The organism is Homoserinimonas sp. OAct 916, from assembly GCF_003260275.1.
GTDB lineage: Bacteria > Actinomycetota > Actinomycetes > Actinomycetales > Microbacteriaceae > OACT-916.
Genome location: NZ_QJHB01000008.1, coordinates 114,220 through 170,082, shown reverse-complemented (window position 1 = coordinate 170,082; position 55,863 = coordinate 114,220). Strand labels below are relative to the sequence as shown.

At 63.1% G+C, this 55,863-nt stretch carries 58 protein-coding genes and 1 tRNA gene (2 of these 59 cut by a window edge); 32 read left to right on the top strand and 27 right to left on the bottom strand.

What is annotated here, in order from left to right:
* The 15 genes from DL891_RS11135 to gltX all read left to right on the top strand — a co-directional run.
* Positions 1-412, top strand: the 3' portion of a protein-coding gene (locus DL891_RS11135; protein WP_111720500.1) for a Na+/H+ antiporter subunit E. It extends 209 nt beyond the left edge of the window; only the last 412 of its 621 coding nucleotides appear in the window; its start codon lies beyond the left edge, outside the window; the stop codon is at positions 410-412.
* Positions 409-675: a monovalent cation/H+ antiporter complex subunit F gene (locus DL891_RS11130; protein ID WP_111720499.1), complete on the top strand. Its 267-nt coding sequence runs from the start codon at positions 409-411 to the stop codon at positions 673-675. The genes DL891_RS11135 and DL891_RS11130 overlap by 4 nt, the downstream gene beginning before the upstream one ends.
* Complete coding sequence (gene mnhG / locus DL891_RS11125; RefSeq protein WP_111720498.1) at positions 672-1,172, top strand: monovalent cation/H(+) antiporter subunit G; 501 nt, start codon at positions 672-674, stop codon at positions 1,170-1,172. The genes DL891_RS11130 and mnhG overlap by 4 nt, the downstream gene beginning before the upstream one ends.
* Positions 1,173-1,213: 41 nt before the next feature.
* A complete protein-coding gene (gene ilvD, locus DL891_RS11120) occupies positions 1,214-2,908 on the top strand; it encodes a dihydroxy-acid dehydratase (RefSeq protein WP_111720497.1) in 1,695 nt (564 codons plus the stop codon).
* A 50-nt stretch (positions 2,909-2,958) separates the two neighbouring features.
* Positions 2,959-4,770, top strand: a complete 1,812-nt coding sequence (locus tag DL891_RS11115; RefSeq protein WP_111720496.1) for an acetolactate synthase large subunit — start codon at positions 2,959-2,961, stop codon at positions 4,768-4,770.
* A 3-nt stretch (positions 4,771-4,773) separates the two neighbouring features.
* The gene (gene ilvN / locus DL891_RS11110) at positions 4,774-5,280 is read left to right on the top strand and encodes an acetolactate synthase small subunit (RefSeq protein ID WP_111720495.1); all 507 of its coding nucleotides are present in this window, start codon (positions 4,774-4,776) and stop codon (positions 5,278-5,280) included.
* Positions 5,281-5,377: 97 nt separating this feature from the next.
* Positions 5,378-6,403, top strand: a complete 1,026-nt coding sequence (gene ilvC / locus DL891_RS11105) for a ketol-acid reductoisomerase (RefSeq protein ID WP_111720494.1) — start codon at positions 5,378-5,380, stop codon at positions 6,401-6,403.
* Positions 6,403-7,284: a hypothetical protein gene (locus DL891_RS11100; RefSeq protein WP_111720493.1), complete on the top strand. Its 882-nt coding sequence runs from the start codon at positions 6,403-6,405 to the stop codon at positions 7,282-7,284. Before ilvC ends, DL891_RS11100 begins: the two co-directional genes overlap by 1 nt.
* A gap of 72 nt (positions 7,285-7,356) precedes the next feature.
* On the top strand, positions 7,357-8,265 hold the full coding sequence (locus DL891_RS11095; protein ID WP_111720492.1) for a prephenate dehydratase domain-containing protein: 909 nt from the start codon (positions 7,357-7,359) through the stop codon (positions 8,263-8,265).
* Between the two features lie 3 nt (positions 8,266-8,268).
* Positions 8,269-9,483, top strand: a complete 1,215-nt coding sequence (locus DL891_RS11090; protein WP_111720491.1) for a prephenate dehydrogenase/arogenate dehydrogenase family protein — start codon at positions 8,269-8,271, stop codon at positions 9,481-9,483.
* Positions 9,484-9,596: 113 nt separating this feature from the next.
* Positions 9,597-10,142: a GNAT family N-acetyltransferase gene (locus tag DL891_RS11085; protein ID WP_111720490.1), complete on the top strand. Its 546-nt coding sequence runs from the start codon at positions 9,597-9,599 to the stop codon at positions 10,140-10,142.
* Positions 10,143-10,350: 208 nt separating this feature from the next.
* The gene (locus DL891_RS11080; protein WP_111720489.1) at positions 10,351-11,397 is read left to right on the top strand and encodes a 3-isopropylmalate dehydrogenase; all 1,047 of its coding nucleotides are present in this window, start codon (positions 10,351-10,353) and stop codon (positions 11,395-11,397) included.
* 119 nt (positions 11,398-11,516) lie between these two features.
* The gene (locus DL891_RS11075; protein WP_111720488.1) at positions 11,517-12,626 is read left to right on the top strand and encodes a branched-chain amino acid aminotransferase; all 1,110 of its coding nucleotides are present in this window, start codon (positions 11,517-11,519) and stop codon (positions 12,624-12,626) included.
* Entirely contained in the window at positions 12,623-13,399 is a 777-nt protein-coding gene (locus tag DL891_RS11070) for a fumarylacetoacetate hydrolase family protein (RefSeq protein WP_111720487.1), read from the top strand. The genes DL891_RS11075 and DL891_RS11070 overlap by 4 nt, the downstream gene beginning before the upstream one ends.
* A gap of 292 nt (positions 13,400-13,691) precedes the next feature.
* A complete protein-coding gene (gene gltX, locus DL891_RS11065; protein ID WP_111720486.1) occupies positions 13,692-15,212 on the top strand; it encodes a glutamate--tRNA ligase in 1,521 nt (506 codons plus the stop codon).
* A 206-nt stretch (positions 15,213-15,418) separates the two neighbouring features.
* Here the strand turns inward: gltX and DL891_RS11060 are convergent, their stop codons facing one another.
* The 4 genes from DL891_RS11060 to DL891_RS11045 all read right to left on the bottom strand — a co-directional run bounded on the left by DL891_RS11060 (position 15,419) and on the right by DL891_RS11045 (position 18,801).
* Complete coding sequence (locus DL891_RS11060; protein ID WP_111720485.1) at positions 15,419-16,672, bottom strand: Dyp-type peroxidase; 1,254 nt, start codon at positions 16,670-16,672, stop codon at positions 15,419-15,421.
* A 1-nt stretch (position 16,673) separates the two neighbouring features.
* Complete coding sequence (locus DL891_RS11055) at positions 16,674-17,264, bottom strand: copper chaperone PCu(A)C (protein ID WP_111720484.1); 591 nt, start codon at positions 17,262-17,264, stop codon at positions 16,674-16,676.
* Positions 17,265-17,522: 258 nt separating this feature from the next.
* Positions 17,523-17,969: a copper resistance CopC family protein gene (locus DL891_RS11050; protein WP_111720483.1), complete on the bottom strand. Its 447-nt coding sequence runs from the start codon at positions 17,967-17,969 to the stop codon at positions 17,523-17,525.
* Between the two features lie 217 nt (positions 17,970-18,186).
* A complete protein-coding gene (locus DL891_RS11045; RefSeq protein WP_111720482.1) occupies positions 18,187-18,801 on the bottom strand; it encodes a hypothetical protein in 615 nt (204 codons plus the stop codon).
* 216 nt (positions 18,802-19,017) lie between these two features.
* Between DL891_RS11045 and DL891_RS11040 the strand changes: the two genes are divergently transcribed.
* A tRNA-Gln gene (locus DL891_RS11040) sits at positions 19,018-19,092 on the top strand.
* A 212-nt stretch (positions 19,093-19,304) separates the two neighbouring features.
* Here DL891_RS11040 and DL891_RS11035 read toward each other — a convergent pair.
* On the bottom strand, positions 19,305-19,772 hold the full coding sequence (locus DL891_RS11035) for a cytosine permease (protein WP_111720481.1): 468 nt from the start codon (positions 19,770-19,772) through the stop codon (positions 19,305-19,307).
* 135 nt (positions 19,773-19,907) lie between these two features.
* Positions 19,908-20,864 (bottom strand): nucleoside hydrolase, encoded by a 957-nt coding sequence (locus tag DL891_RS11030; protein WP_111720480.1) that lies wholly within the window; start codon positions 20,862-20,864, stop codon positions 19,908-19,910.
* Between the two features lie 118 nt (positions 20,865-20,982).
* Between DL891_RS11030 and DL891_RS11025 the strand changes: the two genes are divergently transcribed.
* Genes DL891_RS11025 through DL891_RS11010 form a run of 4 tightly spaced genes read left to right on the top strand, consistent with a single transcriptional unit; the run spans position 20,983 to position 25,123 of the window.
* On the top strand, positions 20,983-22,302 hold the full coding sequence (locus DL891_RS11025; RefSeq protein ID WP_111720479.1) for a sugar ABC transporter substrate-binding protein: 1,320 nt from the start codon (positions 20,983-20,985) through the stop codon (positions 22,300-22,302).
* A 59-nt stretch (positions 22,303-22,361) separates the two neighbouring features.
* Positions 22,362-23,210, top strand: a complete 849-nt coding sequence (locus DL891_RS11020; RefSeq protein ID WP_232819121.1) for a carbohydrate ABC transporter permease — start codon at positions 22,362-22,364, stop codon at positions 23,208-23,210.
* On the top strand, positions 23,210-24,049 hold the full coding sequence (locus DL891_RS11015; RefSeq protein ID WP_111720478.1) for a carbohydrate ABC transporter permease: 840 nt from the start codon (positions 23,210-23,212) through the stop codon (positions 24,047-24,049). Before DL891_RS11020 ends, DL891_RS11015 begins: the two co-directional genes overlap by 1 nt.
* Positions 24,050-25,123, top strand: a complete 1,074-nt coding sequence (locus DL891_RS11010) for a LacI family DNA-binding transcriptional regulator (RefSeq protein ID WP_111720477.1) — start codon at positions 24,050-24,052, stop codon at positions 25,121-25,123.
* Positions 25,124-25,198: 75 nt separating this feature from the next.
* On the opposite strand, the gene DL891_RS11005 is transcribed toward DL891_RS11010, so the two are convergent.
* The 8 genes from DL891_RS11005 to DL891_RS10970 all read right to left on the bottom strand — a co-directional run bounded on the left by DL891_RS11005 (position 25,199) and on the right by DL891_RS10970 (position 32,241).
* On the bottom strand, positions 25,199-26,011 hold the full coding sequence (locus tag DL891_RS11005; RefSeq protein ID WP_232819120.1) for a glycosyltransferase family 2 protein: 813 nt from the start codon (positions 26,009-26,011) through the stop codon (positions 25,199-25,201).
* An 11-nt stretch (positions 26,012-26,022) separates the two neighbouring features.
* The gene (locus tag DL891_RS11000) at positions 26,023-27,039 is read right to left on the bottom strand and encodes a glycosyltransferase (RefSeq protein ID WP_111720475.1); all 1,017 of its coding nucleotides are present in this window, start codon (positions 27,037-27,039) and stop codon (positions 26,023-26,025) included.
* Complete coding sequence (locus DL891_RS10995) at positions 27,036-28,100, bottom strand: glycosyltransferase (RefSeq protein ID WP_111720474.1); 1,065 nt, start codon at positions 28,098-28,100, stop codon at positions 27,036-27,038. The genes DL891_RS11000 and DL891_RS10995 overlap by 4 nt, the downstream gene beginning before the upstream one ends.
* A complete protein-coding gene (locus tag DL891_RS10990) occupies positions 28,097-29,158 on the bottom strand; it encodes a glycosyltransferase (protein ID WP_111720473.1) in 1,062 nt (353 codons plus the stop codon). Before DL891_RS10990 ends, DL891_RS10995 begins: the two co-directional genes overlap by 4 nt.
* Before the next feature lie 85 nt (positions 29,159-29,243).
* Positions 29,244-30,323, bottom strand: coding sequence for a YihY/virulence factor BrkB family protein (locus DL891_RS10985; RefSeq protein WP_111720472.1), 1,080 nt, complete (start codon positions 30,321-30,323; stop codon positions 29,244-29,246).
* Positions 30,324-30,399: 76 nt separating this feature from the next.
* A complete protein-coding gene (locus DL891_RS10980) occupies positions 30,400-30,954 on the bottom strand; it encodes a DUF3618 domain-containing protein (RefSeq protein WP_111720471.1) in 555 nt (184 codons plus the stop codon).
* Positions 30,951-31,364, bottom strand: a complete 414-nt coding sequence (locus DL891_RS10975; protein WP_111720470.1) for a phage holin family protein — start codon at positions 31,362-31,364, stop codon at positions 30,951-30,953. Before DL891_RS10975 ends, DL891_RS10980 begins: the two co-directional genes overlap by 4 nt.
* A complete protein-coding gene (locus tag DL891_RS10970; protein WP_111720469.1) occupies positions 31,342-32,241 on the bottom strand; it encodes a hypothetical protein in 900 nt (299 codons plus the stop codon). The genes DL891_RS10975 and DL891_RS10970 overlap by 23 nt, the downstream gene beginning before the upstream one ends.
* Positions 32,242-32,420: 179 nt before the next feature.
* Between DL891_RS10970 and DL891_RS10965 the strand changes: the two genes are divergently transcribed.
* The 3 genes from DL891_RS10965 to DL891_RS10950 all read left to right on the top strand — a co-directional run bounded on the left by DL891_RS10965 (position 32,421) and on the right by DL891_RS10950 (position 36,155).
* On the top strand, positions 32,421-33,053 hold the full coding sequence (locus DL891_RS10965) for a response regulator transcription factor (protein WP_111720468.1): 633 nt from the start codon (positions 32,421-32,423) through the stop codon (positions 33,051-33,053).
* Positions 33,054-33,437: 384 nt separating this feature from the next.
* Positions 33,438-33,767 carry a YciI family protein gene (locus DL891_RS10955; protein WP_111720560.1) on the top strand — a complete coding sequence of 110 codons (330 nt, stop codon included), beginning with the start codon at positions 33,438-33,440 and terminating at the stop codon, positions 33,765-33,767.
* Positions 33,768-33,947: 180 nt separating this feature from the next.
* Positions 33,948-36,155, top strand: a complete 2,208-nt coding sequence (locus tag DL891_RS10950; protein WP_111720466.1) for a C1 family peptidase — start codon at positions 33,948-33,950, stop codon at positions 36,153-36,155.
* Between the two features lie 153 nt (positions 36,156-36,308).
* Here DL891_RS10950 and DL891_RS10945 read toward each other — a convergent pair whose 3' ends face one another.
* Positions 36,309-36,626, bottom strand: coding sequence for a hypothetical protein (locus DL891_RS10945; RefSeq protein ID WP_157962477.1), 318 nt, complete (start codon positions 36,624-36,626; stop codon positions 36,309-36,311).
* A 133-nt stretch (positions 36,627-36,759) separates the two neighbouring features.
* Between DL891_RS10945 and DL891_RS17725 the strand changes: the two genes are divergently transcribed.
* A complete protein-coding gene (locus DL891_RS17725; protein WP_111720464.1) occupies positions 36,760-39,717 on the top strand; it encodes a LuxR family transcriptional regulator in 2,958 nt (985 codons plus the stop codon).
* Here the strand turns inward: DL891_RS17725 and DL891_RS10935 are convergent.
* The 5 genes from DL891_RS10935 to DL891_RS17500 form a co-directional block, all read right to left on the bottom strand.
* Positions 39,695-40,252, bottom strand: coding sequence for a carboxymuconolactone decarboxylase family protein (locus DL891_RS10935; protein WP_111720463.1), 558 nt, complete (start codon positions 40,250-40,252; stop codon positions 39,695-39,697). The two genes, DL891_RS17725 and DL891_RS10935, sit on opposite strands and share 23 nt — an antisense overlap.
* A 405-nt stretch (positions 40,253-40,657) precedes the next feature.
* On the bottom strand, positions 40,658-41,446 hold the full coding sequence (locus tag DL891_RS10930) for an alpha/beta fold hydrolase (protein ID WP_111720462.1): 789 nt from the start codon (positions 41,444-41,446) through the stop codon (positions 40,658-40,660).
* 248 nt (positions 41,447-41,694) lie between these two features.
* Positions 41,695-42,276: a dihydrofolate reductase family protein gene (locus tag DL891_RS10925; RefSeq protein WP_111720461.1), complete on the bottom strand. Its 582-nt coding sequence runs from the start codon at positions 42,274-42,276 to the stop codon at positions 41,695-41,697.
* Between the two features lie 297 nt (positions 42,277-42,573).
* Positions 42,574-42,960 carry a toxin-antitoxin system YwqK family antitoxin gene (locus DL891_RS10920; protein WP_198668860.1) on the bottom strand — a complete coding sequence of 129 codons (387 nt, stop codon included), beginning with the start codon at positions 42,958-42,960 and terminating at the stop codon, positions 42,574-42,576.
* Positions 42,957-43,139 carry a VOC family protein gene (locus DL891_RS17500; RefSeq protein WP_368665629.1) on the bottom strand — a complete coding sequence of 61 codons (183 nt, stop codon included), beginning with the start codon at positions 43,137-43,139 and terminating at the stop codon, positions 42,957-42,959. Before DL891_RS17500 ends, DL891_RS10920 begins: the two co-directional genes overlap by 4 nt.
* Before the next feature lie 354 nt (positions 43,140-43,493).
* On the opposite strand from DL891_RS17500, the gene DL891_RS10910 reads away from it, so the two are divergent.
* Together DL891_RS10910 and DL891_RS10905 are read left to right on the top strand one after the other, a co-directional pair.
* Positions 43,494-44,303 carry an alpha/beta fold hydrolase gene (locus DL891_RS10910; RefSeq protein WP_157962476.1) on the top strand — a complete coding sequence of 270 codons (810 nt, stop codon included), beginning with the start codon at positions 43,494-43,496 and terminating at the stop codon, positions 44,301-44,303.
* Between the two features lie 148 nt (positions 44,304-44,451).
* Positions 44,452-45,222 carry a TipAS antibiotic-recognition domain-containing protein gene (locus DL891_RS10905; RefSeq protein WP_111720459.1) on the top strand — a complete coding sequence of 257 codons (771 nt, stop codon included), beginning with the start codon at positions 44,452-44,454 and terminating at the stop codon, positions 45,220-45,222.
* 291 nt (positions 45,223-45,513) lie between these two features.
* On the opposite strand, the gene DL891_RS10900 is transcribed toward DL891_RS10905, so the two are convergent.
* The 5 genes from DL891_RS10900 to DL891_RS10880 form a co-directional block, all read right to left on the bottom strand.
* Entirely contained in the window at positions 45,514-45,981 is a 468-nt protein-coding gene (locus DL891_RS10900; RefSeq protein ID WP_111720458.1) for a YdeI/OmpD-associated family protein, read from the bottom strand.
* Positions 45,982-45,985: 4 nt separating this feature from the next.
* Positions 45,986-46,408 carry a VOC family protein gene (locus DL891_RS10895; RefSeq protein ID WP_111720457.1) on the bottom strand — a complete coding sequence of 141 codons (423 nt, stop codon included), beginning with the start codon at positions 46,406-46,408 and terminating at the stop codon, positions 45,986-45,988.
* A 10-nt stretch (positions 46,409-46,418) separates the two neighbouring features.
* Positions 46,419-46,820 (bottom strand): helix-turn-helix domain-containing protein, encoded by a 402-nt coding sequence (locus DL891_RS10890; protein WP_111720456.1) that lies wholly within the window; start codon positions 46,818-46,820, stop codon positions 46,419-46,421.
* A gap of 80 nt (positions 46,821-46,900) precedes the next feature.
* Positions 46,901-48,451 (bottom strand): multicopper oxidase family protein, encoded by a 1,551-nt coding sequence (locus tag DL891_RS10885; RefSeq protein WP_232819117.1) that lies wholly within the window; start codon positions 48,449-48,451, stop codon positions 46,901-46,903.
* The gene (locus DL891_RS10880; RefSeq protein ID WP_111720455.1) at positions 48,436-48,849 is read right to left on the bottom strand and encodes a hypothetical protein; all 414 of its coding nucleotides are present in this window, start codon (positions 48,847-48,849) and stop codon (positions 48,436-48,438) included. The genes DL891_RS10885 and DL891_RS10880 overlap by 16 nt, the downstream gene beginning before the upstream one ends.
* 69 nt (positions 48,850-48,918) lie before the next feature.
* On the opposite strand from DL891_RS10880, the gene DL891_RS10875 reads away from it, so the two are divergent.
* Positions 48,919-49,239 carry a PadR family transcriptional regulator gene (locus tag DL891_RS10875; RefSeq protein WP_111720454.1) on the top strand — a complete coding sequence of 107 codons (321 nt, stop codon included), beginning with the start codon at positions 48,919-48,921 and terminating at the stop codon, positions 49,237-49,239.
* Positions 49,240-49,254: 15 nt separating this feature from the next.
* Here DL891_RS10875 and DL891_RS10870 read toward each other — a convergent pair whose 3' ends face one another.
* On the bottom strand, positions 49,255-49,899 hold the full coding sequence (locus DL891_RS10870; RefSeq protein ID WP_111720453.1) for a permease prefix domain 1-containing protein: 645 nt from the start codon (positions 49,897-49,899) through the stop codon (positions 49,255-49,257).
* Between the two features lie 326 nt (positions 49,900-50,225).
* On the opposite strand from DL891_RS10870, the gene DL891_RS10865 reads away from it, so the two are divergent.
* The 5 genes from DL891_RS10865 to DL891_RS10845 all read left to right on the top strand — a co-directional run bounded on the left by DL891_RS10865 (position 50,226) and on the right by DL891_RS10845 (position 55,280).
* Positions 50,226-50,918, top strand: coding sequence for a dihydrofolate reductase family protein (locus DL891_RS10865; RefSeq protein ID WP_111720452.1), 693 nt, complete (start codon positions 50,226-50,228; stop codon positions 50,916-50,918).
* 93 nt (positions 50,919-51,011) lie between these two features.
* On the top strand, positions 51,012-51,752 hold the full coding sequence (locus DL891_RS10860) for a hypothetical protein (protein ID WP_111720451.1): 741 nt from the start codon (positions 51,012-51,014) through the stop codon (positions 51,750-51,752).
* A 43-nt stretch (positions 51,753-51,795) separates the two neighbouring features.
* Positions 51,796-53,379, top strand: coding sequence for an HD domain-containing phosphohydrolase (locus DL891_RS10855; protein WP_111720450.1), 1,584 nt, complete (start codon positions 51,796-51,798; stop codon positions 53,377-53,379).
* Positions 53,376-54,131, top strand: coding sequence for an alpha/beta fold hydrolase (locus tag DL891_RS10850; protein WP_111720449.1), 756 nt, complete (start codon positions 53,376-53,378; stop codon positions 54,129-54,131). Before DL891_RS10855 ends, DL891_RS10850 begins: the two co-directional genes overlap by 4 nt.
* 6 nt (positions 54,132-54,137) lie before the next feature.
* Positions 54,138-55,280, top strand: a complete 1,143-nt coding sequence (locus DL891_RS10845; RefSeq protein WP_111720448.1) for a phosphotransferase — start codon at positions 54,138-54,140, stop codon at positions 55,278-55,280.
* A gap of 47 nt (positions 55,281-55,327) precedes the next feature.
* Here the strand turns inward: DL891_RS10845 and DL891_RS10840 are convergent, their stop codons facing one another.
* Positions 55,328-55,863, bottom strand: partial view of a helix-turn-helix transcriptional regulator gene (locus DL891_RS10840; protein WP_198668859.1) — the 3' portion only. It continues 520 nt past the right edge of the window; only the last 536 of its 1,056 coding nucleotides appear in the window; the start codon falls outside the window, past its right edge; the stop codon is at positions 55,328-55,330.

Genomic DNA, 55,863 nt, shown 5'->3' with positions numbered 1-55,863 from the left:
CGTCATCCTGGTCGCCGTGTTCATCTTCGACCTGGTGCGGTCTGCATTCCAGGTGGCCTGGCTTTCGATCCGGCCAAGGCCGATCACCGTCAGCTCCATCGTCCAGGTCGACCTGCGAACGCGAAGCGACCTCGTGATGGCGCTGACGTCTCTGGCGATCACCATGATCCCCGGCTCGTTCGTGGTCGAGGTCGACCGCGTGAACACGACACTGTACCTGCACGTGCTCGACGCGAAACAGGCCGAAGACGTCGAGTTGATGCGGCAACAGGTGTTCGCGCAGGAGGAGCGCATCATCCGTGCGCTGGGGAGCAAGGACGACGTGGTGCGGCTGAAGCGTTGGCATGAGTACCAGGACGAAACGACGGTTGGGGAGAGAACGCCGGTGCGACCCACACGAGGTGCGCCATGATGCCGATTGTCTATCTCGTCGTCGGGGTGGCCTTCACCGCCGCCGCCCTCATCTCGGTGTACCGCATCCTGGTGGGGCCGCGCATCCTCGACCGCATGATCGCCTCGGACATGCTCATGACGACGCTGATCTGTGTGCTCGGCGTGCAGATGGTGGTCACGGGGAGCATCATCACCGTGCCGATCATGCTCGCGCTCGCGGTGACCGGGTTTCTCTCATCGATCGCCGTCGCGCGCTACGTGTCGAGGAGGCGAAGCAAATGACCGTCGACCTCCTGCTCGATGTGTTCGTCTCGGTGCTGCTGCTGCTCGGGGCGTACTTCTCGCTGGCCGCGGCAATCGGCGTCATTCGGTTTCCCGACACGCTCACCCGGGTGCACGCGGGCACCAAGCCGCAAGTGCTGGGGCTGGCCTGCATCCTCACGGCCGTGGTGCTTTCCACCCGTGACTGGTCGGCAATCGCAGTGCTGCTTCTGGTTCTGGTCTTTCAGATGATGACGACGCCGGCGTCTGCGCACATGGTGGGCCGTGCCGCATACCGGGCGGGCCAACCCGGCGATGAGGAACTCTACGTCGACGAACTCGAGCTGGCTGTGGAGTTGGCCAACCAGAACTCGGGCGACGACGAGAACGCTGACGAGTTGGGCGATGACGATCCTGAAGGGTTCGGCGATGACGACGAGCATCGGGACGCCGGTACCGGTGCACCGGGTTCGAACCATCCCACGCCTGATCCGACGGGCGACGACCGTTCGCAGTAGCCATGACGGCACCGGCTGGCGCTGACCCATAGACTTGAGCCATGTCCGAAATCGAGATGAAGCCGCGCAGTCGCGCCGTAACTGACGGAATTGAAGCCACAGCCGCACGCGGAATGCTGCGCGCGGTCGGAATGGGCGACGACGACTGGAACAAGCCTCAGATCGGTGTTGCCTCATCCTGGAACGAGGTGACACCGTGCAACCTCTCGCTCGACCGTCTCGCCCAGGGGGCGAAGGAGGGCGTGCACGGCGGCGGCGGGTACCCGCTGCAATTCGGCACCATCTCCGTCTCAGACGGGATCTCGATGGGCCACGAGGGCATGCACTTCTCGCTGGTCAGCCGCGAGGTGATCGCCGACTCCGTTGAGACCGTGATGATGGCCGAGCGCCTCGACGGCTCGGTGCTGCTCGCCGGCTGCGACAAGTCGCTTCCCGGCATGCTGATGGCGGCCGCCAGGCTCAACCTCTCATCGGTGTTCCTGTACGCGGGCACGATCGCTCCCGGCTGGGTCAAACTCAGCGACGGCACCGAGAAGGACGTCACCATCATCGACGCCTTCGAAGCGGTCGGCGCCTGCAAGGCCGGCACCATGAGCGAAGAAGACCTGGGCCGGATCGAACGCGCCATCTGCCCGGGCGAGGGCGCCTGTGGCGGGATGTACACCGCCAACACGATGGCATCGGTCGCCGAAGCCCTCGGGATGAGCCTGCCCGGCTCGGCCGCTCCGCCGTCGGCCGACCGCCGCCGCGACTACTTCGCCCACAAGTCGGGTGAGGCGGTGGTCAACCTCATTCGTCTGGGCATCACCGCCCGCGACATCATGACCAAAGAGGCGTTCGAGAATGCGATCGCGGTGGTGATGGCGTTCGGCGGCTCGACCAACGCCGTGCTGCACCTGCTGGCGATCGCCCGCGAGGCCGACGTCGACCTGACCCTGGCCGACTTCAACCGGATCGCCGACTCGGTGCCCCACTTGGGCGACCTGAAGCCTTTCGGGCGTTACGTCATGAACGACGTCGACCGCGTTGGTGGCGTGCCCGTCGTGATGAAGGCGCTGCTCGACGCCGGTCTGCTGCACGGCGACGTCATGACCGTGACCGGAAGAACCCTGGCTGAGAACCTCGCCGAGCTGAATCTGCCCGCGCTGGACGGCGATGTGATCCGCACTTTGGACAACCCTATCCACGCCACCGGCGGAATCTCGGTGCTGCACGGGACGTTCGCCCCGGAGGGCGCCGTCGTGAAGACCGCGGGCTTCGACCTCGAGGTGTTCGAGGGGCCGGCCCGCGTGTTCGAGAGGGAGCGCGAAGCCATGGACGCCCTGACCGAAGGCCGCATCGGGCACGGCGACGTGGTCATCATCCGCTACGAGGGCCCCAAGGGCGGCCCCGGAATGCGGGAGATGCTCGCCATCACCGCGGCGATCAAGGGTGCGGGTCTCGGTAAGGATGTATTACTATTGACCGATGGCAGATTCTCAGGCGGCACAACCGGCCTGTGCATCGGCCACATAGCACCCGAAGCAATGGACGCAGGTCCGATTGCTTTTGTGCGCGATGGTGATCTGATTCGGGTCGATATCGCCGCTCGTACGCTCGACTTACTGGTTGAGCCGGCAGAGCTGGATGCCCGCCGCGAAGGCTGGGCCCCGCTGCCCCCGCGCTATACCCGCGGCGTTCTCGCGAAGTACTCCAAGCTCGTGCATTCAGCTGCTGAAGGCGCGATCACCGGGTGAGGCGTGAAGCCCACTCATTCATTTTCTAGTTCGAGGAAAGCACGACGACAATGCCCACCCAACAGGTCGCTCCGCACCCGCCGGCTGAAGAGTCAGCCAAAAAACGACACCAGGAGCCGGAGATCCTCACCGGCAGTGGTGCAATTCTCAGGGCGCTCGAATTGCTCGGGGTGAAAGACGTGTTCGGGCTTCCCGGTGGCGCCATCATGCCGTTCTATGACGAACTGATGTCGTCGGAGTCGATCCGTCACATCCTGGTGCGCCACGAACAGGGTGCCGGACATGCCGCCGAGGGCTACGCATCGTCTACCGGAAAGCTCGGTGTGGCCATTGCCACCAGCGGGCCGGGGGCGACCAACCTGGTCACGGCGATCGCGGATGCGCACATGGATTCCGTGCCGCTGCTCGCCATCACCGGCCAGGTCTTCTCCACCTCGATGGGTACTGACGCGTTTCAGGAGATCGATATCGTCGGCATCACCATGCCGATCACCAAGCACTCCTTCCTGGTCACTCGACCCGAAGAGGTGCCGGCCACCATTGCGGCCGCGATCCACATAGCCACCACCGGCCGCCCGGGGCCCGTGTTGGTGGATGTGACCAAGGACGCGCAGCAGAACAGCGCACCGTTCATCTGGCCGCCCAAGCTCGACCTGCCCGGCTACCGGCCGGTGGCGAAGGCCCACGGCAAGCAAGTACAGGCCGCAGCCCAACTGTTGCGTGACGCGAAGCGACCGGTCTTCTACGTCGGTGGCGGGGTGATCCGTTCCGGAGCGTCGGCGGCGCTGCTGAAACTGGCGGAGACCACCGGCGCGCCCGTTGTGACAACGCTCATGGCCCGTGGTGCCTTTCCAGACTCCCACCCGCAGCACCTCGGCATGCCCGGGATGCACGGAACGGTGCCCGCGGTGCTCGCCATCCAGGAATCCGACCTCCTGGTCTCGCTCGGGGCCCGATTCGACGACCGTGTAACCGGAAAGGCGAGCGAATTCGCCCCGGACGCCCTGGTCGTGCATGTCGACATCGACCCCGCGGAGATCTCCAAGATCCGCACAGCCGATGTTCCGATAGTCGGTGATGCCAAAGATGTCATCGCCGACCTCACCGCCGCATTCGAGAAGCTCAGCGAAGGTCACGAGCACACTCTCGACGCGTGGTGGGTGAGGTTGAACGGGCTGCTCGAGCAGTTCCCATTGGGCTACGACGAGCCCGAAGACGGCCTGCTCTCGCCGCAATACGTGATCGAACGGGTGGGTGCGATCACCGGGCCCGAAGGCATCTACGCCGCCGGTGTCGGCCAGCACCAGATGTGGGCTGCGCAGTTCATCAAGTACGAGCGCCCGAACGCGTGGTTGAACTCCGGCGGCGCCGGAACCATGGGTTACGGCGTGCCGGCGGCGATGGGCGCAAAAGTCGCCAACCCCGACCGAATCGTCTGGGCGATCGACGGCGACGGCTGTTTCCAGATGACCAACCAGGAACTGGCCACCTGCACGATCAACAACATCCCGATCAAGGTGGCGATCATCAACAATTCGTCGCTGGGCATGGTGCGCCAGTGGCAGACCCTGTTCTACAACGGTCGGCACTCGTTCACCGACCTCAACACCGGGCATGACACCGCGATGGTGCCCGACTTCGTGAAGCTCGCTGAGGCGTACGGCGCACTGGCGATCCGGGTGACGAAGAAGGAAGACGTCGATGCTGCGATCAAACTGGCGAACGAGACCAACGACCGACCGGTGGTGATCGACTTCATCGTCAGCCGGGATTCAATGGTCTGGCCGATGGTCCCGCAGGGGGTCGGCAACTCGAGTGTGCAATATGCTCGGGCGAAAGCACCGGAGTGGGAGGAGGAGTAGGCCATGAGTCACGTACTTTCCCTTCTGGTCGAGGACAAACCGGGGTTGCTGACCCGAGTCGCAGGCTTGTTCGCTCGCCGTGGCTACAACATCGAATCGCTGGCGGTCGGATCGACCGAGGTCGAAGGACTCTCACGGATCACCGTCGTCGTCGATGTCGAGGACTTTCCGCTGGAACAGATCACGAAGCAGCTGAACAAGTTGATCAACGTGATCAAGATCGTCGAGCTGGAGCCTGATGCGTCTGTGCACCGTCACCACCTGATGATCAAGGTGCGGGTCGACAGCACCACGCGCAGCCAGGTACTGGAAGCAGTGAACCTGTTCCGCGCCCGGGTGGTCGACGTCGCACCCGACGCCTTCGTCATCGAGGTGACCGGCGACACCGGCAAGACCAATGCCTTCCTGCGCGTGCTCGAACCATTCGGCATCAAGGAGATGGCGCAGTCGGGACTGCTTGCCATCGGCCGCGGGCCGAAGTCGATCACCGACCGCATCCAGCGTCACTGATTGCGAACCGCATCCCCCTGATCCACCGACTCAACCATCAAACCCATCTGCTGACCTTCTTTCGAACTGCAGAAAACAACCAAGGAGACTAATACTCGTGTCTGAGATTTTCTACGACAAGGATGCCGACCTCGCCCTCATCCAGGGCAAGAAGGTCGCCGTCATCGGCTACGGCTCGCAGGGCCATGCCCACGCCCAGAACCTGCGCGACTCGGGCGTCGAGGTCGTCGTCGGCCTGAAGGCCGACTCGAAGTCGAAGCCGAAGGCCGAAGAGGCCGGCTTCACCGTCAAGACCGCAGCCGAGGCATCCGCCTGGGCCGACGTCATCGTCATCCTCGCTCCGGACCAGGTGCAGCGCCACGTGTTCGCCGATGACATCAAGCCCAACCTCGCCGACGGCAAGGCGCTGGTCTTCGGGCACGGCTTCAACATTCGCTTCGGCTACATCGAGGCGCCGGAGGGCGTCGACGTGGTGATGGTCGCCCCCAAGGGCCCCGGGCACACGGTGCGCCGCGAGTACGAGGCCGGCCGCGGGGTTCCCGTGATCGTCGCGGTCGAGAAGGACGCATCAGGCAACGCCTGGCCGCTCACCCTCAGCTACGCGAAGGCGATCGGCGGCCTACGTGCCGGCGGTATCAAGACCACGTTCACCGAAGAGACCGAGACTGACCTGTTCGGCGAGCAGGCCGTGCTCTGTGGTGGCGCCTCCCAGCTCATCCAGTACGGTTTCGAGGTGCTCACCGAGGCCGGCTACCAGCCGCAGGTCGCCTACTTCGAGGTGCTCCACGAACTGAAGCTGATCGTCGACCTGATGTGGGAGGGTGGCATCGCCAAGCAGCGCTGGAGCGTCTCCGACACCGCGGAGTACGGCGACTACGTCTCCGGACCGCGCGTGATCGACGCCCACGTCAAGGACAACATGCGTGAGGTGCTCGCCGACATCCAGTCGGGTGCCTTTGCGAAGCGTTTCATCGATGACCAGGATGCCGGCGGGCCTGAGTTTCTCGCGCTGCGCAAGAAGGGCGAGGAGCACCCGATCGAAGAGACCGGCCGCCAGCTGCGCCAGCTCTTCTCCTGGAACAAGGCTGAGGACGACTACGTTGACGGGAGTGTCGCGCGCTAGTGCAACACGCCGGTATTCCGTTGACGGCGCTGGGTCGGCGCGAAAGCGAGTCTGCAGGACACGCTGTTCGCGCCGCACGGGCCGCCGACTGGCTGATCGATGACACCGACCTGCTGAGCCTCGGGTCGCTCGACACAACCCTGGCCACGACGTCGCGTCTGCGCGATCTGGGTGCCGTCGTGCGGCTCGGCCACGCCGGAATGCCCGACCCCGAACTCGAGAGGGCGCTGCTCGAAGCGCCCGGTTCGGTGATGGCCGTCGACTCGGTTCTGGTGCCGTCCCGGTGGACCTGGGCTGCTCGCACCGCGACCCCCAGACGCACCGTGGTGGTCGACCGGGTGGCGCTGGCCGAATGCGGCCAGATCCTCGCCGAGATGGATGTGATCCCTCGCGTCGTGCCTTCGGCCACCAATCTGCGCACGCGCATGGAACTGGCATCCGACGGCAGTTCCATCATTGTCGACACCGGTTCGGTGCCACCTGACTGGGTGGAACTGCCCGGGCGGGAGCTGCTGCACGCGCTGCCGCCGCTCTGGTTCGGACTGGTGCGCAACACCACCAGCAGGCCGCCGATCACCGGCACATCGACGGTGTGGCTGGCGTTCGGGCCCCGGATCGACGAGACCGGATCGTTGATGGGGCTGCTCGACGTCTTCGCCGAGTTCGACATCGACCTCTCCCACTTGCGCAGCGCGCCCGGCAAGAAGGGGCGCCACCTGTTCCTGAGCGCGTTCCTGGTCAAGGACCCTGCCGTGCTTGATGCGCTGCTCTCCACCCTGTCCGGCAAAAAGGTGCAGCACCGCGTATTGGCGATCCTACCGGGGGAGCACACGCCGGGCGCGGTCGCCGAGGTGTTGCCGGAGTGGCACCCGTATGAATGACTCCGGTCCGATAGGCGGCCGCGTGACGTCGACTGCCCGGCTCCGGTTTCTGCCGGTGCAGCAGGGCGTGGCATGAGCGACGTCGCCTTTCTCGGACCCGAGGGCACCTTCACTCATCAGGCTGCCCTCGCCTTCGGCGACCAGGCCGGTGCGCTCGTTCCGTTGGATGCGATCGGTGCGGTGTATCGCGCTGTCGAAGACGAGCAGGCGGGGCTCGGCGTCGTTCCGATCGAGAACTCGGTCGAGGGCTACGTCACCTCGTCCCTGGATGTGCTGCTGAACTCCACCAACGCCCTTGCGGTCGGGGAGGCGAGCGTGGATGTGTCGTTCCAGGCGTTCCAGCGGCCCGGCAGCTCGGTTCCGCAGGTGATCGTCAGTCATCCGCATGCGCTCGCCCAGTGCCGTAGGTACATCGATGAGTTGGGGTTGCCGACCCGCACGGCGGAGTCGACTGCCACCGCCTGCCGCGACCTCGCCGACGGAGAGATCGGCATCGGCGCCGCGATCTGCGGCCCCCTCTACGGCTTGGATGTCGTTCAAAAAACGGTGGAGGACTTTCCCGGCGCGCAGACCCGGTTCCTGCTGCTGGCGAACCGTGCTGAGGGGCTGCGCCGAGCACGCGCGCTCAAGCCCGATGTGCCGGTGCAGACCATGCTTGCGATCACCCCCACCCGCACTGGTCCCGGCGTGCTGGCGCAGATCTGCACGGGCTTTGCCGAGCGGGGGATCAACCTCACCAGTCTGATGTCACGGCCGCTCAAGGTGCAGCAGGCCCGGTACTCGTTCATCTTCACCGTGCAGTCGCACCCGTCGACACCGGCGATGAAAGCTGCCCTGAACGAGAGCTTCGAGGCTGGGCACTGGGTCAAATTTCTCGGTGCGTACCCGGCACCCGCCATCGCCGACGCCACCGACCTGGTCTCGAGCGTGCCCGCGGGCAGTGTTCACGGCGATGCCGACACCGACCTGCTGGACGTCTGACCGATGATCGCGTCTTCGCCGCCGCCCGAATCATCGCCCGATCTGCCGACGCGACTCCGGCCCATCCGCAGTGTCGCCATCATCGGCCTCGGCCTGATCGGCGGTTCGCTCGCACGTGATCTGAACGCTGCCTCCGACCTCATGCTCATCAGCTGGGACCAGGATGCCGAGACGCGCGCCGAGGCGCAGGCTGCCGGCATCCCGGTGGCCGAGACCCTCGCCGATTGTGTGGCGGGGGAGCCTGACCTGATCGTGCTGGCAGTGCCGCTCGCGGCAATGCGCGCGGTCTGCGTCGAACTTGCACCGCTGGTTGCGGGTCACACGTTGGTGACAGACGTGGGCAGCGTAAAGGGCCCTGTGCGCGAGACGGTCGTTGCGAGCGGGTTGGGCGAGCGGTACGTGGGATCGCACCCGATGGCGGGTACCGAAGCGACCGGCTTTGCGGCATCAACCCCAGGCATGTTCCAGAATGCGGCGTGGGTGGTGACTGTCGCTGCTTCCGCTCACGCTGCTTCGACTCACCCGGCTTCCGCTCACCCGGCAGTGGCTGATTCTGCTCAGGTCGACTGCCCTGCGGAGTTGGAGGCGGCTTTGGTGATCGCCGAGTTGGTGACGCGAGTGCTCGGTGTGCGTGTGTACGTGCTGAGCGACGACCAGCATGACGAGGCGGTCGCGCTGATCAGTCACCTGCCACACGTGTTGGCGGCGGAATTGCTCGGCCTGGCGGCGCTGTCACCGGTGCGCGACGTGGCACTCGCGCTGGCGGCCGGGAGCTTTCGTGACGGCACCCGGGTGGCCGGCACCAACCCGGCGCGCACCGAGGCGATGGTCACCGGTAACGCCGCGTGGGTCGCGCCGCTGGTCGAGAAGGCCGCCACCCGCTTGCAGACATTGGCGGCGCAATTGCGTGCGGGCGACGATGTGAGCGACTTCTTCGCTCCACACATCTCCCCTCTCACCGCGGAGGTACCTGCCCCGGACGCGTCCGAGCCCGGAGCGGCCGACCCCGGAGCGTCCGACCCGGATGTGCCGACATCCGATATTCCGCGCACACCCGATACAGCCCGCGCGCCCGAGACCCCGCCCGCCTCTGAAACCGTGACAGCGGCCGCCATGGCCCCGCCCGCGTTGCGAACTCTCCTGCTCGACGTCGCAGCCAACGGCCGCGCGATCCGCGCTGTCGACCTGCGCACCCCAACCATCACGCTGGCCCCCTAAATCTCGTGAAGTGGGCCACGATGCTCTTTCCGAGTCAGAAGTAGGGCATCTTGACGCCCTTCAACCGGGTTTCGCCGGAGGAAACCCGCGAGGCCGCTGAGTAGGATTTCCTCATGATCACCCTTGTGCTGCCCGACCACGACCGGTCGGGTTCGTGGCTCGAGGCGATGCGCGAGTTCGACGATGATCGGCTTCAAGGATTCGCGACGTTCGATTTCGAAGGCAAGGACTTCGGCAGCCGACAGGTCTTCGAACAGTGGCTCGATCGTGAACGCCGGCAGCGTGTGGCCGGCCAGAACGGGTTCGTGCCCGCGACGGTCTGGTGGATCATCGACGACGCCCAGCCCGGCGAAGTGCTCGGTTCGATTCACTTGCGTCATGAACTGAACGATTGGCTTCTGGCCGAGGGCGGCCACATCGGCTATGGCGTACGCCCATCCGCACGCCGCCACCGCGTCGTGACGAAGGCGCTTCACCTGGTTCTCGAACAGGCGCGAAAAAAGGGCCTGACCAGTGTGCTCATGATCTGCGACGCCGACAACGTGGCGTCGCGCAAGACGATCATCGCCGCGGGCGGAGTCTTGGAGAACGCGCCGGGGGAGATCGAGCGTTACTGGATTCCGCTCACCGATTCGGGGCACGCCACCCAGACGGAGTAGGGCTGGTCGAGCCCCCGGCGACTATACGGCCTCCCCCTGGCGACCGCCCGCACGTGTTCACGGCGCTCGAGCCGGGTACCGTCGCGGCGTTGGTCTCGGAACAGGGGAGCCGCCCGCGCAGCGCGAGAGGAGTCTCGAAGCATCCTGGGGGTGAGCGGTAGTCTGGGAGCACAGTTCCGTATCAGTAAGAATGGAGTGCACCGCCGCAATGTCTCGCACCGTCAAACTCGCCGTCATCCCCGGAGATGGAATTGGCCCCGAAGTCGTCGCCGAAGCAGTCAAGGTGTTGCACCTCGCGGTTGCAGATACGGATGTGCGGTTGGAGACGACAGAGCTGACACTCGGGGCGACGCACTACCTGGAGACCGGCGACATCCTCACCGACGAGGATCTGGCCACCATCGCCGCCCACGACGTGATCCTGCTCGGGGCAGTCGGCGGCGACCCCCGTGACCCACGCCTGGCCGGCGGCATCGTCGAGCGCGGGCTGCTGCTCAAACTTCGCTTCGCCCTCGACCACTATGTCAACCTGCGTCCGAGCCGACTGTTTCCCGGTGTGTCGAGCCCACTGGCGAACCCCGGCGAGATCGACTTCATCGTCGTGCGCGAGGGCACCGAGGGCCCATACACGGGCAACGGCGGCGCCCTGCGCCGCGGCACCCCGCACGAGGTGGCCACCGAGGTCTCGGTGAACACCGCCTTCGGGGCCGAGCGTCTGGTGCGCTACGGGTTCGAGAAGGCGAACTCCCGCCCACGCAAGAAGCTGACCCTGGTGCACAAGACCAACGTGCTCACCTTCGCCGGTAGCCTGTGGCAACGCACTGTCGACAAAGTCGCCGGCGAATACCCCGGCGTCACGGTCGACTACCTGCACGTTGATGCCGCAACCATCTTCTTCGTCACCGACCCGGCACGGTTCGACGTGATCGTCACCGACAACCTGTTCGGCGACATCCTCACCGACCTTGCCGCCGCCGTGACGGGCGGAATCGGCCTGGCCGCCTCGGGCAATATCAACCCGACCGGTGCTTTCCCCAGCATGTTTGAACCGGTGCACGGATCGGCCCCCGATATCGCCGGCCAAGGCAAGGCCGACCCGACCGCGGCAATCGGCTCGGTTGCGTTGATGCTCGAACACCTCGGCTTCGACGAGGCAGCAGACCGGGTGAACCGGGCAATCACCGCCGACGTGGCCGAACGCTCAGGCACCCGCACAACGAGCGAGATCGGCGACGCCATCGCGGCGAGGCTGTAGCCGAGTAGACGCTGAGACCGCGAAGAAACTGTGGGCGTCGAGAAACTGTGGCCGCGAAAAATCTGTGGCCCAAGACGAACTGGTACAACTGAAGAAGACCTGATGAACAGGAGCAAGCTATGAGTTCCACGAGCACTGCACCCGCGCTGAGATTCGAGCGGGTGGCAAACGAGCATCCGAGCAGCACCGCCGAGCGGGCCGAGGTGCACGCGAATCCCGGCTTCGGCAAGCACTTCACCGACCACATGGTCGCCATCGACTGGACGATCGACGAAGGATGGCATGACGCGCGAGTGGTGCCCTACGGTCCGCTCCAACTCGACCCTGCGGCCTCGGTGCTGCACTACGGCCAGGAGATCTTCGAGGGGTTGAAGGCGTTCCGTCACGCTGACGGGTCGATCCACACCTTCCGGCCCGAGCGCAACGCCGCGCGAATGCAGCACTCCGCTGCCCGCCTCGCACTGCCGGAGCTGCCCACCACCGACTTCATCGAGTCACTGCGTCAACTGGTGGCCGTTGACGGCGACTGGGTACCGTCCGCACCGGAGACCAGCTTGTACCTTCGGCCGTTCATGATCTCCAACGAGTCGTTCCTCGGCGTACGCGCCGCCGAACGCGTCGCCTACTACGTCATCGCCAGCCCCGCAGGGCCGTACTTCCAAGGTGGTGTGGCCCCGGTCAAGATCTGGCTGACCACCCGGTACGCCCGCAGCGGCCCGGGAGGAACCGGCGCAGCCAAATGCGGCGGCAACTACGCCGCTTCGTTGCTTCCGCAGAAAGAGGCACAGGCAAATGGGTGCTCCCAGGTGCTGTTCCTCGACGGCGCCACCGAGACCATGGTTGAAGAACTCGGTGGTATGAACATCTTCTTCGTGCACCGCGACGGCAGCATCGTCACGCCCGCCCTGACCGGCACGATCCTCGAGGGGGTGACCAGGGAGAGCATCGTCCAGCTCGCCCGCGATGCCGGCCACCAGGTCACCGAACGTACGGTCACGATCGACGAGTGGCGCGAAGAAGCTGCCTCCGGCGAGATCACCGAGGTGTTCGCCTGCGGAACCGCGGCCAGCGTCACCCCGATCTCACAGGTCGTCTCCGAGTCGTTCACGATCGGCGACGCTGACGCACCCGCCGGGACAGTGACAATGGAGCTGCGGCAGGCGCTCACCGATATTCAATACGGGCGTGCGGCCGATACTCACGGTTGGATGACGAGGCTCGACGCATGAAGATCGCACGGTTCACCCACGACAAAGCTATCTCCTTCGGCATTCTCGACGAGGAGGCCGACGAGTTGGTCGTGCTCAGCGCCGACCCGATGTTCGCCGGGTTCGACACCACCGGGGAGCGAGTGCCGATGGCGGATGCCACCCTGCTGGCCCCGGTCATCCCGCGCTCGAAGATCATCGCGGTCGGAAAGAACTACCACGCGCACGCGAGCGAGATGGGCGGCGAGGCACCGACATCCCCCCTCATATTCCTGAAGCCAAATACTGCGGTGGTGGGCCCGGGTGACAACATTCGGCTGCCGGCCGACAGCGAACAGGTGGAGTACGAAGGTGAACTGGCCGTGGTGATCGGCAGTGTCGCACGCAATGTGGCCGTCGAAGATTTCGCCGAGGTGGTGTTCGGCTACACGATCGCGAACGACGTGACCGCCCGCGACATCCAGCGCACCGAGAGCCAGTGGGCCAGGGCCAAGGGATATGACACCTTCTGCCCGCTGGGGCCGGTGATCGAGACCGAACTGGCGTGGGACGAACTGGCCATCGAGACCAGGCTGAACGGCAAGGTGGTGCAGCAGGGTTCGACAGCGGACATGGTGCACTCGGTGCCCGACGTGATCGCGTTCGTCTCGCGGATCTTCACGCTGCTGCCCGGTGACATCATTCTGACCGGCACCCCGGCCGGGGTGGGGCAGATCTCCAACGGCGACACCGTTGCGATCGACATCTCCGGCATCGGCACGCTCTTCAACCCGGTCGTCGGCGCTTCGGACTGACACGTTCCGGGTTGATTCGCTTCGCACGGTGGGATCTCCGGCGCGCCAACGACGGGCGCACCGCCGATATGACGTTATAAAGCACAGGAGCAGAGGTGGGCCGAGCCGCATGCCGGGCCGGCAGCGCTCTCGTCCTGAATTTTCGAGATTGCCGCGGGAATGAAAATCTGCCCGGATAGTTCCGGGCGGATCAACAGGATGTGCTTCGTTTCCGCGTAATGGGGCGCGCACCCCGGCGGCTGCATCTGGCCGCCACGACAGCGGCCGGGTGCCACCGGTACGATTGATGGATATGGTTACCTCCAGCTCCCACCCCATTTCCACCGCCACCGGCACCGACGTTCGCGTCAGGTTCTGCCCGTCACCGACAGGCACGCCGCATGTGGGCCTCATCCGCACCGCGCTGTTCAACTGGGCCTACGCCCGGCACACCGGCGGCAAACTGATCTTCCGGGTGGAAGACACCGACGCCGCCCGCGACAGCGAGGAGAGCTACGAGCAACTGCTTGACGGCTTGAAGTGGTTGCGGCTGGACTGGGACGAGGGAGAAGGCGTCGGCGGGCCCGACGGCCCCTACCGGCAGTCTGAGCGCGGGGAGATCTACGCGACGGTCATCGAGAAGCTCAAGGCATCCGGCCACTTGTATGAGTCGTTCGCCACCGGTGAAGAGATCGAGGCCAGAAACGTGGCCGCGGGGCGCGACCCGAAGATGGGCTACGACAACTTCGAACGCGACCTCACCGAAGACCAGCGGGCAGCCTACCGCGCCGAAGGCCGCCAACCGGCTCTGCGTTTGCGGGTTCCTGACACCGAACTGTCATTCACCGACCTGGTGCGCGGCGAGATCACCTTTCCGGCCGGGTCGTTCAGCGACTTCGTCGTGGTGCGTCCTAACGGGCACCCGCTCTACACGCTCGTCAACCCGGTCGACGACGCATTGATGCGAGTCACCCACGTGCTGCGCGGCGAAGACCTGCTGAGTTCCACACCGCGGCAGATCGCGCTGTACCACGCGTTGATCGATGTCGGGATCGCCAAGTGGATCCCGCGGTTCGGCCACCTGCCGTATGTCATGGGCGAGGGCAATAAGAAACTTTCCAAGCGCGACCCGTCGTCGAACCTGTTCCACCACCGCGACCGCGGCTTCATCCCGGAAGGGCTGATCAACTACCTGGCCCTTCTGGGCTGGTCACTCACTCACGACCGCGACGTGTTCTCGATCGAAGAGATGGTCGCGGCCTTTGACGTCGAAAAAGTGAACCCCAACCCTGCCCGGTTCGATCTGAAAAAGGCCGAGGCGATCAACGGCGAACACATCCGTATGCTCGGCATCGCCGATTTCGCGGTGCGCACCATCCCGTACCTCGCGGCCGCCGGCATCCTGACCGAGCCAATCACCGCCGATCAGAGGGAGATCCTCGCGCAGGCCGCACCCCTCGTGCAGGAGCGCATGGCGTTGCTGGGGGAGGCGCCGGCGCTGCTGGGGTTCCTGTTCACCGACGCTGCCGGTCTGGACTACGACGAGCAGGCGGTCGCATCCCTCGCCGCGGATGCGTCGACCGTGATCGACACCTCGATCGCGACCCTCGGCGGGTTGTCGGATGCCGACTGGAACTTCGAGAGCGTCCACGAGCAGTTGACCGCCGCGCTGATCGACGGTCTCGGGCTGAAGCCGCGAGTCGCCTATACCCCGTTGCGGGTCGGTATCTCAGGTCGGCGCATCTCGCCCCCACTGTTCGAATCGATGGAGATCCTCGGCCGTGCCGAGACGCTCGCTCGCCTCGAACGGTTGCGGGCTCTCCTGGCGGCGTGACGCTGACCGATCGCAGCTGACTGCTCGCATCCGACCTTCGGCATCGGACTGTCCGCAACCGAAATTTCCACGAGCTATGTGATTGCGGTCGAAAATTGATCGTAGACCCCTATCCTTCGACCGGTCGACCGTCGCTCAGTGGCGGATCCGAACCGCCGCGCTCGCCGGGCACGACCGGTGAGCACCCGCAACGCTGTGACGGTGGCTCAGCCTGCCAGCAGGGTTTCGCCGATGTATCCGTCGGCGGCACAACCGGGCGGGATCGCGAACACCGCCGAGCCGATCGGAGTGATCCACTTGTTCAGCAGGTCAAGTTCGTCCAAGCGTTTCTGAATGGGCACGAACTGCTTGGTGACATCCGCCTGGAACGACGCGAACAGGAGGCCGGAGTCGGAGACCCGGTCGCCGGTCGGCACTTCGTCGTAGTTGTAGGTGCGGCGAAAGATGCGCTCGTCGGGGTTGTCGGTGCGGGCCCGACGGATGTGCGAGAACTCGGGAATGACCGGAAACCCGATCGCCGTCTTCGCCTCGAAATCGGGCTCATCCGACTCGACGGTGCCGGTGAGCGGTGCGCCGGTGTCGAGGGTGCGACCCACGGATGCCTCTCGCCCCGGCCGGTCGAGGCGGTCCCACTTGTCGAGGTTCATCTCGATGCGGCGCAGCACGAAGCCCGTGCCGCCGTGCATCCAATCAGGGTTGTTCCCGCCCCAGACGAGATGCTCGAAGTCTGCAGTGCCGGGCTCCAGATTCACCGTGCCATCCACCTGGCCGAACAGGTTGCGCATGGTCGTGCCGGGCTTCTCGGAGCCGCGTGCCCGCCGAAACCCGGGCTGCGTCCAGCGCACCCGGGCGAACGAGCGGGCATCCTTGAGCAGCATGCGGGTGGCGTGGGCCACGGTGACGGGGTCGTCGGCGGCGATCTGCAACAAAAGGTCGCCGTCGTTCCACTTCTCTTCGAGCCGGTCGACGCCGAAGGCCGGAAGTGGTCCGACCCAGCCGGGCATCACCTGGGTACGTGCTGCGCGCGTGAAGACGCCGGGCCCGAAGCCGAACGTGATCGTGAGCGCGGCCGGAATGACTCCGAGTTCTGGCTCGGAGTCGGCCAGTGCCGGGGTTCCCTGGCTCAGGCGAGCGGCGTCGTCGGTGAAAATTTTCATGAGGCGGATGAGCCCCGCCCGGTCGACGTCGTCGCGAAGGTCCAGGGCGATGAAGGTGCCGTGCGCCTGCGGTGGCGTCTCAATGCCGGCCTGATGCACGCCGAAGAACGGCACCGTCTCGCCGCCGTGCGCGGCGGCCGGGGCCGGGCCGGCGGTCGGGGCGACGCTGGCCGGTTGGCTGGAGCGGCCGGCCAGGTCGATACCGATGGCGCTGGCCGCACCGATCCCGGCGGCGGCACCCCCGAGCAGGAGGTGCCGCCGGCTGAGACGGCGACCAGCGGTTGTGGGCTGATCGGAGGTCATCTCAGTTTCCTGACTCCGCGTGGTCATCATGGCCGTGTTCGGTGTGTTCGGAGTGGTCCATGTCGCCCTCGTAGTGTTCGTTGGCGCCGGAGTAGTCCTTTGCCGGAGCGGTGAGCTCCCGGCTGGAACCGTCGGCGAACGTCAGCGTGAAGTTCACTTCGTCACCGGCCTGGATTGGCGCCGCCAACCCCATTAACATGATGTGGTTGCCACCCGGCTTCAGCTCCATCGAGCCTCCGGCGGGGATGACGAACCCGGTGGGCAACTCCTGCATCACCATGGCACCGGAATCGTTCTCCACCGTCTCGTGCAATTCGATCCGTTCGGATGCTGCCGAGGTGACCGACACCAGCGTGACCGGCTCGGTTCCGCTGTTTTCCAGCATTCCGAAGGCTGCAGACATGCCGTCATCGGCGGCCTTCACCCAGGCATCCTCGATATGCAGGGCCTCGGAATGGGTGAGCGCGACGGTGTTCGTTGGTGCGTCTTCAACCGTTTCAGATGCCGGAGCCGCGGTAGCGGCACAGCCGCTCAGCAACAACACGGACGCAGCCGTAACGACCAGCAGGCGGGGGATAGGGAAAGATTTCATCAGTGGTACTCCTTTTGTAGGATTTCGGTTCGGCACGCTGTGCGTGCTGAGCCAGGGCGGTGCTGACGCTCAGGCCACGCGCCGCCGAATGAATATGAAAGTGATGTAGGCGGCGGTCCCGATGGCCGCGCCAAGGCCGGCCATTCCCAGAATGCGCACGACCGCACCGCCAGGCTCCGTGCTGGCGGCCCGATCGTTCGCTTCGTCCGAGGCGACCATGTCGGCGGCGCCGGTTTCAGCCAGCGATTCGTCGTCGTCCTAGGGCGGCGTGATTGCAGCCGTCGGCTGCTGGGCCTGGGAGGGGGCAGAGTTACCAGCAGTGAACGAGAATGCCCCAGAGATGGGATGACCATCGCTGGAAACCACTCGCCAGCGCACGGTGTACGCACCGTCAGGCGTATTTGGTTTCAATGGTTGCGCCGCGATCGGCCCCCGCAGTTGCACCGGGCCGTCGGCCCAGTCGACCTCGTTCGTGTCAACGACGAGCATGACTGCCCCCACCTCGATCAGGTCGTTGGAGAACAGCACCGTGACCTCATCGGGCACGAGTGCCACGTGAGTTGCGTCGGTGGGTGTCTGTTCCAAGATCTGATCGTGAGCCTGTGCGGCGGATGCGTCGAGACCGGCTGCGGCAAAGGTGAAGAATGCCGCGGCGGCGACGAGCGCCATCCGTGCGGCTGGGCGCCTGGTTCGAGAACGGGTCATGAGTGTCACTCCAGAGAACTGAGGGATACGAGGGGGGTGATAGCGATGCACCTGCGCAAGCCTTCCCGGCACACGCCTATCCGCATCCGCAGCTCCATGTGGCAGCGCAGTGTGGCAGGGCAGCGCGGGGCAGCAGGTCAGCGCAGGGCGGCGCCGTGAGGCAGCGCTGCGCCGACGACGCAACGCAACCCGCGCTCATGCCGAACGGCAGGCGCGGTTAGAAACCGGGGATCAGGCGCGGAGGGCCCCGGTGCTGGCGGCTTGAAAGCGGTACGTCAATACCCGCTGGTGTGAGGCTGAGAAGCAATGCGATGCGGTAGAGGCATGCGCGCCCCGGAACTACTACCGGCGTGAAGGCGCCGATGAAAACGAGGGTGAGCCGTTCGGCGCCCTGTCGGGCGAGCGCCCAGAAGCTTCGTTCGCCCCGGTAGACGGCGGCAATGGTGATCAGTGCGGCGGCGGCGTGGGAGACGATCATCCACCCGTCGAAATGTGCGTGTGCTGTCGCGGCGCCAGCGGATTCGGCGAACGTGATTGAGACCGGGCCGTGGTGGGCGTTGCCGGTCACCGTCATCCCTCCGGCAGCGGCGTCGAGGCTGAACATGATGTGCAGCAGCAGTTGGGCGAACGCGACGGCGATCGTGATGCGCGCAAGTGACACGGTCTTGCCGGCAAGGATGACGCTGAGCATCCCGGAGAATCCGAGCGCGATGCTCACCCCGAGCCAGCCGGGTGCGGCTCCGCCAGCGGCCAGGTGGAAGAGTGCGGCGACGAACACCGCGAGGATCGCCGTCAACCAGCCGCGCACAAAGCGTGCCCATCTGGTTGTCATGTCGTCACTTTCTGGCGCGGGCCGAGTGGTCAGATACGCATCGAGAACGCGGGATTCTGACTACTGATCAGGCGGTTCTCGTCAGGAACATCTTCGGTTACAACCCTATCGGAGCGATCCTGAGTGCTCGGATGCAGGTTCGCGGCCAGTGCCAGTTTGATAGCCGCGGTTCAGTGGGATAATGTAGACAGTCGGCCCGGCTTCAGCTCGGCGCCTTGGGGTATGGTGTAATTGGCAACACGGAAGATTCTGATTCTTTTATTCTTGGTTCGAGTCCAGGTACCCCAGCCATAACCCTTGAGTTCCCGCGGGAAACCGAGGGTTCTTTTGTTTCCAGACACACTCTCGACCGTCAAAAGTGACACTTTGGGTGCCAGAAACCCCTCCCGGTCGCCATTTCCGCGACGTCGGCCCCGGCTGATCCGGCCGAATACCTGCCTGCTACGGCCGAGCCTGGGCTGACGCGGCGTACCTCTCTTTCATGACGGCCGACGACGCGCAGATCATGACCGGGCAACAGGTCGCCGACCTCCTGCGGGTCTCACCGCGCACGCTCGAGGAGTGGCAGCATACCCGTACCGGACCGACCTGCCGCCGATCACCACGTAGCCCCAGTACACGATAATTGCCATCGCCCAGATCATGAGTGCGCCGTACCGACCGAATTGTGGCCGAGACTGAACCATCTGCGGGAGGCCCAGGTGCGGACCTTGTGTTGCATGAGCGGAAACCGGAATCGTACCCAGAACTGTGCCGATGGCGAGTGCGATCAGGGTCCAGCTCAAGTTAAGTCCCAGTGAGATGCCGATCGCCCCGGTCGCGAGAGTCAGCAAATGAGCGCTTCCCGCGAACCAAATAGTCGCCTGATCGAAGAGCCTGCCGCCGCGTTCCCCGGCAGGAACGTAGTCGATCGACCGTGTCTCCACACCCTCGATCGGGCGAGTCGGTGTTTTTTCAATGGTTTGCGTCATCCGAAGACTCCACAGCCGGAGACCATCAGATCCCCGGCGAATGCGCCGAGTCAGACACTACGGTCCTTTCGTTGCAGCGCCCGCATAGCCGCCATGCGTCGCAGCAAGAACGTGCGTTCGGCAACCTGACCCTGTTCACTCAGTGCCGGGAATGTATCCCATCAGAAGGCGCCAGAAACCCTCACGGTCCAAAGTGGTGCCGAGTTGGACGTTCGGTTCGCGCCCGAAATAGCCAGCTGTGTCGACCACGCTCTCGCCTAGAGTCCACGGGCTTTGCGTTTCCACCGCGACGAAGGCAGGAACTGTGGAAATGAGGCTGGGGTCGATGACGGCAGCCATCGCGCACGGGTCGTGGAGCGAAGGGCCATCAGCGCCAGGCGTGGTCTCGCCCTGTGAGTAGAAGTCAAGCCAGGCGCTGAAAGTTTGCGCGATCGGGTCCGCAGTGCGGGCAAGCCGTTGGGCGATGGAACTGGGTACTGCGGATTGCCAGGTGAGGGTCAGATCGAGTAGGCGGATTTTCCAGTCGGCATTCAGAACGCACGCTGCGGCGTCGGGGTCGGCGAAGAAATTAAATTCTGCAACCGGCGACATGTTTCCGGCGTTATTTGCGCCGCCCATAATCACGACCTCGTGCACGTGCTGCGCCACTTCGGGGCGGCGTTCCAATGCGCGCGCAAGGTTGGTGAGTGGCCCGATCGCAACAATGGTGAGCTCACCAGGGCGATGCGCAAAAACGGTGTCGAGCAGGAAGCCCACGCCATCGCGCGATGCCGGTTCACCGGCCACGCGAGGAAGGGTCCGGCCGCCTAGCCCGGTCAGGCCGTGGGACGTGGCCACAACCGGGTCCCGGCGCAACGGGCGGGCCTCCCCGAATGCCACCGGCACCTGCGGGCTGCCGAAGAATGCCAAGAGATCCTGCGCATTATTGCTCACCGTTGGCAACGTCTGGTTTCCTGCCACGGTTGTGACCCCCACAAGATCGATTTCGGGGCTCTTCAGTGCCAGAAAGATGGCGAAAGCATCGTCAATGCCCGGGTCGCAGTCGAGCAGAACAGGTTTTGGTCTGGCGGATGATTTAAGGGATGACATCATTCGTGTATGCTACCAACCGTGCGGATCTACACGAGTAGAACCGCGGTTGTTCAACTTTCCATCTCACCCGCGTTTGTGCACGGCAGCACGCGCGCCCTTACGTCAAAGGCGGTAACGCATGAAGAAGTCCATACCCCTCACCATCGTCGCGGCCGCCGGGGCCGTTTCGCTTCTTTTGAGCGGTTGCAGTGCGCAGAGTGGCGAATCGTCGGGGGAGGCATGGACGATACCTACCGAGGATCCAACGGCGACCATAAGCTTCGTGGGCATCAACGACCCGGTCAAACAAAATATCAACGAGATCATCGCCGCGTTCGAGGATGAGCACCCGACCATAACGGTGAAGTACGAGTACGTGCCGTTCAACGACCTCAACACTGTGGTCGACTCCCGCGTCAGCAATAAACAGGGCAGCCCCGACCTCTTCTACGTCGATCAGCCGCGCGTCGCGGCGCTCGCGCAACGTGGCTACCTTGAGGACCTCACGCCTCAGTTCTCGACATACAATGACCTGTTCTTTCCAGCGGCGGTCGAGGCGGACTCATACAACGACAAGATCTACGCCGTGCCCATGGGTAGCTCGACCACCGTCCTCTTTTATAACAAGGAACTCCTCGCGGCTGCCGGCATCCCGGCACCCGCGCCGGATGAGCGGCTCACCTGGGAGCAGATCAAGGAGTATGGTGCGAAGGCACAAGCGGCGGGGGCCGAGTACGGTCTGCTCCTGCAACAACCGGACCGCTACTACCAATTGCAATCCATGCCGGAAGCCCTTGGGGGCGGATCCGGGATTACTGGTACGGACATGCTGACCCCGGCACTTGACAACAAGGGCTGGCTTGAGGCGATGGAGTTCTATCAGAGCCTGTTCGCCGACGGCGTGGTGCCTCAAGGCGTGAACTCGGAGCAGACAGACGCGGCGTTCGCTTCCGGCAAGGCCGCCTTCGAAGTGGCTACTACTGACCTCGTGGGGGTACTCGATGGGTCGAGTGTTGATTGGGGGGCATCCTTGCAACCTACTTTCAAAGGCGCGGAGGCATACTCAGGCACTGGTGGGTTTGCCGTCGGCATGAACCCCTTCAGCAAGAACAAAGAAGCCGCCGCGATCTTCCTTCAGTGGATGCTTGTCGATGGTGCCGACGGTGTCACCGGCTACGCAAAGTACCGTCCGGGAGGCGTACTGCCGCCGCAACGCAAAGCGCTCGATTTCTACCTGACCCAGCCCGATTTCACCACTCCTTCCGGTAAAGAGGTGGCGCAGGTCATCAAAGAGCAGACGGACACAGCATTACCGCGACCTGCCACTGTTGGTTACCTTGAGTTCGAGGAGATTACAGGGCGCATGTTCAGCGACATCAGCAATGGCACAGATTCAGCAACTGCGCTGAAGACGGCGGAGCGCGAGTTGGACACCGCCTGGGCCAAGTACAAGAAGTAGGCTGACGGGTTGCTGGAGATATCGTGACAACCAGACGCCGAAGCGCGTTAAGACCTGGCTTGCTGACGATCCTGGGATTCGTCGGTCCCGCGATCGTACTTATCGTGGTATTGCGTCTAATGCCGTTTGGTCAAGCTATCTCCAGCAGCCTCTATTTCGCACCTTTTGGCCCGCTCGGCTCAGTGGAATTCATTGGTCTCGCCAACTACGTTGACCTTTTCACGATTCCGGAGTTCCAACAGACGATATTGAGGACTCTCCTGTTCGCGGTCGTCATCAACCCATTGCAGATCGGTCTTGCCTTGCTTGTTGCGCTGCTGGTGCGACAGCGCATTTACGGCAAAGCCTTTTGGCGCTTGCTCGTCTTCATTCCCACCACTATCCCACTCGTCGGCGCGAGTATCGCGGCTGGTATAGCGCTGCGAAGCGATGGGCCGATCAACGCTCTACTTGGGCTCGTCGGGATCGGCTCCCAACCTTTTCTCACGTCACCAGATCAGGCACTTTGGTCCATCATCGCCATTGCGAGTTGGGTTGGTATTGGCTATTGGATGGTATTCCTCGTGGCCGGACTCGACGATATCGGCGGCGATGTTTACGAAGCGGCAAAAATTGACGGTGCAGGCACCCTGCGCCAGTTCTTCTCGATCACACTCCCGTTGCTGAAAAGACCATTGCTGTTCGTTCTCGTAGCAGACACGGTCGTCAACTTCGCGCTCTTCGTCCCCATGCAGGTCCTCACCGGCGGGGGGCCGGAGAGCTCAACCACTCTGCTCATGTATGACATCTACCGACAGACCTACCAGTACTCCAACCCCAATATGGGTGCGGCTGAGACGGTGATTCTCACGGCGCTGATGCTCACCATCGTTGCCATCCAGTTCCGGCTTATGAAGGAGAAGAACTGATGCTCCGCTCGCGTAGCCAAGTTCGAATCCTGTGGACTCTACTCGCCGCAGCCGTCGGGCTCGTATTCATCCTGCCTGCTGCCTGGATGTTCCTTGGTGCGTTCCGGCCAGGCAATGCCGTGATCGACGCCGTTACCCCACTGTCTTGGAACACATTTTGGCCAGACGTGTGGACGCTCGACAATTTCGTCCAGATGTTGGGGCCATTGGATTTTGGCCGCGCGCTGATCAACTCCCTCATAGTGGTCGTCGTTTCCGTGATCGTCGGAGTGGCGGTTTCCGCGCTGGCTGCGTATGGTTTCTCAGTGGTGGAGTTCCGCGGGCGCGAGATCGTGTTCGGCCTCGTGGTGGTCGGCTTCCTGATTCCGTTCGAGTCGATTGCTGTTCCGCTTGCGCAAATCTTCAATGACGCTGGCCTCAATAACACATACATCGGGCTGATCCTGCCCGGCATAGGCAGCGGGTTGGCGATCTTCTATTTGCGCCAACATTTCCTTGGAATCCCCGCGAGCATCCGCGAAGCAGCACTCATCGACGGTGCCGGCGAGTTTTCAATTCTGCGCAGGATGTACCTGCCCCTGTCGACACCGGCACTGGCAAACGCGGCGCTTATCATCTTCCTGAGCCAGTGGATGGCATACTTGTGGCCACTCTTGATCGCTCCGGACCCGGCCCTACAAGTTGCCCCGATCGCACTGAGCAAGACTTTTACACTGCAAACGAGCAACTTCGGGCAGAACTTTGCCGGTGCGCTGATGATTTCTCTCATCCCTGCAATAATCATGTTTGTGCTCCAGATGTTTTCGAAGCAATCTATCGCCGAGGCGGCCGATAAGTAGATGGCACAACCCACCCGATCAGACGTCGCCAGAGTAGCCGGAGTTTCACCAGCCGTCGTGAGTTATGTGGTCAACGGTGGGCCACGCGGCGTCAGTGAGCTCAGCCGAAAGAAGGTCGAGGCGGCTATCCGACAGCTCGGATACCGGCCCAACCAGGTGGCGCGCGCGTTGCGGGCGACCCAAACATTCAGCCTCGGGATGCTGCTTCCCGATGTTCTCAACCCCTTCTTCTGGGAGCTTGTGGAGAGAATAGAGTGGGAATGTAGCAACCGTGGCTATGCGCTCTTCATCGCCACGACCGACAACGACCCGGAACGCGAACGCGAATCCCTGCGCTCGTTTGAGGATCGCCGCGTCGACGGCATCATCGTGGTCTCCGCCGCGTCGGAATGGATCGGAGAAGAACGTCCGACTATTCCCGCAGTATTCATCGACCGCACACCACGCTCCGGCCCCAAGGCGGTTGCTCAATCGGATGACCACAAGGGCAGTCAGATGGCGGTCGAACACCTGTTGCTCGAGCACAGGCGGCGCAAAGTGTTACTCCTAGCTGGGCCGGAGGCGCTCGACAGCACGTCACGGCGCAGCACGGGCGCCCAGTCCATCATCGACCGAGTCCCGGGCGCGAGCTCAAACTTCGCACATGGAGACTTCTCATTCGCTTCCGGCTACGAAATGACAGCGCGTGCCATCACGGAAGACACGTCATTCGATGCCATATTTTCCTTCAGCGACGCTCAAGCAATGGGAGCGATGCGTGCCTGTGCCGACCTGGGCATCCGAGTTCCCCAAGACGCATCCCTCGTTTCCTACGACGGCACCGAGTTCGCACGTTACCTCAACCCGAGCCTCACCACTGTCGTACAGAGCATCCCCGCGATGGCATCCGTGGCAGTAGAGGCCGTGGTGCGGGAAGCCACGCGTCCGGGGGCGACTGCCGGAAGGCAGACAACGGAGTTCGGTTCGGTCACTTTGCGGATTGGTGAGTCATGTGGCTGTTCCTTCGATCGCACGACAGAAGCCTCGTCGCGACCATCTCACCTATCGGCAGGCCGCGGGAGCCAGTCACTCTGAGGCTGTGCCGCACCGACGCCAGGCATTGGACGTCTCCATTCGTGCGGGTGAGGCGCGAGTGCCTGCAAAAACTTGTCAGTCACCGCTGATCTGCAGCGAGTGTTCGGTCCACTCGACCAATCCTCGTCGGCTGAATTGTTCTAGCCAGCCGCCCATCGGCCAGCGACCCCAGCGCTGGTAGAACACCGAAGCGTTTCGGACAATATCTTCCAAATGCTCAATGGGCGGCGAACTCACCCAGTGATGTTGATGGAACGCGCGAGCGCTTCCGACCCACGTCAGCGCGCATTGACGCTCGCGAGCGACGTAGGCAAAATCGGTGTCCTCGCCACCGTAACCTCGGTAACTCTCACAGAATCCGCCGAGACGACTCCACTGCGCGGCCGTGGTGGCGAAAGAAAGCGACCAGAACAGATCGTAGTGGTGGCGGTCGTGGAGCAGCTGTCCTGGAGGCGGACTGGGCCTGTCCGGGTGAGGATCGGCCAAGTGGTGCAGGCTCCGAAGGTGGTAGCCGCCGGGAGGGGCTGGTGGGAGATAGGCAACCGGGCCGCACAAAAGATTCTGCGGCACGATGCGAGCGGCACTCTCGTACGCTGCAATCAACTGTCTGGAGGGCACGCAATCCACGTCGAGAAACACCAGAAGATCGGCGCCGGCATCGATGGCAACGTGAGCGCCGACATTCCGGGCGAGGGCCAGCGGAAGGCCCGCAGCATATCCGTCGACTGCGATGACATCATATGGCAGTTGCTCGCGGCGAGCCACGGGTCCTAGCCCGGGATCGTCAATTGCCACGATGACATGGTTCGCTATGGGGCGTGACGATTCTGCCAAACCCGCTCGCTGCAGTTCAAGATGGTCATGTCGTCCATGCACGACTGTGATCACAACCGTTCCTGTCACGGCAGTACCGTGTCAGCGGTGAGCCGCAACTCTGCTTTGATCACCGCGACGGCGCGTTCAATCCCGGCACAATCGTTCCATGCCTCCCACGTTGTCCCATCCAAACGAGCGACCGAATCAAGCACGTCTGACCACCCTTGGCTTGGAAAGGAATCGAACACCTTCACTGGGTACTGTCCGTATGCTGCAATCGCGGCGGCGGTAACCTCCTGCTCGCGGAACGGACGGCTCTGCGGCAACACCACAGCGGGGCGGCGCGCGGCCGCGACCTCTGCAATCGCGTTCTGGCCTGCGTGAGTCACCACGACGTGCGCACTGGTGAGCCAGTCCCATGGGTCATCAGCCCAAATGCCTGCTTCTCCCAAAATGATCCATTCCCAGCCGGGGGTCTGTCGCCGAGCGATCGCGAGCTGGTCTGCCGTGACATCGAGCCCGCCTGAGCCTGTCAGCATGACGACACGTCGCGGACCGTCGGTGGGAGGTTTCTCCACTGTGTCTCGATGGTCGAAACGTGAGACGCCCCCGACCCAGGCAAGTCGGGATGACCGCTCATCGAGTCCTCGAACCATCCCAGACACCGAGGGCGGCCAGGCAGCGATGATGCGCCGAGATATCGAATGCACAAGTTCGTGGGCGGGATCTTCCCGCTCACCGGGAAGGACAATTGTCACCACGGGAACTCCGTGAAGGCGTGCCAAAAGTGCAACTTCCACTGAAACGTCGACGATCATCAGGTCAGGGTCTGCCTCGTCGATCCACGTGGATATCTTGGCCATCCGTTTCCGGAGACCGTCGTGGTATTCCGGAGCCCAGTGGAGTCGTCCGCCCCCGTCGACGTCGACAAACATTTCACTCCCGTCATCATCGCGGGGGAGTTCGAGCCACGGTCCGGCCCACGTGGCAGGACGGCGGAGGGAGCTGATACCAGTGATGGTGGTTTCGAGCTCCGAGGCGATCGCGATCGCGCGGTGCAGGTGTCCCGTCCCGTGGTGGTGCACGTAGTACCCAATCATCTGGTCGGCCCTTCAATCTCCGACTTGTAGAGACGCTGGTATCCATCCACCATGGGGTCGACTCCGAGTTGCTCAACCGCGTACGCACGAACCTTCGTGCGATCGATTCGCCGTGCGTCGATCGTTGCTTCAGCAAGAGATCCCACATCGTCGGGCGTGGCCAGACGCCCAGCGACGCGGCCGACGATCTCCGGCAACGCACCGCGAGCGAACGCCGCAACTGGAGTGCCACAGGCCATCGCCTCCGCCGCGACTAACCCGAATGGTTCGTCCCAAGCCGGCGAAACCAGCGCTACCGCAGATTCACCAACCAGAGTTACGAGCTCTTGTTGGCACAAGTGACCGACGTACTCGATGCCGTCACCCAGCAGGGGCGCCAGCACGTGCTCGAAATAATTTGAGTCCAATCGAGCCCCAGCAAGTCTCAGGGACATGCCCGCTTTCCGTGCAGCCAATACGGCGAAGTGCGGTGCCTTCTCCGGAACCAAACGACCAGTCCATACGGCCGCCGACCCGCCGGGGCCGGCCTTCCAGAGGTTGGTGTCGACGCCATTGAGAATGGTGCGTGAGGGCGTGACATGGGCCCATGCTTTGGCTGTGTAACGACTGACCGACGTAAACGCGATGTTTCCGGTATTCACGGTGATTGCGGACTCGAGCCATGCCAACGGGGGTGTGTGCAGCGTGGAAACCATCGGCACCGGGAGTGCACCGGCCATCGCGACAGGAAGATGATGCAAAGAATTGTTGTGCACGATGTCAAACCGATCTTGGCCATCTTTGATCAACATGAGCATCAGCTTGAGGTAGGCGTGGTGTTCTCGCATCCATTCCTCGGGCAACGCACCGACGTCGCGACGAGATGCTGTGCTGGATTCGAACTGGCCGACGTCCAAATGTTCGATGTTGAACCGCTCATCAGACGACGGCGCCGCAAAGAGACTTACGGTGTGACCTCGCCGGATGAGCTGATCTGCGAGCATCGCAGTATGCGCCTCCAGCCCGCCCTGATATGGCTCCCGGACCGGGAAACGACTCGAAGCGATCAGACAAATTCTCATCGGAGCAGCGAATCGTAAAGATCACGATGAGCGGCGGAGATGGCCCGTCGCTGCCCGAGACGGTCGAGGGCTGATAATGGTTCGACGTCCATCTCACGGGCACCCAGGACGGCATCGATCAGCGTCGTCTCGTCAAAGCCATCTTCGTCGAACACATAACTTTGCACTGGTCCCTGCTCGGCGTAATAGCCACACGACGGAGCCACGACACGCGTGCCGAGGTCTCTGCATGCCTCCAACCATCCCGAATGGGTCCCGAATCGATAGGGCAGTACTGAGACGTCGATCGAGGACAAGTAGCGCCACAAAGCTTCATCGTCGAAAAAGTCATGAATTCTGACATCGACCAGATCGCCGCAGTCGTGCAACAACTGAGCCAGGTCCGGATCATAGCGTTCACCTCGCGGGTCCAGGACGTCGCGGTGCCCATTGATCTGAAGACGAGCATCACCCATCTCGATGACGGCTCGTTCCAGGGCGGGCAGGAGCGCACTCGGGTCCATGCACGCGCGCAGGCTCTTGACATGCATCCCCACGCGATACGGAGTTCCGTTACCGGAAGAACGTTCCGCGCGCAGCGCCGACATCCGGTCCAGCTCGACTACATGCGGATGCGGAATGACGCACGCATTGCGACCCCAACGGCGTTTGATCTCATCACCGGCCCCGCCGGTCAACGTGATCAGCGCGTCGGCGGCGGGCACCAGGACGTCGAGCTGGGCGTCGTGCTCCTTTCGCCCGTGGTGATGCGGATTACGCAAGTCGTGCATGGTCAAAACAAGAGGCTTGTCGTTCTGACGAAGTACGGTCACCAGTTCTTGTAGGTCTTCGGGCGCCCGGGCGTCGAAGCCGAAGTGTACGTGGAACACATCGAACTCGCGGTGATGCTCCCGTACCCAGTCGGCTTGCAGCATTGTGGGTGGCCACCATCGAGACGGCTCCGACTCTGCTCCTGGCGGCGTCGGATCTGGTAGTCGCGTCACGCTCCGATCGTTACCGTCCGGAGGCGAAAGATGTCGAACATACACATGGTCGGATGGGACGGAGGCGATGCGCATAGGCGGCGCCTGAACGTCACTGATAGTTTTCACGGTTACTCAAACTCTCGATCTGCTGATGGAAGCGGCATCAAGACCCCGGCGCTCAGTCTCGCTCCTTGCGCGCCGGGCCCGGTTCTTCGGCCAGGTGACGGATACGTCGGCCCTCATCGACGTCCCTCGCTTCGCGCTCTTCGGCTTTGTCACTCTTTTGTGTGTCACGGGGTGGGAGCTGCACGTTCTCTTCCGCGGCGATACCGGCTTGCAGTTGTCGTCCGCGCTCCAATTCCGCGTCAAACTCCGCACCGAACAAGAGGGCGAGGTTCGCTATCCACAGCCACAGCAAGAAGATGATCACTCCAGCCAATGACCCGTACGTCCTGTCGTAATTGGAAAAGTTCGCGATATAGATCCCGAAGGCAAAAGTCGCGACCGCGAGCACCACGATCGCGAGGCCCGCGCCGAGGCTCAACCAGCGGAACTTGGGTTGCTTCACGTTCGGGGTGGCATAGTACAAGATCGCCACAACCAGCACTACCGCCAATGCCAAGACCGGCCACTTCGCGATCGACCACACAGTGGTCGCGACTTCACCGATGCCCAGCACCGAACCGACGGTATCGGCCACCCGCCCGGAGATTATGAGAATGACGACCACAATCAGCACCAGGACAAGAACGATCACGGTCACCAGCAACTGCGCAGGCTTCAGCTTCCAGAACGGACGCCCCTCGGGAATCTCGTAGATTCGGTTCATCCCCCGGCTGAAAGCGCCTACGTAGCCCGACGCCGACCAGATTGCCACAACGATCCCCGTCACCAAGGCAAACCCTGCCGCCGGCGCATTCGCAATCTGCTCGATTGGGCCCTTCAGCGCGTTGGCCAGTTCACCGGGGACCAACTGCCGCACCATGTCGAGAATCGCGTCAGTGGCTGCACCGCTCTGCCCGAACACACCCAGCAATGAGAATATGGCGAGCGTTGCGGGAAAGATCGAAAGTACGGCGAAGTACGTCAGTGCCGCCGCAATATCGGTGCACTGGTCAGACGAGAATTCGCGAGCTGTCTTGCCGAACACATATTTCCAGGACCGTTTGCTCAAATCGACCGGGCTGTCCGCCTTGCGTGAGTCCTCCGGGTCAGGCGGGCCGGGCTCGTCCGCGCGCGTACGCGCTCGTGTGCTCATAAACTCCTCGATCTCCCACTTAGGGATGCGACGCGACTGACGCAACCACATCCGGCGAGACACTTATCCACAGGTCTCAGCTGTCGGAAATGTTCGCCTGCGCGCTTTGCGCTCGATCGGAGACCGCGTGAGCCGCATTCTGGCCGGTTGCCTGAACATTCTCGACTGCGTCGGTCGCGGCGTCCTTCACGGCGGCGGCGGCGTCGTGGGCGGGCTCCTTGAGATGCTCGCCGATTTCCTTGGCCGTCTCCGTTGCTTCATCGATCAGCGGCTGAGCCTGCTCCTTCACGGTCGATGCGGCATCCCTTTCAACGCGGGATGCAGGAAACAGTGAGGCCACGACCAGGCCGACCCCGAAGGCGATCAGCCCTACAGCGAGCGGGCTTCCCTGCGCCTTGGCGACGGCCCGGTCCTTCGCATCCGAGACGCTGTCCGTCATCGAGGAATTGTCGCCGTCATCGGTGCCCAGTATGCGGTCTTTGACGGACCCAACCGCGTTCTTGACCTTGTCGGCCTGACGGTCCATGATTTTGGACGGGTCCACCTTGTCCGCTAAAGCATCGACGTTCTCGCCTAGGTCTCGCTGGGTCCGTTCGATATCGGCGCGGATGGCGTCGGGTGAATCACTCATCGGTTCTCCTCATTTCTTTTCAACGTTTTCGGGATCTCCTGCATGGTCTCCACAGTTTGCGGAGCCCCCTTGATCTGCTTCAGCTGGCTGCGGCCGACCATGAACATGATGAGCGCGACGATCGCCCACAATACGGCCACGACCACGCCCGACCATCCGAGGCCAATCAGCGTTCCGAGCGCCCACCACAGGGCCACTGAGAGAAAGAAGACTGCCATCAGCGCCGCATATCCGGCACCTCCCATCAGGCCGGCACTCTTTCCCGCCTTGGTTGCAGATTCCTTCAGCTCAGCGCGGGCCAGGGCCAGCTCCTGCCGGATCAGCGTTGACAGATCCCTGGTGACCTCACCGAGCAGATCACCGAGAGATGTCGTCGCCGCTTTCTGCTCAGAGGGTGTGGCGTCGGTCATGACCGGTGCTTCCTGGGTCGACATCATCGAGCGTTGAGGCGGCGTGCTGCGTATACAGTGGCGTGTCAGCGACGCTGAGTGGCTCCGCCCCCGCGTGCATGATTGGAGGCTGTGGCGGCACGTGTTCGGTCGTCGTGGAGATTCGGCTTTCGCCAGACTCGTCGTTGTCACCGGCTGTCAACGCTTTGGTCAGCCGACCGACGACAACCCCAGCGACCGCGGCGATCGCAACAAAGGTGCCAGGATTGCGACGCGCATACGACTTCACCTCTCTGACCAGAGAACCAGAATCGCGCTGCTCGAGCCAAGAGCCGACACCCGAAAGTCGGCCCGAAACCTCGTGGACCAAGTCAACAGCGAGACCACCCTGGTCTGAGTTATCTGACATACCACGCAACTGTTCACCCATCGCTCGGAGTCCTGCCGCTGCTTTGCTTTGCTGAGCATCGGCTTGCTCCTTGATTTCACGCTGGGTTTGCGCAAAAAGATCCTTCGCTTGGGACTTCGCTTCAGCTGCAACAGAACCCACCTCGGCTTTGGCAGTTTCTGCCACATTGCCGGCCTGATCCTTCGCAACTTTCGTCGTTTCACGTGACTCGCGCTTCACCGTCTCGAGTTTGTCCTCGCCACCGTGTGACGGCACGCTCGTTCCTAGCGGCTCTCCTGAAACGTACGATCCAGACTTCCCGTTCGAACCGTCGCCGGATTCACTGTCATCGGAGTCGAGCCTGTGGACGCCGTCTTCGGTCGACCAGTCGGGCGCCCTCGATGCGACGCTGCCGGGACGCTGATCACCTGGCACCTTGGTAGGGCTGTTTGATTCGGCGTGGCCCGGCTTTTCGGCTGGGTTCAGCATGACGGGATTGTCATTGCCCATGGTGGTTCTCCTTTTTTTGAGGTTTGTGTGAACTGTGAGGTCACGCGCCAATAGCGGCTGATGGCGGGGAGCTTCAGCCGCCATTCCCCGTAATTGGAAATTACCTCCCGACTCCAACCGAGCGGTTCACCCCAAAGGGTGAACCTTGCGCGAACCGCGTGATCCCATATCGTGGGGATATGGATGCGGTGCGCGTTGCTCTGGTGAACGACTACGAGGTGGTCGCGCGCGGGGTCGCGGAGATGTTGCGCACTTATCGAAACAGGATCCACGTCGTTGAGCTCGATCTGAATAAGCAGGTCGGCGAGCACGTGGACATCGCCTTATACGACACCTTTGCTGCCACCCGCGGAGACCGGTCCGAGGTTCGAGACCTCGTCTCGAACCCGTTGGTAGGCGTGGTAGTCGTCTATTCGTGGACCCTCGAGCCGGTTCACATCGAATCGGCGATGTCGAACGGGGCAGGCGGGTACATCTCCAAAGGGCTTCCGGCCGCCGGGCTAGTTTCTGCCCTGGAGACGATCCGCGCAGGCGGCAAGCAACTCCACCTCGAGCAAGAGGACGCCCAGACAGTGATTGTTGGCGACTGGCCGGGCCGGGAGGAGGGCCTTTCTGAGCGCGAAGCCGAGATCTTGGCATTGATAACGCAAGGGCTCTCAAATGCGGAGATCGCCGAGCGAACATACCTCTCAATCAATTCGATCAAAACCTACATCCGCAACTGCTATCGGCGCATCGGCGCGGACAGCAGGACCAACGCGCTGCTGTGGGGTATCGAGCACGGCTTTCGCCCGGACCGCGTCAGAATCTAACACCTGGAACCAGATCCATGTCGACATTGAAGAGCTTGGCGCGGCCTGGGGGAGTTCCCCGATGAGACTGAGGACCGTGATCGTACAAACTTCCGCCCATTGCAAATGATGGTGGTCCTTGATCATGGGGCGCCATTCATGGACTCGGCCCGCAGGAGTGACATCCCGAAGATGTCACGGTCACTTTGTCTGACAGGGATGATCGAAACCCCCATGGCGTTGCCGAGTGGCTTGCCGGGGGCGAGCAGCGTGTTCCCTAGCAGCTGTCGGGGCCTGGCCGGCTAAGGGGTGCTTACGATCTGCGGTCGAAAGGGAGCAGAGTGGTTGGTAACAGGGGCGAGCACTCGGCAAGGGCAGGCTTCCCGACCACAGGAGATGATCGAATTGCAATACCTGGTTTCAGTGATCCACGACCAGAGCGGCCCCGCCACCGCGGCCGAGATGGCTGCCATTGATGTATTCAACGACCGCATGGTGGCCGAGGGCCACTGGGTCTTCGCCGGCGGCCTCGCAGCGCCCAGCGCGACCACCGTCGTTGACGGCCGAAGCGCGGAGCCGACCTTCACAGCCGGGCCGCACACGGAATCGAAGGAGTTCGTTATCGGTTTTTGGATTTTCGAGGCCCCTGACTTGGACGTGGCGCTGAAGCTCGCCGCGGACGGCTCGAAGGCCTGCAATCGGAGGGTCGAGTTGCGGCCATTCCTGGTGGTATGAGCGTCGCCAATGGATAGAGTTGCCATCATCCAGATTCATCTCCACTAACTCCCGCTCCCGCGGACTCGATTCGGGCGGTGGTCGTCGTCGTTTTCCCATAGGCGAGGCGATTCGACGCGCGTAAAATCAAGCCAGCAGAAACCGGTAATCCAGTCAGTTTCTTTGCTCGGGAGGAACCTGATGGTTTCTACAATTGGCGAACTCAAGGCATCCGTTGCAACTATGGGAGAACGCGCGTGGCGCGTCGCTCCCGAATTGAAAGATGACGATCCGATTCCACAATTCCCAACTGGTGGAGATCTGAGCCAAATCCCCCTTGCACGCGACGTGCCCCCACTCAACCTGCCCGATCTTGTGTCAAGTCCGGTGGCGAACCCTCTTCTTCGTGCGCGCAACCTCCAGATCCAGGCCGACCTCCAGGCCGAAGTTCACATTGGTGTGGATTGGCGCACCCGCTGGGGCGGCAACTGGCTCGCCACTATGCAAGATCAGAACCCGTGCCTCAGCTGCTGGGCATTTGCGACGGCCGCTCTCGTGGAGACGATGGTTCGCATTGAACATGGCGTGTGGGCTAAGCGCTCAGAGGGCGACCTTCGCGATGGTTGGGGCGGCCCGATGGGCGAGAACTGGGTGGTTCGTGACGGTCCGAAAGCCACACCCTGCGCACACGGGGCCGGTGTTACCGGCGCGCTGGATTGGGTGACAGCCAACGGAATTGCAGATCCTGACTGCTACGCGTGGTCGTCGGTCGACAAGAACTATTCGCCCACCGCCGACCGAAACGGACGAACGGTACGCGTGCCGAAGTATACGAGCCTGGGCAGCGTCGACGACGCGAAAAGGTGGCTCGACAGCGTCGGACCGGTTATCGCAGGGTTCGACGCGTACGACGAATTCAGCGCGTACACCGGGCCCGCCGTTTATCATCAGTCGCCAATGGCGGCTAACCCCCAGGGCCACATCATGCTCGTGGTCGGCTACGACGATGGCCAGCAGTGCTGGATCGTGCGCAACTCCTGGGGGGCGGGCTGGGGGATGGGTGGGTACGGTCTCGTCGGGTTCGGGGAATGCAAGATCGACGCCTATTCCAAGCAGGGACTGACCGGCACGAACCCAGATCCGTGGACGAAGCGACGCCTGCACACCGGTAACTTCTTCGAGAGCGGCAATGGGCCCGAGCACCGAAATTTCGAAATGGTACGGGCGTCAGCGCCTCGCGCACGCCATCTGTGGCGTGACGGCGGCAGCGGCGGGTTTGTCTGGGCCGAGGCGGCCACGCTCGAGAATCCGAATGACATAGCGGCCGGAGCCGGATGCGTCGGCGAACCAGCCGCAACATCCACCACCTACGACCGCAATTTCGAAGCGGTCTATTGGGAGCTCTCCGGTCAACTCCGGCACTGGTGGATGGGGCAGGACGACAAGATCTGGCATGATGGCGGGCGGTTCGGCCCCACCGACACCGAAGGTTTTCCTGCGCTCATTCAAAGCAACTACGGCGCCCCGGGCAATCTTGAGGTTGTCGTGCGACGACGCGGCGGCATTCTGGAGCACTGGTGGCGTGAGGGAGCGCCAAACTTTGTCTGGCATGGAGGCGGCACAATCACCGACGAAGTCAAGATGAGCGGACCATCTCTCGTGCAGGCGAACATCGGAACCCAGGGCAACCTATACCTCGCGTGCGTGAGCAATTTCGGCACCATGCAATTGTGGTGGCGTGACGACGACGGCGATCACACGTGGAGACGAGGCGAAGTCTTCGGCCACGAGGTCGGAGAGACCCCGATCTGTATGATCCAGGGCCAATTCGGTGCGACAGATGAGCTCACTCCCGGAAACTTCGAACTCTGCGTAGCCGTCAACGGTCAGGTTCAGCATTGGTGGCGTGACAACTCTGCATTGCGCAGTGAAATTCCCCGAGCAGACTTCGCCAACCCCCTGGTGAGTGACGTCGCCCACCTCAAGGTCGATGGACCGTTGCTCGCTCACGCGAGCGATCGGAAATCGGTTCCCGACGATCTGCAGATCCTGCTCGCCGACAAGACGAATGAGGTGGTTGCGCGCGCAACACGATCGGCGCTCGGCAATGTGACGCTTGGCAGGATGACGCTCGGCAAGGAGTCGACGACCGGCGAATCCCTAGCGAACTCCTCCGCAGTTGAATCTCACGTGAAGGTGTCCGATCCGATCCACGCCGCGACTGTGGAGCCGATGAACCGATGGCACCAGTCGGCCACGTTCGGACATGATGTCAAGCATGTGTGGGGGCTTCTGCAGGGAAGCTTCGGCTTCAACCTCGAGGTCATCGTCGAAACCACGGATGGCGCACTTCAGCACTACTATCGTTCCGGCGACGGCTGGCACGAGGCCGAGGTGGTGGATGCGTGAGCGAGTCCGAAATCGAGCAGGCGGGAGAGTTCGACGCGTCGAGAGCTTCACGGTAGGTGAGCATGCTGAGGACTGACCTGCGATTCGCGTGCGCGAGCGGGTCAACGCGCATTTCTTGAGCACCCTTGAGCGCTCAATTCTGTCGACCATTGATCATTTTGGTATCTGCGCTCCCATCGCGTGGAGTCGTCCGGTGATCGGAGACCACTGATCTTCGGGCACCCAGTGCGGAGCGGGAACACCCGCACCGGTGAGATCGTCGCCGCGTACGAACTCGGTGCCGATACGTTCGAGCAGTCCAACGCCCGAGGTGCTCGCGACGTTGTGAGGAGCTGCCGTCTGGCGCACAGCGCCTGGCGATCCGGGCTCGCCGGGGTCAGGGAAGGCGAACGCCGCTGACACGCTCGTGGCGGCTACAAGGGCGATGGTCAAGGTGGCGATTGCGGCGGCCCTGGCGGTTGAAAAGTTCACGATCTTGCCTTTCAGGTGTGGGTTCTGTAACACCTTCAACAGTTGTCGCGCTGGGGGATCCGGGCATCGGGCACACCCCCTCAGGAAGCGCCGCAAACCCCTTAAATGAGGGCGGAAGTGGGACACTTGACAGATGGGCAGTAGCTCACGCGTGGCCGGGAACGTCTTCGCTGGTCGCGAGACGGAGACGTCCGAGGTGCGACGGTTTCTCGAAGACGCCGTCAACGGAACTGCCGGGCTGTTGCTGGTCACCGGAGAAGCCGGGGTCGGGAAGACGGCGCTCGTGGAACATGCCTGCGCCGAGTTCGCCGACCAGATGACCGTTTTGGCCGGCGGCTGTCTGCCCCTGATGAACATGTCCGTACCGTTCCTGCCCCTGCGGTCTGCACTGCGCACCCGGGGCGCTGGCCGTCCGGGGGCTTTGGCCACCCCCACCTTCGAGATCGGTCAATCGACCGACGGCGTGCCCGTGTTGCTGGACGCGTGGCTTGACGCGCAGTGCGAAGATCACCCGGTCGTTCTCTTCGTCGACGACCTGCAATGGGCCGACCAGAGCACGCTCGATGTGATCATGTACCTCGTCGCGGGTCCGCGCACCCGCCGGCTTGCCCTTGTGGCGACGATCCGCCACGGTGAAGCGGGTGAGGGCCACCCCCTTCACCGCTGGCTAGCCGACATGCGCCGAATGCCTGGCACCCAGGACCTTCTCCTGGATCCCCTGGATCGGCACGCCACCGCCCTCCAGCTTTCTGGCATTCTCGGTCAGCCTCCACACGAGTCCCTGGTCGAGGACGTGTTCTCCCACGCCCGCGGCAATGCGTATCTCACTCGCCTACTGGCGACTGGACTCCGCCCGGATTCGCGCCACATCGCCTCTGGTCTACCTTCTGATCTGGCGGGGGCGGTCCTGCGCTCCTGGACGAGATTGTCACCGCCGGCACGTCAGCTGTGTCGGGTTGTCGCGATCGGCGGCGCGCCGATCTCGGCCGTCCGACTCTCCCGACTCACTGGTGCCGGCCAGAGTGGGGATGGCGTCCCGGAGATGTTGCACGAAGCCGTAGAAGCCGGCGTGCTCGAATTGATGCCGGATGGTCGGTACTGGTTCCACCATCCGATGATTGCAGAAGCACTCCACGAATCATCGCCTGGCGATGAGCGCCAGATGTGGCATGCGGCCTTTGCTGATGACCTCGAACAGGAACTGATATTCAGCGGGCACTGCCCTGTGGAGACGATTGTCGCCATCGCCGACCACCGCCACGCGGCCGGGCAAATGGATCAGGCATTTGACTGCGCGCTGAAAGCCGCGGATGCGACCCGAGCCGCTGGCGGAGGCGCAGAAATGCTGCGACTGCTCACCCGGGCGTTGGCCCTCCGCAGCGGAGTGTCCTCGGGTGTCCCAAGTCGTCAGGAACTGCTTGTGCGCTTGGTCTCCGCAGCCGAAATCACTGGTGCCGACGGTGAGGAGCTGAAGGCAATCGAAGCGCTCCTCGACGAGGTCTCCCCGGTAGACAAGCCACTGGAGGTCGCCGGGCTACTCATGCGACGTTCATGGCTTCGCCTGAGAACCGGGGTGTCGTTCCATTCCGTTGACGAAGCCCGCGAAGTAGTGAACTTGACTGAGGCTCTCCCTGAAAGTGCTCAGTACGCGTGTGCGCTGGCATCGCTGGCGTTGGCGGAGTATTGGAATGACGACCCCCGCGGGCGCGATCATGCGACGGAGTCACTCAAAATTGCCTCCGGTATTAGGGACCCGAGGGCACTGTCTTACACGCTCTATATCAACGGTTGGGCTGCCCTCTTCGACGGGAACAATGACCGATGCGTGGCACTGGCCGCTCAGAGCGCGGAAATGGCACGGGAAGCCAAAGACCCGATGACCCTCGTCGGGGCAGCCGTAGTGGAAGCGCAAGCCGTCAACGCCGTCACGACCCGCGGCTTCGCGGAATCCATTCGAAAGCGCCGCATACAGATGGCCGAGATGAAGGCGGCCCATCCTTACATCGCGATTCTGGCCGGGTGGGAAGCGTCAGCGTGGATAGGCATCGGAGAATGGCAGGAGGGGCTTCGATGTCTCCGTGTCGCGCTCGGTGCCAACCCCGGGCCGATGGCTGACGTGCAGGCACGATTGACGGCCGCGAAGTTGGCCGTTCTTCAAGGTCGCGCACGGGAAGCCCGCGGCCACCTGGACCGTGCCGAAGAAATCTTTCAGGAGTCCGCCGCATACCGTTCATTCGAATTCGACGTTGTTCGGGCAGAAGTCTGCTTGGCGGAGGGTCGGCCCGCCGACGCGTACGATGCGGCATTGTCGGGGTTGGAGTCGAGCGGAGTTTCGCCGAACCTCTGTGAATGGCTGCTTCCGCTCGCCTCACGCGCTCTGGCCGATCTCTCGGAGCATGCACGCGATCAGGGCCTGAACCCAATGCCGCACAGTGACGCCGTTGACTCGTTGGTAGCACGGTTTCCCGACATCGTCCGAGACTCCGGCGAGCCGACCGATACCGCGAAGCGCCAGATCGAAGCCTTGGCAGCGTTGTACAGCGCGGAGGTGGCGCGCGCGCACCGATCTCCCGATGCTGCTTCGCTCTGGAATACCGCCGCCGCCCTGTTGAACGCGGCCACACTCCCGTGGGAGGAGGCGTATTGCTACCAGCGCTGTGCGGAGGCGCTGTTGATTGACGGGAGTGGTCGTCGTGCGGAGGCTGCCGTGGCCGTGCGGGCGGGCCTATCCCTCGCACGTTCTCTCGGGGCTGATCCGGTGATCGACGCGCTGAACGTTCTCGTGGATGCCGCCCACATACCGGTCGAGGAGGTCCAACCCGAGATGCGCTTTGCGGATGACCCCATCCGAGCTGTTCTCACCGACCGGGAGCGGGTCGTCCTCAGTCATCTTGTGGCGGGTCGCACGTATGGTGAGATCGCTCGGGAACTCTTCATCAGTGAGAAGACGGTGAGTTCACATGTTTCGAACCTGTTGAGAAAGACCGGGACCAGGAACCGGATCGCTCTTGCGCGCCTCGTGAAGAATCAGGACGGTCCTCACAGCGGCCAGGAACGAACCGAGGTCACTACACCGTCAACGCATCTTTGAGACTCGGGCTGAGCCCCGGCGGGACGTCGACCTCGACGGCGAGGGCGTGCAGGGCTCGACTGAAGTAGTTGCGTACGGATGCGGCCAGGGCGATGTCGACAACCTCGCGGTCGGTGAACCCCATCTCGCGCAGCCGCAGACTGTCCGCATCCGTCATCGACGCCGAATCCCGGCTGAGTTTCGCGGCGAAGTCCATCAGAGCAACGTCCGCGTCGCTGAGGAGCGCGTCGTGGTAGTCGCGGGCGATGCGCTCCAGCTGCTCCTCCTCGAACAGCTTCAACGATTTGCGGCCGTGCGCGTACCGGCACGCCCGCGAGCCGACCGCATCCGCGGCGGCCAACGTTGCGAGCTCGAAGCGACGCACTCCGAGCTGCGACACGATGGCGCGCACCAATTGCTGGAATGCGCGGAAGGCCTCGGGGTTCACCGCCATCATGCGGGTGTGGCTCGGCACGTAGCCGATCTCGGAGATCTCCGCGGCATATAGGTCGGCCACGAGCCCGTCGGTTTCCTCAGGAGTTTCAATGATGGACATGGCAAACCCTCCTCGAGTTCACAAAAGGCCTGTTGCGAGACTCACTGTTTTTCGGTTCACGGCGATCCGCTTCAGGTGTGGTTCGACTTCCGCGTCAGCGACCGAATGTCGTAGATTCGTTGTCGAAACCATGCCCCAGTCTCGATCGGGGGCCAGCACCGCCGCTTGAGGCATCCGCCTCAAGTGGCGGCGATAGCGGCGAGGATCGCGTGAGCCACCTCCGGCCCCAGGATGTCGCTGTGACCGGAGGTCACCGAATCTGCACGCAGATTGTAGACCCGTCCGCCATAGAACTCATGTTCCAGCCGCGCGTCCCAACCTCGCTCGTCGCCTGGCGACGGGCGTGGGGATTCCCATTCACACGCGCACTGGACATGCACCGAGTCGCACTCCGTGCGGCCGGGCTCAGCCGAAAAAGTCGATCAGGTGCGGTGCCAGCACCCCGGGGTCGACGTTGTGATCCTGGCCCGCCACCGTGAGACGGCGCGCGCCGGGCACCACCGCGACGACCGCCTCGGCCGCACGGGCCGCCCACGCCGGGCTCGCCCCGCCATCCATGATGAGGACTTGTGCCGCGATCGAGCCAAGCCGCATGGCGGGAACGACACCGTCGCCGGTGAGCGCCAGATCATAGGGGAGGGTGTGCGCGACCTCGAGGAGACCCGGCCAGAAAGCGGCGTGCTTCGCGCCCTCGATGGCCTGGTCGGGCATTCCGGTCAGGCGCATGAATGCTGTGGCCGCCGCTTCACGATCGTCCGCCGCGATTGCTGCTCGCACGCCTCCGTCTGTGAGTGGGGTCGAGTCACTCGGGTCTGCCGTGTACGGCGGCTCATAGGCGGCAAGGCGGCTGATCGGAAGCCCGCGGGAGGTGGCCTCGAGCCCTAGGATCGCGCCCGAGGAATGGCCGTACGCGAAGACCTCGCCGCCGACCGCGTCGATGAGGGCGGCAAGATCTTCGATCTCGCGCTCCACGGCAAATGGCGGCACGCCTCCCACGGCATCCGCATCTCCGCTGTCGACCCTCCCGCGCCGGTCGTACGTGACGATGCGCATGTGCGGGGCGAGCAGAGGCACGAGGGCGCCAGGAGAATGGCGCGTGTTGAACGCGCCGCCGATCACGATCAGAGTCGGCCCGTCGCCGACGAGATCGTAAGCGATTGTGGTGCCGTCGGCGGATGTCGCGGTGTGGGTCATCTCTGCGCCTCTTCTTTTCGGGGACCACCGGCGCGCAACGTTGCAACTACTCCCGAGGGCGCGATCGAGCCGGACTCAAGTCTAGATCGCGCACCCGCAAACGGGACCATTGCCGAGTAGATTCACCGGCATGCCTCAATCAGGGCGGCCCCGCCACCGTTTCCTTTGCGGCGCAATATCCGGAACGGGTAAAGACGTGGGTGCTGGGCGGAAGTCGATGAACTCCAGCTGGTGTCGCTTGAGCGGCGTTAGGCGGTGCCCCGGAAGGTAGCGCTTCGTGTCGAGTGGCGCACGTAGATCACGCCATTGCCGAACCTCCGATGGTCCAGCAGCTCGAGGTCGACTCGTATGCCCCGGGGGAGCGCCGGCTTGCCGCCGCCCACGATCACCGGGCATACGAGCAGCACGCACTCGTCGACCAACCCGTGCCGGAACGCATGCGCCGCGAGGGCCGCGCCGCCGATGCTCAGGTCCGAGCTGGATGCCTCCTTGAGCTGTCGTACCACCTCGGGTTCGAACTGCCGCTCGATCCTCGTGCGCGCCGTCGACACCCCTTCGAGCGTCGATGAGTACACGATTTTGTCGGCGTCCCGCCAGATTTGGGCGTACTCGCGGACGACCGCCGGCTCGGTCGTCAACCAATCGTCGTTCTCCCAGACGCGCATCGTCTCGTACATGCGGCGGCCGTAGAGCGATGTGCCGATGTGCCGCTCGTGCTCATTCCAGAAGGCGTGCACCTCCTCATCCGGAACGGACCAGTCAAAGGAGCCGCTCTCGTCCTCGAGATAGCCGTCGAGCGAGATATTGGCCGCGTAGATCAACTTGCCCATGGGTGCCTCCGGTCGGACGGGTGATTACTTTTTACAGCGTTTCTACAGCGTCAGAGCGGCACCGGCAAGAAGATTCACTGTGAGATTCGGGAAGTCGAGCCCGTTTGCCGTTTTCTCAGCCCTTCGATACCTCTCAGGATTCGTTGACGTTGACGTTGACGTTGACGTTGATGTTGATGTTGACGTTGACCTTGATGTTTCTCTCTTGGTCATAACGATCATCCCAAGCATTTTCGGACCATATGAAGTGGCTCCCTGGACCGTATTTATAGCCCAAGAGGTGCAGACAGGGACCGCTCAGCTCGGGCCTCGATGTTTCGTGGTTTTCTTGATAGCGCCCTCCGGGTCGTAGTAGGTCCACAGTCCGGACTTCACTCCCCGGTCGAAGGTGCCCTCATCAATGGGCGCACCGCTCTTAGTCCAGCGTTGCCAGAGTCCATGCTTGTCACCGTTCAGAAATCCACCTTTTTGCAGCAATCCACCGGTCTGCCGATACCAGATGCAGTCACCATTGAGTACGCCGTCGTCATAGTGGAACGCGGAGCGAAGCGCGCCGTCCTGAAAATAGTGTCGCCATAACCCGCAACGCTCACCCTCGAGGTAATGTCCCGAGATGGTGCCGCCGTGGGGATCGGATTCTTCCCAGAGTCCTGTCTTCCTGCCCTCGTCATCCAGTAGATTCACGGCATGCTCGCGATCTGGATCAGGTTGCCGCAAGCATCGTCCACGATCACGGTGGTTACCGGGGCCCTGGACAAGGCTGGCTGGGTGAAACGAACACCGAGCGCGACAAGCCGCTCATATTCCGCCCCCACGTCATCCACGCCGAAACTCATGAACGGGATTCCATCCTTGACAAGCATCGACTTGAACACTTTCGCCGCAGGTGCCCGTCCGGCTCGAGCAGCAGTTCCACGCCGTCTTGCGTGTCGGGCGCCCGCGACGTGGTCGCCGGGGACCGTTCGACGCACGATCCGCCAGCTGCGGCTTCGCGATAGCCGTAGTAGGCACGAACGTAGTCAGCCAGCCCCGGCGGTGGCCGACGCACAACCAGCTCGACGAACTCTGCTGAGATCATGTGATAAAGATTACGACCGAAGTGCAGGTGGTGTCGATTCAAGCGGCTCATGTCAGTGCTATGGAAACTGCAGACAGCAGTTTCAGGCTGTATCGGTTGCCCAGCGTGCTCGCGCGTCAAGGGAGTATTCTTTGAACCCATGGACGGTGAGCGCACAGTCGTTGCCGGTTCTGACGGCGTGGAAATCGGGTTGATCAGCGCAGGTAGCGGGGACCCGTTGCTGTTGATCCACGGCGGCATGGGGCGCCTGGAGCGATGGGAACCGCTCTGGGCACCGCTGGCTTCGCGATTCCGAGTGACCGCGATGGACCGTCGCGGCCGCGGAACCAGCACGGACGGGGCGAGTTACTCCGCGGCACGTGAAAGCGCCGACATCGTTGCAGTCATACATCATCTGGCCGGGCAGGCCCACCACGGCGTCAATGTCATGGCTCACAGCATCGGGGCAACGTTCGTGATCGACGCGGCGGCAGGTAACGCCGATGTGCGTCGGCTCGTGCTCTACGAACCACCGGGCCCGGAAACAGTCGCCGGTGGTTGGGCTGACCGTGTCGCCGAACTTGTCTCCCACGATGAGGTCGGCCGTGCGGCAGCAAGCTTCCTGCGCGACATTATCGCCCTATCACCGAAAGAGATCGATCGGCTGCGCGAGCAGAGCGGCGGGACTGACGTGCTGGCGATCGCGGCCGCAACACTCCCGCGTGAGGCGCGCGCCCTGGAGACCATCGACTTCGGGAGCTCTCGCACGATCACCGCGCCCACACTCCTACTTCTCGGTAGCACCAGCCCGGTCTGGGCCCGATCGATCACACACCAGCTCGAGTCGCTGATCCCGCACGCCCGGGTTGTCCAGCTTGCCGGCCAAGGGCATGAGGCGATTGATAGAGCGCCAGACCTCGTGCTGGAGGTACTTTTAGCCTTTTTCGAACCGACAACAATGCCGCAATGAACCCGACGATCCGAGGAGCGAAGGCGTCGGTGGCGAACGCGACCATGCACCCACAAATGCGTGTCCGAAGAATTCGAGGCCACATAGGGGCGCCCGCTTGACCTGGACGTAACGTCAACCCATACAGTCGATCTGGAAAGGAGACAGCATGAACCCCGAAGGCGACTGGAGTATCCAGGAAATAGCCCGGTTGGCTGGCACCACACGACGCACTTTGCGTCACTACGACGCCATAGGGCTTGTGACACCTAGCCGAATCGGCGACAACGGATACCGCTACTACGACGCCGGCGCCCTGGTACGGCTGCAGCGTGTGCTGCTGCTGCGTGAACTCGGGCTCGGCCTCCCCGCAATCGGCGAAGTGCTGGCCGGGCAACGCGACGACACCGCCGCGCTGCGCACGCACCTTGAATGGTTGGTTCACGAACAACAGCGACTCGGCAGGCAGCGGGCCAGCGTCGAGCGCACCATCACAGAACTGGAAAGAGGCGAGAAACCGATGGCAGAGAAGATGTTCGACGGCTTCGATCACACCGAATACAAAGACGAGGTCGAGCAGCGTTGGGGGAAAGATTCCTACACGAAGAGCGACCTCTGGTACAGGTCGCTGTCGCAGGATCAGAAGGACGACTTCTTGATCGCCGCAGCCGAACTCGGCGCCGACTGGGCGGACGCGGCTCAAGACAGTGTCGCGACCGATTCCGACGAAGCCCAGGCGCTCGCGAAACGGCAATACGATTGGCTGGGTAGCATCCCCGGCACTCCGCGTACGCCCGACGGTCACCCGACGAAGCAATACTTCACCTGGATGGGCGAGACGTACGTCGCTGACGAGCGCTTCGCGAAAAACTACGGCGGACTCGCGGGGGCGACCTTCGTGCGCGACGCGATGGCCGTGTTCGCCGAGCGCAACCTATAGCCGATACCTGGGTATCGGTCACTCAGGGGTGGAGGTCTCTGATCGAATAGACGCTGTTCGAATAGACGTGGGTCAGCCGCCTCGAGGAACCTGGCTCAGACCGGACTCCCTGGAGCGACTGCCACAGCGTGTGCCCGCATCCATGGCGCGCTGGCCGACCCGTTTGGGGAACGCCTTCCCGCCTGAAAATCGGTGTCGTTCGCACGTTAACGAATGGCATTCGATGCGCCTTCCGGTGTTCGTCCGGCTCGCTTGTTTCGGAATCGATTCCTTGGAGCAGTGCGCCGGGTTTCAGCGCCTCTTACCTTCTAGGAAGAGGGCGACCGTCTTGTCGACACGTCTCTGACGGGTTTCACCGGTTTTGGCGCCGGCGATGTTGTCGAGGTGGTACCGCTGGAGGCTGTTCGACAAAGTCGCGAAGAACTCCTCGGTTCCGGGATTCGCTTGTAGTGCATCGGCAAGATCGGCGGGGATCTCGATGGCTCTGGGAGTCTCGTTGATTGTAATCGTGACGTGGATCGGGTCTCCGGCCGCGAGACCGGAGGACTTGCGGACGGCGGCGCTCACACTGATGAGTGACTGCCCCGCCATGACGCCGATCGTACTGCGATAACAGTATCCGTTCACCTCGACATCGACCGCGGGACGCCTGCCGCCGGCGAGTTCGTGGAGTACTCCGGCTGGAACCATGATTCCCGTGTTGGTACCGATCCCGGTCAGCGTGGTGTCGAATGAAACAGCTTGGGAATTCGTGACCACGGATTCAACCTTGCTGTGAATCGAACATCTGCCCGATACGGATGGCGTTGCCGAACGGGTCGCGGATACCGAAATCGATGCCGTACGGCTTCTCGCTCGGTTCGTCGGTGATATCGACGCCCCGATCGCGAAGTGTCTCGAATGTCGACTTCGCGTCATCGGTAGTGATGCTCAGCCAGCCGCCCATGGCGCCCTTGCTGAGAAGGTCCGCAACATGCGCAGCGGTAGTGTCGTCCATCGCTGGTGCGCCAGGTCTTTCCAGCAGAATCTCCCGACCGGGTTCACCGGGCACGCAGACGGTCAGCCATCGCATGAACCCGAGATCCATGTCGGCGACGACATCGAGGCCGAGTGTGTTGGTGTAGAAGTCGAGCGCAACATCCTGGTCAAGGACGAAAAGTTGGGAGCGGGTAATTGCATTGAACATGGAAATGACCCTACGGCTCGTCGATCGGTGCTGCTTCTCCAAAACTGCTCGGTCGCATCCAGGCTCTCACGAAGCAGGACGGCACCTCAGTGAAAGCTGCGCGTTGACGAAACAGCGACGGTGTTTCGCCGACGATGTCCGTGAAGGTGCGCGAGAACGAACCGAGGCTCGAGAAGCCCACCTCCATGCAGATGTCGGTGACACTGGTGCGGGTGGTGCGCAGCAAGTACATGGCACGTTCAATTCGACGTCGCTGCAGGTAGCGGTGCGGCGTCTCACCGAACACAGCTTTGAAAGACCTGATGAAGTTCGCCTCCGACACACACGCCACCGCGGCCAGATCACGCACGGTCAACGGCGCCGAGAAGTCCCGATCCATCGCGTCGCGTGCACGCAACAGCCGTCGATTCATTGCAGGGTCACCGGCCACGAAACCATTCAACCACCGCGTGGACGCAGCGTCTGGGAGCGGTGTCACCAGGAATCGATTTGTCAATGGCGCGCGCTGTGTTCGTGACTCATGGAGATGTGATCGGGCCCTGTGCCATCGGTTGTAACGAGGAATTGACCCATCATTCCCTGGTCTTCGTGCCGGAGGAGGTGGCAGTGCATCATGTATGGGATGAGGTCGTCGGTGTAGTCCTCGAAGCGAGTGATAAGTCTGGTTCTCTGTCCGGGTACGACGGGAACCGTGTCTTTCCACCCGTTGAGGTGTGACGGAGGCGGCTCGCCGTCGATGTCGAGGATGCGGAATTGCACGTCATGGATGTGGAAGTTGTGTGGAAAGGGATCGGTAGTGAACACCTCCCACACCTCGATGTCGCCGACGCGAATAATCGCATCGATGCGCTCCATGTCCATAAGTTTCCCGTTCAAGAACGGCATCTTCAGTTCGAATGTGCGGGTGTGTGCTGACTTCGCTTCGTCCAGCGCAGCCCGCTGGTCGGTGGGAAGTCGCCACGGCATGGCGGTACCCATGTTGGATGCAGCACGGAACTCGGTGAAAGTGCCCGGAGTCATGTCGGAGACTCCGGCGTTGCCGCCCGGCAGGTTGGGGCGTTCGGTGCGTAACTTGACGCGATCGCCCGGTCGGAACTGCACGATGATTTCGGCGCGTTCTGCCGGGGAGAGCGGCAGGTGGCCCAGTTGGACGGGTTCGCTCAGCAAGCCGCCATCGGTACCGACAAGCGTGAATGTGCGGTTGTCGTCGAAGCTCAGGTCCAGGAAGCGGGCGCTGCATCCGTTGAGCACGCGCAACCGGACCAGCTCAGTCGTGACGTCGAAATGGGTTCCGCTGAGGCCGTTGGCAAGAAGGGTGTTGCCAATTGTGCCGAGCGCATTGTCCCCGTCTACAAGGGCGATGTGTCCACCCGAGTCGAGGAACCGGTCTTGCAGGATGAGCGGGAGGTCATCAACGGCGTACTCCTGAGGCAGTCCGGACGCGAGGCTCGCGTCGTCATCGATGATAAAAATACCTGCCAGCCCCGCCAGCACCTGGGCCTCGGTCTGACCGTGTGGGTGGGGGTGATACCACAGCGTGGCAGCAGGCTGTTTGATCTCCCACTCGGCGGTACCTGTCTCACCGGAAGCGATCGGGGTATGTGGCCCTCCGTCCATGAGCGCGGGCAGGTGCATGCCGTGCCAATGCAGCGTTGTCGGCGCGCTCAGATCATTGCGGATGTGAACGCTGATGTACTCACCGTGTCGCGCGCGCAGGGTTGGGCCAAGGAAGGCGCCGTTGTAACCCATGGTCGGCGTCCGTACTTCTGGGCGGCCGGAGATGAGCTGGCTCTGGCCTGCCGCAGCGGTAAGGACAAAAGTGCGTTTCCCGCCTGCAAGCGAGGATGGTGCAAGAGGGGGGATGGGCAGTGGCGTCGTGCCGGACGGCGGGAACGTGCTCTGGCTGGGGGTGCAGCCCGTGAGCGCGAGCACCATGCCAGATCCCACAGCGCCCGAGGCGATCAGGAACTCACGTCGCGTCATCCCGAGCCCGAGCAGACTTCGTTGCCGCGGGGTCGGGTACTCGTTCACCGTTCCGGCCATTTCGTGACCGACTGAAGGCCCCATGCGATCAAACCGCAGATGAACCCTCCCAACGTGCCCAGAGCGATGAGCGCGACGATCCCTATGGGTGCCTTCAGCAGATCCATTGAACCGGAGAACACGAGTTGGATTGCGCCGACGGCAAGCACGGTGAGTGCCCCGCTCACGAGTCCGGTCAGCACGAGGGTTGCGAGCGGACGTGCCGTACGGGCGAGCCAGACGATCACCACCCATGCTGCTGCGATCAGGAGCCAAATCCAGGCGGCCGCAGGGGCGATCGAGCTGGCAGAATTGCCGAGTTGGTTGACGACCACGGTGAGGGCCGGTAACAACAGGCTCAATGATGCCAGCCCGACAACGTTGCGAAGTCGGATGGAGTCTTTCGTGCCGTCAATCAAAATCGATCCAATGAGTAGGCTGTCTACATGTAGACAGCCATGCTATTACATCTACTGTAGTCTGTCTACATGAAGGCTGATGCCCTGCGTGGACACCTCGACTCGCTGATCCTCGCCGTCGTGGACGAGCAACCGCTGCACGGCTACGCGATCATCGAGGCCCTCCGTGGGCGTAGCGGCGGCCAGCTGGACATACCCACCGGCACGGTCTATCCAGCGCTGCGCCGTCTGGAGGCGGCTGGTTACCTCACTAGCGGATGGTCGACAACCGCTGGCCGTCGGCGCCGCACGTACGCTCTGTCGTCGGCGGGGCATCGCGCACTGGCAACTCAGCGACAGGAGTGGGTTGCGTTCTCCAAAGTCGTCAGCGCTGTGCTCAGTCCGAGCTGAGCTGCGGTGCCCGATTCATGCCGCATGCAGACAGAGGCGAGCAGTGTTTGCCGTCCATGCCATCGGCAGCACCATCAACACCGAGACAAGAATCCAGGCCGTCGCTGAACCGTCATTGTCCAGGATCAGGAGTGTTACGCCGACAACGGCTGAGCCGATGGCTCCGCAGGCGACAGAAATCCCCGTCCAGCGGGCGAAGCGTTGCCCCACAGATAGCCATCGCTGACCGATGCCCGAAATGGCAACCGCGACGAAGGCGATGATCAATGCGCTGAAGCCGAGCCACTCGATCGTCGTGTGCAGAACGGCAGAAAGCCACTGCGCGTCGTTGCCCGGCAACGGGGCAAGTAGCAATCCCTTGTCCCACAAAAAGGCCTGCGGGAGCAACAGAGCGAGCAAGGTGACCGCACATCGCCTGGCAGCCGCGACTGCCAGCACTGCTTGATAGGTCGGAGCAACCTGTATCACCGGCCCGAATTCCCGCACAGCTTGTTCGGCGGCCGATCGCCGGTCTAAACCCACGCACTCATACGCCTCGGTCGCATCGATCAGGTGATCGCGAGCCTCGGCAACCAGGCCACGCCGAACTCGGCTGGGACCATGCAAAGCACGACCCAGGGCCACGACGTAATCTTCGATCACAGTCTCGACCGCATCCATAGCTACTATTCTGCATCATCGTTCGGTCGCCGCGATGGCAAAGCGATGCCGGTGCGGCCAGACGCCGTCCCCGAACACCAGAAAGCGGTATCGAGGTGGAGAGCAGAACAGCCCCGGTAAAAAGGGGTGGTTGATCCGCAGGCCGCAGCCGGCCGACTGGACCACCCGGTAGTCGACAAGCAGGTCGCGGCACTCATCAATACGAGTGGCGCGGTTGATTCCCGTGTAAACAAGACGTCCTTGCTGCAGAGCGGATGTTCCTTCTTGCGTCGAGTCAGTAGCAGATCTTAGAGTTAATGCAGTTCGTAAGCACCTCAGGAGATCCCGTGTCGAAGGTCCGTGTGCACAACTTCTCTGTCTCCCTCGACGGTTTCGCCACCGGTGAGGGCCAGCGGCTCGACGCCCCCTTCGGCCACGCCGGATCGCGATTGGTCGAGTGGGCGTTCGAGACGCAGACATTCCGTGACATGGGTATCCACGGCGTGAGCGCGGCATCACATGGCGTCGATGAAGCGTTCGCGAGCAACTGGGCACCGGGCGTCGGCGCGGAGATCATGGGCCGGAACAAGTTCGGCCCTCAGCGCGGTCCTTGGCAGAACGAGGACTGGAAGGGTTGGTGGGGCAGTAACCCCGTGTTCCACACGCCGGTCATCGTCCTCACCCACCATCCGCGTCCGCCGGTGGCGATGGATGGAGGCACCACATTCCACTTCGTGGATGCGGATCCGGCCACGGCTCTCGAGCAGGCCCGCGCCCTGGCTGGCGGTTTGGACGTCCGGATCGGGGGCGGGGCAATCACAATCCGGCAGTTCCTCGAGGCGGACCTCGTCGACCGGATGCACATCGTGCTGGTGCCGATCGTGCTCGGCCGGGGCGAGCGGCTTTGGGATGGGCTGGAGGGATTGGAGCAACGGTTCGCCATCGAGGCGACTTCCTCACCCTCCGGCGTGGTGCACCTGAGTTTCGAGCGTAAGAAGCCCGCGTCAAGCGAATCCCTTGCCGGAGGGAGCGACCGATAACCTGTCGGTCATCGTCAGGGATGCGGCATGTACTCCACGATTTGAGGCGGTTGCCTCAGGCCCCGCTGTCGGTGGTCGATTGAGACTGGGGTCATGAATACGATAACGACACCACGCCAAGGGGTAACCGAACTCGAGCTGCACCCAGAACTGGCACCAGGATCTGATGAACGCTTCACCGGGTATGGCGCGATGGGTGTGCCGTATTCCGGTGGGCACTACCTTGTTCTTCGCGACATGCTGGCAACCTCGCTGGGAACTGCATACCGGGCAATCTGGCACCGCAACCCTGCCGGTCGGTGGACGATCTTCACGACCGCCGACCCCGGTGTCAGCTGTCCGCGGTACTTCGGCTCGGTGACCGCCGTCGAGCAGGTTCCGGCGATAGAAGTGAACTGGCGAGATGACTGGAAAATAGACGTCACCATGGGTGCTCGCCTCTCATGGCGGCTGGCGCTCGGCGCAACATCGGCCACGCGAGCAATGACGTCGATGAGCGGTGCCATGCCGCAGTGGTCGTGGAACAACAATGCTGTGCTCGCCTCGATGGGGCCCATGGCGGGTACTTTTTTGGGGGCCGGGCGGATCAGGCTTCGCGGACGCACCCCCAACGGCCAGGCCTTCAAAGCTGCCCCGCTGAAGGTGTGGCGAGTTGTCGGCGGCGACGCCCAACTGGATGGAATCGATTTTGGTGCGGTTGGCCCCTTGGAGGATCAGACCCATCTCGGCGACTTCTGGCTGCCCCAGCGCGGTTTGTTCTTTGTCGGACGAGCCCGGTTCTCAGCAGCGGTGGAAATAACTGGAACGCGTCGCGAAATGGAGTCGGTTGGATGACAACTCACGTGGCCGGAGGCGCAGTGCGGAAGTAGAATAGGCCATGGCGAGTCCGGGAAATAACGGCATCGAACTCCTTCCGCGGCGGGCCGAAGTGTTAGCCGGACTCTCCGTCGCGATCGACCTCGGGCTGGGTCAGCCCGCCGAGCACATGCTCCGGTCGGCGACGATCGCCTGCAGAATCTCTGACCGGCTCGGTCTTGACCCTGTGCAGCGCGGCACCGTCTATTACGTCACGCTGGTGATGTGGATCGGATGCCACGCCGACTCCCAGGAGTACGCTCGCTGGTTCGGCGACGATATCGCTGTGCGGCGTGAGGCCTTCCTGGTCGACTGGTCGGGCATGCCCTACATGCTCTTTCTGCTCGGCAACGTGGCCAAGGGCGAACCGCTTCCGCAACGGCTGAAGGTCATGGGCACGCTCTTCCGGGATGCCCGCGGGCAACTCGCGAAGCTGATCCATTCGCACTGCGCGTCAGCGGCAGTTCTGGCTGCGCACATCGGTCTGACGCGCGAGGTTGCGAATACGCTCGCCTACACCTTCGAACGATACGACGGCGACGGACTGCCGGCCGGCATCTCCGGAGACCAGATCCCCATCGAGATGCGGGTGGCCCAATTCGCTGACATCGCGGAGGTTCACCACCGCATGTACGGCCTCGACGCGGTTGGCGCGATGGCCCGGAGCAGGCGTGGCGGCCACTTCGACCCTGCTGTGGTCGATGCGGTGCTGGCATCCCCTGAAGAGATCTTTACCGATGCGCCCGATGGGGATGCCTGGAGAGAAGCCCTTGGCTACGCACCCGATCGAGACGTGCAGCTCACCGATGAGGGATTCGACCGACTGGTCTGCGCGATCGGCGACTTCGTCGACCTCAAATGCCCTTTCGCGCTGGGCCACTCACGAGCAGTGGCGACGCTTTCGGCATCAGCCGGTGAGCGGCTCGGGTTGGGGAACAGCGAGATCCGCACGCTCCAGCGGGCGGGACACCTTCATGACCTTGGCCGGCTTGGCATCTCCAACCAGGTGTGGTCGAAGCCGGGAAAATTGAGCCAATCGGAGTGGGAGCGAGTGCGGATGCACCCCTACCTGACCGAGCGCGTGCTTGACAGAATCCCCGGGCTGGGCGCCGTGCGCACCGTCGCCCGATCGCACCACGAGCATATTGACGGCACCGGGTATCCGCTTGGCGCTGGCGGGTCGACGCTCGGGCACAGTGAGCGAATCCTCGCCGCCGCAGTCGCCTACCAGTCAGCGTTGGAGCCACGGCCCTACCGAGAGGCTTTGGACCCCGAGCAGGCAATGGCGCGCCTGCTCGCCAGGTGCGCGTCCGGCGCGCTCGACACCGAATGTGTGGGCGCGGTGCTCGATGGTGCCGGGCACCGGGTATCCCGGCTACGGCGCGATGACCTGCTCACCGCGCGGGAGCGCGAAGTGCTGGGACTGGTCTCCCGCGGGTTCTCCAACCGGGAGATCGCCACCCGACTATTCCTGAGCGAGAAGACCGTGCGCAACCACGTCGAGAGGACTTACACGAAAGTCGGAGCGACCAACCGGGTCGGGGCCAGCCTCTATGCGCTTGAGCACGGACTGGTGATGCCGCTGAAGGAGGTGGAGTCCCAATGATCCTCCATCACATCGTGGCGGGAATGGGGCCAGCAGTGCTGTTGCTGCACTCTACGGCGACTGACAGCAGGCAGTGGCAGGCCCAGATCGAGGACCTGGGGCCGGACTTCACCGTGGTGGCGCCCGACCTTCGCGGCTACGGGCGATCACCATTGACATCGGAGCCGTTCTCTCATGTCGACGACATCACCCGCTTGATGGACAGTTTGAGCCTCGAAGACTTTGCCATTGTGGCGTCGTCGGGAGGCGGCGCGATCGCACTCCAGGTCGCCTCCGCCGTTCCGAAACGAGTGCGCGCCCTGGTGCTCCTCTGCGCCGCCGCCCAGGGGGTAGAGCCCACTGCCGAGCTGAGAAGTTTCGGCGAGAAGGAGAACGCGCTCCTGGAGAGCGGAGACGTGGCGGGAGCAACCGAGCTCAACGTAGAGCTGTGGGTGCAGCCGCAGGTCGACGAAGTGACTCGGGACTTGTTCCGCGAGATGCAGTCGCATGCCTTTCGCGTGCAGCTCGCCGCCGGTGACGCTGTGCAGGAGCGCGATGTCCAGACCGATCTTGCCCGCATCACCTGCCCGGTCACTGTCGTGTCCGGAGCCTGCGACCTCAGTTGGTTTCACACGGTCGCCGACCACCTGGCGGCCGAGCTACCCGATGCCACCCGAATTGAGCTGACCTGGGCTGGCCATCTCCCCAATCTCGAGCGGCCAGCCGAAACCTCGCGACTCATTCGGGACTGGATGCGGACTGGGCGACGGTGATCTGCCATGCATGATCGTGAACTTCTCGGGACCGCGAACGTCAGTGATGAGACGCTGACGACGCTCGTTGCGGCGCTTGTCCAGGAGCCGACGAACCGGGTAACGGTGGTGAGCTCAGAGGCCGAGCGTGTCGCGTATGACTTGCCGACGATCACGACGGCCGGTCGTTACTGGGTGCGTGGGCAAGCACTCGTCGCGGGCGAGCCACAACACTACTGCTTCTTCGTCAAACACGTGCAGTCATGGTCCCGTTCACCACTGTTCGCTGAGGTTCCCGCAGAGATCGCTGTGATGGCCGAAGCGGGCGTGCCGTGGCGAGTGGAGCCATTGGCCTACCGCTCCGACCTTGGCCAACGGCTGCCAGCCGGGCTTCGGATGCCGCGCGCACTGGGGGTGTTCGACCTGGATGAGAAGTCAGCCTGTGTCTGGCTGGAGGAGATCATGACGGTGCCAGCCGCCTGGGACGTGGCGCGGTATTCGAAGGCGGCTTACCTGCTGGGCCGGCTGGCTGCCAGCCCGCGAGTGCGGGAGCGTGCCGATGTGGGCGAGTTCGAGTCGAGTGTGCACGACTATTACCACGGACGCCTCATGAACCAGGTGATTCCCGTGCTGCGCAACTCCGACGTCTGGCAGCACCCTCTGGTGGCCAGAGCCTTCGACGACTCGCTTCGAGACCGCCTGCATGAGAGCGCCGACCGTGCCCGCGACCTGGTCGACGAGCTCGCGACGCTGCCGCAGGGCGCGATGCACGGCGACGCCTGCCCGAACAACCTGCTCGTCACGCCAGGCGAGGATGGATTTGCGCTCATCGACTATGGCTTCTTCGGTGAGGGTCCCATCGGTTTCGACCTCGGCCAGCTGCTCGTCGGCGATATCCAGATTGGCCGGCAGAGCGCGTCCACGCTTCAGGAGGTTGAAGACGCGATCCTGCCGTCTTACGTCGACGGGCTTCGCGCGGAAGGCAGCGAGATCTCGGCTGACGTCGTACGGCGCGCCCACGCCCTGCACCTGATGTTGTACACCGGCCTGTCAGCGCTGCCGTTCGAACGCCTCGACAGCGAGCCGACACCGGCCCTGAACCAACTTGCTGCTGACCGAGCCACCATCGCACGCTTCAGCATCGATCTGCTCGACACAACCGAAAGCTAGCAGAGCGGTGGCAGACCGTCGACGACACGCTACCGTATCGAATCGCTTCACCTGCCGAGCGAGAGCGCGAGCAGTTCGCGACGACTCGACGTCAGGGTTTTCGTGAATACCGCCTTGAGATGATCCTGCACCGTGAGCTCACTGATTGACATCAACGTCGCTACGGCGCGGGTGTCCGCACCGTCGGCGACGTGTCGAAACACCTCGGTCTCACGGTTCGTCAGACCATGGGAACGGGAGAAGACGTCGCGGCGCTCCGTAGGCGAGCTGGACTCCATGGTCACCACGATGTCGCGTAGCTCAGTGGGCGCGGAATCACCGAGGCGATCCGCTCGAAGAGTCAGCCAGGAGCCGCCGCCGACATGCACGCGAGCCTGCGCTGGATGGGTATCGACGCCCGCTTCAATCGCTAGAAGTTGAGCGGCCACGTTGTACGCGCTTGCCGGGATGGGACTTTGACCGACCGGCGGCGGGACGAGTGCTTTCAGCCAGTTGTCGGTCTGGGCGGTTTGGGTACGCACAGTGAGCTCGGGTGAAAGTACCAGCGCGCCCGGGCCGCGGCGTTCGGGGGGAAGCTCGGTTG

Excerpts from the sequence above, each read along its gene's own strand:
- DL891_RS11130 (WP_111720499.1), top strand. The coding sequence starts at position 409 with ATGATGCCGATTGTCTATCTCGTCGTCGGGGTGGCCTTCACCGCCGCC.
- mnhG (WP_111720498.1), top strand. The coding sequence starts at position 672 with ATGACCGTCGACCTCCTGCTCGATGTGTTCGTCTCGGTGCTGCTGCTG.
- ilvD (WP_111720497.1), top strand. The coding sequence starts at position 1,214 with ATGTCCGAAATCGAGATGAAGCCGCGCAGTCGCGCCGTAACTGACGGA.
- DL891_RS11115 (WP_111720496.1), top strand. The coding sequence starts at position 2,959 with ATGCCCACCCAACAGGTCGCTCCGCACCCGCCGGCTGAAGAGTCAGCC.
- ilvN (WP_111720495.1), top strand. The coding sequence starts at position 4,774 with ATGAGTCACGTACTTTCCCTTCTGGTCGAGGACAAACCGGGGTTGCTG.
- DL891_RS11095 (WP_111720492.1), top strand. The coding sequence starts at position 7,357 with ATGAGCGACGTCGCCTTTCTCGGACCCGAGGGCACCTTCACTCATCAG.
- DL891_RS11090 (WP_111720491.1), top strand. The coding sequence starts at position 8,269 with ATGATCGCGTCTTCGCCGCCGCCCGAATCATCGCCCGATCTGCCGACG.
- DL891_RS11085 (WP_111720490.1), top strand. The coding sequence starts at position 9,597 with ATGATCACCCTTGTGCTGCCCGACCACGACCGGTCGGGTTCGTGGCTC.
- DL891_RS11080 (WP_111720489.1), top strand. The coding sequence starts at position 10,351 with ATGTCTCGCACCGTCAAACTCGCCGTCATCCCCGGAGATGGAATTGGC.
- DL891_RS11075 (WP_111720488.1), top strand. The coding sequence starts at position 11,517 with ATGAGTTCCACGAGCACTGCACCCGCGCTGAGATTCGAGCGGGTGGCA.
- DL891_RS11070 (WP_111720487.1), top strand. The coding sequence starts at position 12,623 with ATGAAGATCGCACGGTTCACCCACGACAAAGCTATCTCCTTCGGCATT.
- gltX (WP_111720486.1), top strand. The coding sequence starts at position 13,692 with ATGGTTACCTCCAGCTCCCACCCCATTTCCACCGCCACCGGCACCGAC.
- DL891_RS11060 (WP_111720485.1), bottom strand. The coding sequence starts at position 16,672 with ATGACCTCCGATCAGCCCACAACCGCTGGTCGCCGTCTCAGCCGGCGG.
- DL891_RS11055 (WP_111720484.1), bottom strand. The coding sequence starts at position 17,264 with ATGAAATCTTTCCCTATCCCCCGCCTGCTGGTCGTTACGGCTGCGTCC.
- DL891_RS11050 (WP_111720483.1), bottom strand. The coding sequence starts at position 17,969 with ATGACCCGTTCTCGAACCAGGCGCCCAGCCGCACGGATGGCGCTCGTC.
- DL891_RS11045 (WP_111720482.1), bottom strand. The coding sequence starts at position 18,801 with ATGACAACCAGATGGGCACGCTTTGTGCGCGGCTGGTTGACGGCGATC.
- DL891_RS11035 (WP_111720481.1), bottom strand. The coding sequence starts at position 19,772 with ATGACGCAAACCATTGAAAAAACACCGACTCGCCCGATCGAGGGTGTG.
- DL891_RS11030 (WP_111720480.1), bottom strand. The coding sequence starts at position 20,864 with ATGATGTCATCCCTTAAATCATCCGCCAGACCAAAACCTGTTCTGCTC.
- DL891_RS11025 (WP_111720479.1), top strand. The coding sequence starts at position 20,983 with ATGAAGAAGTCCATACCCCTCACCATCGTCGCGGCCGCCGGGGCCGTT.
- DL891_RS11015 (WP_111720478.1), top strand. The coding sequence starts at position 23,210 with ATGCTCCGCTCGCGTAGCCAAGTTCGAATCCTGTGGACTCTACTCGCC.
- DL891_RS11010 (WP_111720477.1), top strand. The coding sequence starts at position 24,050 with ATGGCACAACCCACCCGATCAGACGTCGCCAGAGTAGCCGGAGTTTCA.
- DL891_RS11000 (WP_111720475.1), bottom strand. The coding sequence starts at position 27,039 with ATGATTGGGTACTACGTGCACCACCACGGGACGGGACACCTGCACCGC.
- DL891_RS10995 (WP_111720474.1), bottom strand. The coding sequence starts at position 28,100 with ATGAGAATTTGTCTGATCGCTTCGAGTCGTTTCCCGGTCCGGGAGCCA.
- DL891_RS10990 (WP_111720473.1), bottom strand. The coding sequence starts at position 29,158 with ATGCGCATCGCCTCCGTCCCATCCGACCATGTGTATGTTCGACATCTT.
- DL891_RS10985 (WP_111720472.1), bottom strand. The coding sequence starts at position 30,323 with ATGAGCACACGAGCGCGTACGCGCGCGGACGAGCCCGGCCCGCCTGAC.
- DL891_RS10980 (WP_111720471.1), bottom strand. The coding sequence starts at position 30,954 with ATGAGTGATTCACCCGACGCCATCCGCGCCGATATCGAACGGACCCAG.
- DL891_RS10975 (WP_111720470.1), bottom strand. The coding sequence starts at position 31,364 with ATGACCGACGCCACACCCTCTGAGCAGAAAGCGGCGACGACATCTCTC.
- DL891_RS10970 (WP_111720469.1), bottom strand. The coding sequence starts at position 32,241 with ATGGGCAATGACAATCCCGTCATGCTGAACCCAGCCGAAAAGCCGGGC.
- DL891_RS10965 (WP_111720468.1), top strand. The coding sequence starts at position 32,421 with ATGGATGCGGTGCGCGTTGCTCTGGTGAACGACTACGAGGTGGTCGCG.
- DL891_RS10950 (WP_111720466.1), top strand. The coding sequence starts at position 33,948 with ATGGTTTCTACAATTGGCGAACTCAAGGCATCCGTTGCAACTATGGGA.
- DL891_RS17725 (WP_111720464.1), top strand. The coding sequence starts at position 36,760 with ATGGGCAGTAGCTCACGCGTGGCCGGGAACGTCTTCGCTGGTCGCGAG.
- DL891_RS10935 (WP_111720463.1), bottom strand. The coding sequence starts at position 40,252 with ATGTCCATCATTGAAACTCCTGAGGAAACCGACGGGCTCGTGGCCGAC.
- DL891_RS10930 (WP_111720462.1), bottom strand. The coding sequence starts at position 41,446 with ATGACCCACACCGCGACATCCGCCGACGGCACCACAATCGCTTACGAT.
- DL891_RS10925 (WP_111720461.1), bottom strand. The coding sequence starts at position 42,276 with ATGGGCAAGTTGATCTACGCGGCCAATATCTCGCTCGACGGCTATCTC.
- DL891_RS17500 (WP_368665629.1), bottom strand. The coding sequence starts at position 43,139 with ATGCTTGTCAAGGATGGAATCCCGTTCATGAGTTTCGGCGTGGATGAC.
- DL891_RS10910 (WP_157962476.1), top strand. The coding sequence starts at position 43,494 with ATGGACGGTGAGCGCACAGTCGTTGCCGGTTCTGACGGCGTGGAAATC.
- DL891_RS10905 (WP_111720459.1), top strand. The coding sequence starts at position 44,452 with ATGAACCCCGAAGGCGACTGGAGTATCCAGGAAATAGCCCGGTTGGCT.
- DL891_RS10895 (WP_111720457.1), bottom strand. The coding sequence starts at position 46,408 with ATGTTCAATGCAATTACCCGCTCCCAACTTTTCGTCCTTGACCAGGAT.
- DL891_RS10890 (WP_111720456.1), bottom strand. The coding sequence starts at position 46,820 with ATGAATCGACGGCTGTTGCGTGCACGCGACGCGATGGATCGGGACTTC.
- DL891_RS10885 (WP_232819117.1), bottom strand. The coding sequence starts at position 48,451 with ATGGCCGGAACGGTGAACGAGTACCCGACCCCGCGGCAACGAAGTCTG.
- DL891_RS10875 (WP_111720454.1), top strand. The coding sequence starts at position 48,919 with ATGAAGGCTGATGCCCTGCGTGGACACCTCGACTCGCTGATCCTCGCC.
- DL891_RS10870 (WP_111720453.1), bottom strand. The coding sequence starts at position 49,899 with ATGGATGCGGTCGAGACTGTGATCGAAGATTACGTCGTGGCCCTGGGT.
- DL891_RS10860 (WP_111720451.1), top strand. The coding sequence starts at position 51,012 with ATGAATACGATAACGACACCACGCCAAGGGGTAACCGAACTCGAGCTG.
- DL891_RS10855 (WP_111720450.1), top strand. The coding sequence starts at position 51,796 with ATGGCGAGTCCGGGAAATAACGGCATCGAACTCCTTCCGCGGCGGGCC.
- DL891_RS10850 (WP_111720449.1), top strand. The coding sequence starts at position 53,376 with ATGATCCTCCATCACATCGTGGCGGGAATGGGGCCAGCAGTGCTGTTG.
- DL891_RS10845 (WP_111720448.1), top strand. The coding sequence starts at position 54,138 with ATGCATGATCGTGAACTTCTCGGGACCGCGAACGTCAGTGATGAGACG.